This window comes from Mycobacterium sp. TKK-01-0059, from assembly GCF_000709305.1.
GTDB lineage: Bacteria > Actinomycetota > Actinomycetes > Mycobacteriales > Mycobacteriaceae > Mycobacterium > Mycobacterium intracellulare.
Map to the genome: position 1 here is coordinate 1578130 of NZ_KL446993.1, position 55213 is coordinate 1633342.

Genomic DNA, 55213 nt, shown 5'->3' on the forward strand with positions numbered 1-55213 from the left:
CCCGCGAAAGTCCGGCCGTACACCAGGAATTCGCCGTCGGGGGCGAACAGCCGGACGCAACCGTCGACGTCACCGGCGTCGAGGGCGAGCGCGTAGCCGGCGATCAAATCGCGGATCGCTGCCTCGTCGTCCGGCGGGCGGCCGGTCATTGCGTCGCCTCACGCAGGTGTTCGGCGGCCCCGCGGCGCAGTGCCTGCGACTCGGCGGCCAGGGTGATCATGCGAAAACCCAGCCGCGCCATGGCCTGGCCCGTCATGCCGTCCCCGGCGTGAATGCCGGTAACCAGCCCCGCATCCGATGCCGCCCGGTGGATGCGCGTGATCGCGTCGAGGACCTCGGGATGCCGGGTCGCCCCGAGGACGCCGGCGCCCATCGAGATGGCGAGGTCGGCCGGGCCGACGTAGATTCCGGTCAGGCCGTCGACCGCGCAGATCTCGCGGATGTCCGCCAGCGCCGCCGCGGTCTCGATCATCGCGAACACGCCGATCCGGGATTCGTGGGCGGCGGGGTCGTGCCCCAGGCTGGCGCGCAGCGGTCCGAAGCTGCGCACGCCCGCCGGCGGGTAGCGGGTGGCGGCCACGGCCGCGGCGGCCTCGTCGGCCGATTCGATCATTGCGATGACGACGGCGTCGGCCCCGGCGTCGGCCACCCGCCCGATCGGTGCGGCGTCGGCGTTGGGCAGGCGCACGACGGTGCCCAGCGGCAGGTGTTCGGTGCGGCGCAGCATGCGGGCGACGCCGGCGTCGTCGAGATAGCCGTGCTGGGCATCGAATCCGACGTAGTCGTAACCGGCGCGGGCGAATTCCTCGGGTCCCAGCCAGCTGGGGCCGGTGACCCAGCCGCCGAAGATGGCGGGCTTGCTGCTGAGCGCCAGTTGCAGATTGCCCGGCGAAGCGTCGGTCACGGTCGGCCCCTCACCCGGCGATCGCGATCTTGATGCGCTCGGTCACCGGTCGGCTGGCCAGCTCGAACGCGTCCTGCACCTGCTCGACGCCGAACGTGTGGGTGAGGTACGCGCCGAGCAGCCAGGGATGCTCGGCGGCGAACTTGCTCGCGAGCTCCAGCATCCGCCGACGGTCAAGCGTCACACCGGATTTCAGCGTCAGGTTGTTGCGCAGCATGGCCCGCATGCTGATGGGATACATCTCGTCGTCGGCGACACCGAAGTAGAAGACGGTGCCGCCGGGGGCGGTGGCGTCGATGGCGTGCGTGAGCGTGGCCACCTGGTGACCGACCGCCTCGATGACGACGTCGGCGCGGTCCCCGGGTGCCAGCTGACTCGCCCAGCGGTCGCTGGTGGCACGCACCGGTTCGTCGACGCCGAATGCCCTTGCCACATCGCGGCGGTCGATCGGGTCGACCCCGGTGACGCGGCGCGCACCGGCCGCCTTGGCGACGTAGGAGAACAGCAGGCCGATCGATCCCTGGCCGATGATCGCGACGCGCCGCCCGGCCAGATCGCCGAGCTGCTCGCAGGCGTAGAGCACACAGGCCAGCGGTTGCAGGCCGATGGCCTGCGCCGGCGTCAGCGCCGGATCGTAGGGCGCCAAACCGTCACCGTCGGTGACGATGCGTTCCATCATGCCGTCGAACCCGGAGGCCCAGCCGACGACGAGGTCCCCCGGGCGGTGCGCGGGGTGGCGGCTGGCGATCACCTCGCCGGCGACCTCGTGGATGGGGAAGCCGTCCTTCTCGGGTCCGCTGCGGCCGTCGTCGCCCGGGATTCGGCCCTTGGCGCCGCGAAACGCGGGCAGATCGCTGCCGCAGACGCCGGCCGCCAGGAACCGCAGCAGCACCTGCCCGTCGGTCAGGGACTCAGGTGTTGCGTCCGCGATCGTCGTCCGCTCGAACAGATACGGGGCGATGAGCCGGTAGGACCACACCTCAGACCTCCACCGGGATGTTGTTCCAGCCCCATTGGAAGCTGGACGGCAACCGGGTGGCGGCTTGGTCCTGGATCGCGTAGTCGGGCACCCGACGCAGCCATTCGGCAAGCAGCACATCGATTTCCAGCCTGGCCAGGTGGTAGCCGATGCAGAAGTGCTGGCCGCGGCCGAACGCCAGCGAGCGGCGGATGGGCCGGTCCCAGATGAACTCGTCGGGCTCGGGGTATTCCCGCTCGTCGCGGCTGGCCGAGGCGAGCAGGGTGATGACGCGCTGGCCGGGATTGATGGTCTGACCGTGAATGTCGAAGGGCTTGCGCGCCGTTCGCGCGAACCACTGCGCGGGCGCGCAGTATCGGATCATCTCCTCGCGGGCGACGGGCACGTTGCCTTCGGGATCGGCGCGCACGGCGGCCAACTGGTCGGGCCGCCGGCTGAGCTCCCACAGCCCGTGGGCGACGATCTTGGGGACCGTCTCGGTCCCGCCGATGAAGATGCACAGCATCTGGGTGGCGACTTCCATGTCGTCCAGCGCGCTGCCGTCGGGCAGGTGGTAGCCGAGCAGGCCGTCGACCACGTCCAGCGGCGGCCCGGACCGGTCGGCGCGGCGGCGCGCGACCGCGGGCAGCAGGAACTCGAAATAGTTCGGGCGCGCCTGCCCGGTGTCCACGCCGACACCCGGCTGGGCGAGGCTGCCGGCGTTGACCGCGGCGAGGACCTGCGGCGCGAGATCGGTGGGAATGCCGAGCAGTTCGCAGACGATCGCGGCCACCACGACGCCGCCGTAGTCCTGGGTCAGGTCGAACGAGCCGCGCGGCAGCAGTAGGTCGAGCCGTTCGTTGGCCAGCGCCCGGATCCTGCCCTCGAGCTCTGTGACCGAACGGGGCCGAAACGGCCGGGAGTGCGTGCGCCGGATCTCGCCGTACAGGTCGGCGTCGAACATCGCATGGAATGGCAGCGGGTTCAGCGGCGGGTCGTCGACCGGCCCGGAATTGTGTTGGGCCAGAACCGATGCCGCCGGCAACGTGCCCTCCGAGGCGACGAATGTGCCGTTGTTGACTTCCAGGACTTTCCAGATGTCCTCGAAACGCGACAGCGCGAAGGTGTCCCATTGCGGCATGTAATACACCGGGTGGTGGTCGCGCAGGATTCGGTAGTACGGCAACGGGTTTGCCATCACCGCAGCGTCGAAGGGGTCGTAGCTGAAGTCGGTGTGGTCCATGGGTCCTTGGCGCTCGGTCACTGCAGCGGTGAGGGCGGGAGGGCCTGCAGGATGGAATCTTCCCAGCCGTCGCGCAGCGCGGGGGCCACGCTCATCCAGGTGACGATCTCGGCGGGCGGGCTCTCCTTCCACGAGGGGTAGTGCTCGGCGAAGCAGTCCCATCCCCCGTCGAGTGCCCAGTAGTGGATGACCTCGTTGAAGCGGAAGGTCGTGGTGAACGAGCCGAGCCAGCGTTTGCCGGTGCGTTCCGACCACGGCACGTAGAGCCGCTCCAGTTCGCGGATGTAGTCGTCCTGGCGCCCGGGCTTGGTCTGCATGATCTCCTGAATCACCAGTGGCGCAGTGAAATTGGCCTCGCGCAGCTGGGCAAGCGTCCTGTTGCTGGGTCCGGCGTACATGATGCGGCCCTCGCCCGAGGCGCCGAGGTCGGCCAGAAACGCCGACCATTTTCCGGCGGCGGCCTCGTGGCTGCCGCCGCGGGCCTGGGCGGCGCCGATCCTGGCGTAGTCGGCGAACCCGTCGATCTCCCAGATGACCGTCACCTGCGGCCAGTGACCGTTGTAGGGGGTGGATTCCCAGATCGCGAACAGCCGGGCGCCGAGTTGCTCCATCATCGGCTGGTAGGTGTCGGCGAAGATCTCGGTGAAGCGGTCGCTTCGGCCGGATCCCAGCGAGATGGTCTCGTGCAGGTAGAGCAGCGCGTGTTTGTAGTACTTCTTCATGGGCCTAGTCGAGCCGGATCAGCTCGGAGTCGGCCCCGGAACCCACGTCGCACAGCAGCGTCTCGGTGGGGGCGACCGTGGCGTCCGAAATGCCCGCTGCCGCAAGCGCATAGCCCTTGAACATGCGCGCCGCCCCGCTGAGCAGGTGCTGGGCGCGGGTCGTCGCGTGGTGCACTCCCAGCGGCCACCCGTCGCCCCACAAGGCGACCTCGGTCAGCCGGTTGTCCAGCGACTCGAGCACCGCGTCGCGTACCCGCGCGTCGGCGCTGAACGCGTCGGCGCTGACGGCCAGGCTGGTCGAGCCCGCCCCCAGCGCGGCCAGGGACGACTCGAGGTCACATACCCGCACCCCCAGGATCCGCAGCGAACGGGTGTCGCGGCCCTGCGGGAGCAGCACGGTCACCTCCCAGCCGGCCATCGCCCGGTCGTAGAGCCACCCTCCGGCCGAGTGCACGACGTCGACGGCGCTGGCGGCGACGACGTCCAGGCGATAGCGCAGACCCTCGGCGTTGGCCTGGGTTGCCGGGGCGGCGCTGCTCTTGCTGATATCGAACGTTGGAGCGACCATCGATCCATTCCTCACCACGGCCCCAACGACTCCGTTGGCGGGCCTCAAGCGCTTGTCATGGGCTTTCTCAAGGGCTGGAGCCGCCGCACGCGTCGGGTGAAGCGGCTCACCGCACAGCGTGACACTTCCGGCGAAATTTGTAAAGGTTCGGGCGGCCCGTCACGAGCCTCGGCGCGCCTCGAGGTCGGCCAGCACTTCCTCGGTGTGCTGCCCGAGTTCCGGTGCCGCAGAACGCGGAGCCCACGGGGTGCCGTGAAAATCCGCGGGCGTGGCCACCATCGGCACCGCCGCGTCCCCGTCGGGCACGTCGACGATGCCGCCGGCGGCGTGGAACTGCTCGTCGGCCACGACGTCCTCGAGCGCGTTGACCGGTGACCAGAAGAAATCGGGCTCGCCGGCGAAGACCTGCGCCCATTCGTCGAGGGGGCGCGTCGCGAAGATCTCGTCCAGCGCGACGATCAGCGCCGCCGAGTTGGCCGCGCGGGAGCGGGCATCGGCGAACCGCGGGTCCTCGCGCCATTCGGGCCGTCCCACGGCGCGGCACAGCGCCGGCCAGTGCCGCTCGGGCTCGAGCCCGACGATCCAGAAGCGCCGGCCGTCGGAGGCGGCGTAGTTGTTCATGCACGGGTTGCCCATCGATTCGCGTTGCCCGATCGCGATGGGCTGGCCGCTCATCAGATAGGTGTTGAGGTCGAAGCTCACGGTGTAGGCGCCCTGGCGGTACAGCGAGGTGGTCACCAGTTGGCCCGCGCCGGTGCGTTCGCGCGCGAGCAGTGCTGCGCACACCGCCGCGGCCATCGTCATTCCGGCGGAGTGGTCGCCCATGCCGCCGCGCTGAAACGGGGGCGTCTCGCCGGGCCGGGTGAGCAGGTGGGCCACCCCGGCGCGGGACCAGAACGCGGCCACGTCGAAGGCGGCGCGATCGGCGTCCGGACCGTTTTCGCCGTATCCGGTGATGAGCCCGTAGACCAGGCGGGGGTTGGCCGCCGACACCGACTCGAAGTCCAGCCCGAGGCGTTGCAGCGCGCCGGGTCGAACGTTGGTCAGGAAAACGTCTGCGCCGGCGAGCAATTCGAAGGCGTTGGCGCGGCCCGCGTCGGTGCCCAGGTCCAGCACGACGCTGCGCTTGGAGCGGTTGTCCATTTCGAACGGCGGGTTGAGGCCCATATCGCAGCCCAGCATGCGGCCGAACATGCGCGCCGGATCACCGGTCGGGGGTTCGATCTTGATCACGTCGGCGCCCCAGTCCGCCAGGATGCCGCCGGCGGCCGGCCCGGCCACCCACACCCCGAGCTCGACGACCTTGACGCCTTCCACCGGTCCCGCCATGCGTAAGTTCCTACTCCCTGCGCCCGCCGCCCGTTGCCACCGGGTCATCCGGTTCGCCGTTCTGATCTGCCCGCCGATGAATCTGGGTGGCCCCGTGTATCGGAATACATGCGGGCGTCGCGCAACGACTGGCCGCGGCAAGCCACCCCACCCGTGCGGCCTGCCCAATCCGACACCAATCAATGAAGGAGGCCGTCATCGTGGCCACAATCTCAGGCAGGGCGGTGCTGATCACCGGGGGAAACCGGGGCATCGGCGCCGCGCTGGTCGCGGAGGCCTTGCACCGGGGCGCCCGGCGGGTGTACGTCGGCACCCGGAAGGCCTTGGCCGGCAACGGCGATTCCCGCGTGACACCCCTGGCCCTGGACATCACCGACCCCGCGCAGATTCGGCGGGCCGTGGCCAGGGTCGACTCGCTCGATGTCCTGGTCAACAACGCGGGCCTGGCGGTGTACGACGATCTCAGCGACGCCGCCGCCCTGCGGACGCATCTTGCGGTGAATCTGTTCGGCACGTACGACGTGATTCAGGCCTTCCTACCGATGCTGACGCGATCCGGGGGATCGATCGTCAACAACCTGTCGGTGAACGCCTTGGCACCGTTGCCGCTGATTCCCGCGTATTCGATCTCCAAGGCCGCGGCGTTCTCCCTCACGCAATCGCTGCGTGTCATCCTGGCCGGGCGGGGCGTGCGGGTTCATGCGGTGCTGACCGGTCCCGTCGACACCGACATGACCCGAGGCCTCGACATCCCCAAGGCCTCAACGCAATCCGTGGCGCAAGGCATCTTCGATGGGCTGGAGAACGGCGACGACGAGATCTTTCCCGACCCGATGTCGCGTTCGTTGGCAGAGGGCTGGCAGGTGGGCGCCGCCAAGCTGCTCGAGCAGCAGTACGCGGCCCTGCTCGCACCCGGAGATCCCGTCACATCCTGACTCTCAATCACGAATCCGAATGCCGCCACGCTTAGTCGGCCACCCTCCGGTCGGGCTCCCGCCCTAACCGGGTCTGTCGGATCGAGGCCGGTGTGCACCACAATGGCCTACGCGGGAGCTAGATGAGTGGTTGCAACCGGGAGGAACGCATGACTCTGGTGGCCGGGCGGGGACCGCTCAGCAGCGATCCGGCGGGGCGCTTCTCGCCCGCCATACCCGACGGGCCAGAAGGGATTGTGTACGTCGAGCCGCATCCCCGGCGCGTGCAGGCGGTCAAGGACGGGCGGCTGGTGATCGACACCGAGCGGGCGCTGATGGTGCACCGGCGGGGCCGTCCGCTGAGCTACGTCTTCGCGCCCGACGACGTCGGCGACCTGCCGACTGAGCCCGAGCCGGAGGCCCCGGGTTTCATTCATGTTCCCTGGGACGCGGTCGACACGTGGTTCGAGGAGGGGCGCAAACTCGTGCACTACCCGCCCAATCCCTATCACCGCGTCGACTGCCGTCCGACGCAGCGCCGCCTGCGCGTCCGCGTCGGCGGCACCACGCTGGTCGACACCGACGACACGACGATCCTCTTCGAGACGGCGCTCGAGCCGAGGTTGTATGTCGACCCGGCGCACGTGCGCACCGATCTGCTGGTGCGCTCCGAGACGTCGAGTTACTGCAACTACAAGGGCTTTGCGACGTATTGGTCGTTGGTCTCGGGTGAGCGCGTCGTCGAGGACGTCGCCTGGTGTTATCCCGATCCGCCGCCGGAAAGCCTGCCGATCAAGGGATTTCTCAGCTTCGACGACACCCGCGCCGACGTGCTCGCCGAGCTGCCCGGTGGCCCCCGCGATCCCGCGAGAGTGTAACTGGCAACGCATCTCCCGGGTGCCACCGCCGGTGGTGACACTCTCGCGGCAAAGGTCAGCGGCCGTAGCTGGGACGCCCGAGCCCCAGCTCGTGCTGGGCGATCATGTTGCGGAACACCTCCATGGTGCCGCCGTAGATTCCGGCGGGCACGCCGTGGCGGAAGATGAACTCGATGGCGCCGTCGTCCGCGGAACCCGTTGTGTCGGTGGGCAATGCCGAGGCCGTCCCCAGCAGGTCCATCAATTCCTGGGAGACCTCCCGCATGGTCTGGATGAGGCCCACGCGCCCGTACATCCCGGGAGTCGACATGGCCGCCTCGATCCGGGCCACGGCGCGCCCGAGGCGGTATTTCGTCGCCTCGTCGTCGATCGGGCGGCGCCCGTCGGCATTGGGCGTGGCCAGGATGGCCGCGACCCCGTCGGCCGCCTCGGCCATCAGCTGGCCGTGCTCGGAGAGCATCGAGATGTTCTGCAGGCCATGGTCTTGGACCTCGGTGATGCCGTGTTCGGCGTCGAGGGCGAACCGCATCACCGTCCACCCGCCGTTGACCTCGCCGATCCGGTAGAGGTCATCGACCCGCACGTCGCTGTAGTACACGATGTTGGTGCGGTCACCATCCAGCGTGCGGATGCCCTGGATCTCGATGCCCGGCGAATCCAGCGGCACCAGAAACATGGTCAGGTTCTTGTGTCTCGGTCCTTGCGGATCGGTGTTGGTGAGCAGGAAGACGTACTTGGCGTTCTGCGCGTTCGAGGTGAACATCTTGGACCCGTTGATGACCCACGCGTCGCCGTCGCGCACGGCTCGCGTCTTGCAGGTGGCGACGTCGGAGCCACCCTCGGGTTCGGTGTAGCCCAGGCAGAGCCGGATCTCGCCGGACAGCACGCCCGGCAGCACCGCGTCGACGAGTTCGGCCGCCCCGAACTGCTGCACCAACCGCGCGACGACCGCCGTGGTGCCCCAGTGGAACCACGGGGCGTGGGCACGACCGATCTCGAGGTGAAAGATCCGGCGGCGCACCGGATTGAAGCCGCCCTCGGACTCCAGCTTCCAGTCCGATTCCAGATAACCGGCTTCGCCCAACGCCAAATGCACCGGTTCACTGAAGTTTTCACCGGTCTCCCGGTCACGCCGCCGCACCTCATCGGTGACATGCTCGGCGATGAACTCCCGGAACTGATCGTAGAAATCCTGGTCCTCGGGTGAGAGCGCGACGCGGGAGAAGTCCATTCAGGCCGCGTCGATCACGAGGGTGCGGAAACGGTCGAGGGTTTCGAGCGCATGCGTCATGCTGTCGCCGGGCAGGTGGACACTGACCCACGTCACCCCCAGCTTCGCCAACCTGTCCAGGCCGTCGAGGTACGCGTCGGCGTTGAACGCGTCATCGGCGGGGCCGCCGCCCTCGAAGTTGGTGAAGGTGATGTCGATCGCCGACCAATCCCGGCCCGCCGCATCGCATCTGCGTCGCAGGTCCTCGATGCCCTCGGCGAGCTTTTGCACCGAGTCGATGGTGGCCGTGCCCGCGGTCTGCGCCAACTGGGGCGGGGCGGGAAACGGGCACCAGCCGTCGCCGTACTGCGCCACCCGCTGGCGCGACGCGGTGGTGTTGCCGCCGATCCAGATCGGCGGGTGCGGGCTGCTCAGCGGCCGGGGATGCGCGGTGATGCCGCGCGCGCTGAAGTGCTTGCCCTCAAAGGAGATGTCGTCTTCGGTCCAGACGGCCCGGATCACCTGCAGCGCTTCCTCGAACAGCTCGGCGCGCTCGTCGTAGCTGACGCCCAGCGCCGCGAACTCGCGCTTGAGGTAGCCCACGCCCACCGCGAGGGTGAAGCGGCCGCCGGATAGCAGATCCAGGGTGGCGCCGGACTTGGCCACCACGAACGGGTTTCGGTACGGCAGCACGACGATGTTGGGAATCAGCCGCAGGGTGGAGGTGGTGGCGGCGGCGAAACCCAGTGCGACGAAAGGGTCTAACGCGTCATGCCCGCCCGCGTCCAGCCACCGCTGCGACGGCGCGGGGTGATCGGTGAAGCCGAAACCGTGGATCCCGGCCGCTTCGGTGGCCGCGGCCACCTTGCCGATGCCGTCCCCACTGACCAATTCCGGGTTGTAGGGATGGCTGTGCATCGGGTGGGTGATGGTGAAGCGCATCTGATTTTCCAGCCGTCAGAAGCGCGCGCGGGAATCGATCGCGGTGTCGCTGGTCCGCAGCGGGCGGATCAGCGCCTCCTGGGAGAACGACGCCAGCAGGTCCCCCTCCTCGGCGTGCACGGTGCCGCGCACGTACGACATGCCCGCGCCCACCTGGGTGCTCTCGTGGGTGTAGAGGAGCCAGCCGCTCCAGCGCGCCGGCTCGTGGAAGGCGACCGAGATGCTCATCGGCGCGGTGGACACGGTCAGGTGCGCCTGGGCGGTGCCGATGCCCTCGTGCGCGCGCATGGTGGTGGAGATCCCCAGGTGACCGGTGAAGTACGCCAGCAGCGCCTTGGCCAGGTCGTCGCGGGTCGGGATGGGGTCGTAGTGCAGCCACGCGTAGAGCTCCGGCGGGCCGACCTCGTCGGGGCTGTTGACGTCGACAACGTCCACCAGGCGCAGCTCGCGGCCGACCATCGGCATCGGTGAGGGGTTGGCGTCGGCCGGCGCGGCCACCTCGGGGCGCGGCAGGTGGTGACGGATGACGTCGGCGGTCGGGACGTCGGCCAGCACGGTGATGCTCAGGCACCGGCGGCCGTTCTGGTGCACGGCCACGACGGCGGTGGCGGTGGACCGGCCCTCGGCCACGACGTCGAGGATCAGCTCGATCGGCGGGCCGACGGTCACGGCGCGGGAGAACACCGCGTGCGCCGAGCGCACCGACTTGTCCGGGAATCGTTTGCCCACCGCGACAATCGCCTGTGCGAGCACCTGGGTGCCCTCCACCACCTGGCGTTCGTCGCCGCCGGCGATGCCGGTCTCGCCGGTGAACCGGTCCTGCCCATCGGCCTGCACGTCAAACAGACCCAGCAGGCCTTGCACCGTCCACTCGGTCTGCTGAGACTCCTCGGAAGCTTTCGTCAAATCCGCTCCACCTCTCGCGCTAGCAGCTCAGGGCTCAGCGTGACACTTTGAGTAGGATTTGTAAAGCTTGGCTAACAAGACCGCGGCCCGGCGGACCAGCCCGCCGACGAAAAGCGCAGGGAGGCAACGCCATTGGGTATCGTGACCACCACTTCGGAGACCGCGTTCACGCAGTCCGCCGAGACCGTCTACGACTTCGTCACCAACCCGTTGAACTGGACCAAGACCTACCCCGGCAGCGCGCACATCGGCGGGTTGCCCGACCTACCCCTGAAAGTGGGTGACACCTGGGAGGAAGCGGGGCCCGACGGCGACCGGATCTTCCGCTGGCAGCTGGCCGCCGCCGTGCGGCCGACGCTGTTCGTGTTCACCTCGATCGGCCGCCTGGGCCATGACCGCGACGGGAACGGCGGCATGGAGGGCAGGATCACCGTGTCGTACCACTTCACCCGGCCGGGCCAGGACGTCACGCTGTTCTCCCGGACCATGACGATCGAGGCGTACAAGCACGCGCCCCTGCCGGATCAGCTCTTCATCCAGGCCAACCCGGCGAAGATCGACGCCTACCACGAGGCCGTCGCACGAGAACTCGCCCGGTCGGCAGATTGACACCGGTACCCGCGGTGCGTGACACTTTTTCGGTGTTTTGTAAAGCGGAAGGTTGGCCAAAGGCATGAGCGGATGATCCCCGAGCCGCTGGCCAACGGGTTCTGCTTCGGCGAGGGGCCGCGCTGGTTCGAGGGCCTGCTGTGGTTCTCCGACATGCTAGGCGAGGCGGTCCACACCTCGACCATGGGGGGCTCGCTGACCACGCTGCCGTTGCCCGGGCACTCGCCGTCGGGCTTGGGTTTCCGTCCCGACGGCTCGCTGCTGATCGCGTCGACCGAGGACCGGCGGGTGCTGCGCTACGACGGCGAAAGCGTCGCCACCATCGCCGATCTCGCCGACGTGGCGCCGGCCAACCTCGGTGACATGGTCATCGACGACGTGGGCCGCGCCTACATCGGATGCCAGGCGCTGCGCGGCGGCGTGATCGTCCGCCTCGACCCCGACGACAGCGCGACCGTCGTCGCCGAGGATCTCGACTTCCCCAACGGGATGGTGATCACGCCGGACCGCACGACGCTGATCGTCGCCGAGTCGACGGGCCGGCGGCTGACCGCGTTTTCGATCGGCGATGACGGTGGGCTGACCGATCGCCGGATCTTCGCCGACGGCCTGGACGGGCCGCCCGACGGCATCGCGCTCGACGCCGAGGGCGGGGTGTGGACGTCGATGACCCTGGCCCACCAGTTCGAGCGGATCGTGGCGGGCGGGGACGTGACCGACCGGATCGACATGGGCGATCGGGTCGCCATCGCCTGCGCGCTCGGCGGCCCGCAGCGCCGCACCCTGTTTCTGTTGTCGAGCACGGACGCCTATCCTCAGCGCCTGGCCGGCACCCGGCTTTCCCGGCTGGACGCCGTCACGGTGACCACTCCCGGCGCCGGCCTGCCCTGACCCCCGAAGAGGTTGACGATGACCGACGCCTACTACGAGCTGATCGACCCGGCCGACGCGCCGGGCGAGAAGTTCCGGGCGACCGACCTGGCGCGCGGCACCTGGTCGGCGGCGATCCAGCACGGCGGTCCGGTGTCGGGGCTGCTGGTCCGGGCGCTGGAGCGGTGCGAACTGCGCGACGACACCCGCCTGTCCCGGGTCGTGATCGACCTGCTGGGCGGGGTGCCGGCCGAGGGCGACCTGTGGGTCCGCTCGCAGGTGCAACGGCCCGGCAAGCAGATCGAACTCGTCAGCGCCGAGATGCTGGCGCCGGGTCCCGACGGCGCTCCCCGGCCGGTGGCGCGCGCCACCGGTTGGCGGTTGCAGCACCAGGACACCGAGGAGCTCGCGCACGCCGCGGCTCCCCTGCCCCGGCCGAGGGCCGAGGCCTACGACCGCAACCTCAAGGCCAAGGACTGGGACCGCAACTACGTGCACAGCCTCGAGTGGCTGTGGCTGACCGAGCCGTTGAGCGAAGGCCCGGGCGAATCGTGGATCAACCCGACCGTCGACCTGGTCAACGGCGAGTCCATGACCCAACTGGAGCGGCTGTTCGCGGTCGCCGACTGCGCCAACGGCATCGGCAGCAAGCTGGACATCACCAAATGGACCTTCCTCAACACCGATCTGGCCGTGCACGTGTTTCGTGTCCCCGACGGTGATTGGATCGGGATCAGGGCGGAAACCAGTTACGGGCCGGACGGGATCGGGACGACGATCGGCACATTGTTCGACGAACAGGGCGCGGTCGGCGCCATCCAGCAGTCGGTGCTGGTGCGCCGGCGCCCGCCTCGGGCCTAACGTGGAGGCGAAAACATGAGCCACCCGATCCGGTCGACGACGATCGCCGACACCGACACCTCGACCCGTCAGCGCATTCTGGCGGCCACCGCCGAGGTGCTCGGCCGCAACGGCAAGACCAAGCTGAGCCTGTCCGACGTGGCCACCCAGGCGGGCGTCTCCCGCCCGACGCTGTACCGCTGGTTCGCGTCCAAAGAGGAGTTGCTGTCGGCGTTTTCGGCCTACGAGCGACAGATCTTCGAAAGCGGCCTCGTTAAGGCCACCGCGGGCCTCAAGGGCGTGGACAAGCTCGACGCCGTGCTGCGGTTCATCGTCGATTACCAGCACTCGTACTCCGGCGTGCGGATGGTCGACGTCGAGCCCGAGCACACCATCGCCCAGTTCTCGTGGGTGATCCCGCAGATGCGCGAGGGCTTACAGCGGCACCTGCCCGGGCCCAACTCCGCGGTGAAGGCGGCGACGGTGATCCGGATCGCGATCTCGCACTACATCGTTCGCAGCGACGACGCGGATCAGTTTCTGGCGCAGCTGCGGCACGCGGTGGGGATCAAGGGCAACTAGTCGAACAACGCTTCGCGTTAACTACACGTCGGCCGATAGTCATGGGTCCAACAGGTCGCTCCAGTCCGGGTTGAGCCAGTGGCCCAAGTCAGCTCCGTTTATCGCGATGTCGTTCAACAGTTCTGTCTGCCGGCGACCGAATTCGATGGATGACAGCGGTTATCTATGAGATTGTCAGGGCAGAGTTTCGGCCACAGCTATATAGATCCCTCGCTGGAACATCTCGCCGGTCGGGACCACCGATGTTGGCAGACCACTCGGTGAAAATCGCGGTCGTTTGACGGTTTAGCCGATAGTGTCGGCGATAGGCCATGAGCCGCGAGGGAGTGGCAATCACCTGGCGCAGCAGCTGCGCTGGGATCAGCTATCTTTCGTGGTTTGCGCAGCCATGTCCTCTTCGCGTTTGGAGGGATGATTCTTGTGTCCGGCAACAACAGCGACGACCCTGGTTCGCGGCCACTGCTTCCTGCAGATCGCTTGATACTCGGCGAGCGTAAATGGGCGCCTGGTGACCCCCTGCCACCTCGTCGCTATGTTGAATCATTCATTGCCTCCCTATTACAGAGCGAACACCTGAACCTTCTCGTCGGATCGGGGCTCACCACTGGCTTAGCGATCGCAGCGGACGTCGACACCACGGCCGACCTTAACGCAGAGATCACGACCGGCAATGCCGAGTTGGACGAGATGCTGGAGACGGCGGCCGTCGCATCGGCGCGGGCAAGCGGCCGAGGCGAGCAACCAAATGTGGAAGACAGACTTCGCGTCGCATTGCAGACGCATGCCGGCCTCTCGATACTGCGTGACAGCCGCGCCGCAGTCCTGCGGGAGGCGATCGACAATGTTCTCAGCTCGGTGCGCGACTCGGTTGTGGCCATTGAGGCTGGCATCCGCGCACACTCTCATGACGCGTCGAACGGTGGCATACGCGCAGTCAATCTCCTCACATCGTTTTTGGCGACATTCGTAGGCCGAGTTCCCACCCGCGATCGGGTGCAAATCTTCACGACAAACTACGACAGGGTCATCGAGTGGGGAGCTGATCAGGCTGGCTTCAGACTCCTCGACAGGTTTATCGGATCACTCGAGCCGGTGTTCCGATCATCTCGACTTGAGATCGACTACCACTACTCGCCGCCGGGCAGCTACAAGGAACCCCGGCACCTCGACGGTGTGTTTCGACTGACAAAGCTGCACGGCTCGCTGGATTGGCGCTGGATTCAACACGAGCACCAGGTCGTTCGCGAGCCATCTACCTTTGGAACGGCATCAAGTGTGCTTGCCGACGAACTTCTCATTTACCCAAACGCAGCCAAAGATGTTGAGACATCTCTGTATCCATATGCCGACCTATTCCGGGACTTTTCGGCCGCTGCTTGCCGGCCGAATAGCACCCTAGTGACTTATGGTTACAGCTTCGGCGACGACCACATCAACCGTGTTATCCATGACATGCTGACTATTCCTAGTGCACACCTTCTCATCATCGCATTTTCCGATGACGGCGAGCGCATAAGCAGATTCATTGACACCTATCGCCGAACGGGACAAGTGAGTCTGATGTTGGGGCCATCTTTCGCGAATATTGCTCGGCTGACGGAAAACTGGCTGCCCTGGCCAGGAACGTCCCCCTTAATTGGTTCACAGGTAGGCGCAGCCCACACTGAGGACCAAGAAGGGGGCGACAAATCATGATCGACGGGAGATCCTGGGATCCCGTCAGTCAAGAATCACTCGTGGTTGGGCATGTAGTCGAAGTGACGCCCTCGGTCGTCACCGTAGAACTCGACGTCGAGGCACCGCACGGGACCTCCATTAGTCAAGGGGTACTTCAACGTTTCCCGACTGTAAACGGGTTCGTTGCACTGCCATGCGAGGCGGGGGTGATTTTGGCGATCGTGCTATGGCTAGGCATTGTCGACAAGCCAACTCTCGCACACTCCCGGCAAGACTCGAACATACTGGGCCTGCCCTCTGCTGGGCGCCGGCTGAGGGCAATGGCACTCGGTCTGGTACGTCGCGATGCGAGCGGCGTTCTCGCTCTCGAACGCGGCGCGCTTACATTTCCCACCGTCGGAGATCCCGTTCGACTCCCCACTGGATCGGAAGCTGCACTTGCCGTACCGCTAATCGCCAGTGGCGGTGTTCGCATCGGGACCGCGCCAATGGCGGGCGACAGTCCGGTCGTATTGAGCCCTAATCGCCTTTTCGGACGCCACCTCGCAATCCTTGGCAACACAGGCAGCGGGAAGTCGTGCTCGCTTGCGCATATGTTGCGAGCGAGCGCAACTCTAGCTACCGAAGAAGGCGGGACATTCCGCGCCATCATTCTCGATCTTAACGGCGAATATGGACGGACCTTTGCCGATCTTGAGGCATCCGTACCGGTCCGGCGCTACACCGTCGAACCCGATCCTGACGGGACTGTTGAAACTTTGCGAGTTCCCTACTGGTTATGGAGCTTTCGCGAGTGGTCCGCGTTTGCCGCGGCGAGCGGACGTAGCCAGGCGCCGGTTCTCCGCCAAGCGCTCCATATATTGCGGACGTCGGCATATGGCGGGGTACCCCAGGGCGTTGTAACGGTCGTTGCGGGACGTCGAATAATTCTCGAATTCCAATCTGAGCGCGTTTTCACGAAGGACGTCGCGGCCAAGCTTTCGGACTTGGACCGAATCATGAAGTCGTGCAAGGCTGTGCATGACGCGGCTGGCGATAAGGCGGTGGATGAACTTCGCGCACTTTATACGGTCATCTCCGCAGTCCTAAACCCGAAGCGAGGCAATGACCCACGCTATCCATGGGTATTGGGAGTTACTGGTCCGTCGGTAGAGGAATGCCGTCAATTGTGCTCAGCATTCGACGATGCGCTTACGGCACTTGGTGTTCCAAGCATGGTGGGTGACGTGTCTAGCGTCGACACGCCGACCCCGTTCGATGCGCTGGATCTTGTTCAATTGATCGAGCTCATTGGCGTCCATGCTGGCGCCGATGTCGCAAGCTGGGTAGCCCCGATGCAGGACAGGCTAACGGTCGCAATGAGCGACCACCGCATGAATAACGTGTGCGCTTACCGCGACGACGAGACACTCGCGAAATGGATCGACGACCTCATAGGTACAAGCCCAAAAGGTCAAATTTCGATTCTTGACTTGAGTTTAATACCTTCTCAAGCTCAACACGTAATAGCCAGCGTCATCGCCCGGTCCGTTCTCGAGGTTCTGGAGCGAGGACGTCGTGTTGAGGGTGCGGCACCGGTGATTCTCGCGATCGAAGAAGCCCACGCATTAGTGCGACGACACGCCGACAGCTCGCTGGACGAGGTATCAACCGGGATGGCCGACTTGTGTCGCGAGGCGTTCGAGCGCATCGGCAGGGAAGGGCGCAAGTTTGGTCTATCACTAGTTGTCTCCTCGCAAAGGCCAAGTGAGCTATCTGAAACTGTTCTTTCCCAATGCAATACATTCCTTGTCCATCGAATAGTCAACGCCCGCGATCAAGATCTAATCCGACGGTTGGTACCGGATTCGCTTGGCGACCTTGTCAACGAAGTGTCGGCATATCCTGCTCGCACGGCGTTACTCCTCGGAGCTGCCGCTGAAATCCCCGTGCTCGTAGAAGTTGAGGAACTCGACGAACGCTACCGTCCCAACGCTTCCGACCCCGACTTCGAAGCCGCATGGCGAGAGGGGGCCCCGCTGAACGCGGCGAAACTGTCAGCGGTTTGGGCGCCACCGCAGCGCGAGCAGCCCTTGAATGAGAGCTCAAATGTCGACACGATGGATCAGCCTGACGACGAGGAGCCTCCGTTCTGAGCTCTGCCCCGCCTCCTAGTACTCACTGGCACACCGTGCTCAGGATTTCGTCCAAGTGCGGCCACAAAGCTTTGCGGGTTCTCGGCCCCACGGCTCGGCGCGAACGATGGCAAGCATCGTTTATGAATCATTGACGACTGTCGATGAAGCTTCGCGATGCAGGACTCGGCCATGTCGTACTTGCGACCGCGCGGTCCCGCTAAATCGCTTTGGCTATTCCGATGTTACCGCCCAGACAGTCGGCAGAAGGTCGTCTCCGCCTGACGGCGCAGAGACCGACGCGATTATCGCAGCAGTTAGGGGCGTGCCTTCTTCCGGCTTCATGCTCGCCTACTCGAACAACACCGCGGCGTTGAGATACCCCGTCGGGTCCAGCGCCGCCTTGAGCGTGCGCATCGCGGCGATGTCCGCGGGCTCGCGTGACATCGCGAGGTAGGGCCGCTTGCGGCTGCCGACGCCGTGCTCGGAGCTGACGTTGCCGCCGCACCGCGCGATGAGGTCCATCATCGGCTCATAGAGCGCCCGCTCTTGCTCGCCCGGGCAACGCAATACGTTCAGGTGCAGGTTGCCCTCGCCGATATGCCCGAACAGCACCGGCAGCGCCCCTGGGGCGTGAATAGCGACCAATTCAACGGCGTGCCTTTCGAATTCGCTGATCGCCGACAACGGCAGCGACACGTCGAACTTCAGCGGCGGACCGTACACGCCCAGCACCTCGGCCAGCGATTCGCGCACCTGCCACAACCGTTGCTGCGCAACGAGATCCACGCCCACCGCCGGCTCGCCGCGCATCGGCACGTTGTCGAGCAAGTCGGCGAGGCGCTCGGTCTGGTCATGGTCGGCGGCCAGCTCCACCAGCAGCAGCCAGTCCCCGGTGACCGGGGCCCCGACGCCGCGATGCTCGCGGGTCAGCGCGGCGGCCCGGCCGTCGATCAATTCCAGGGCCGCGATGCCATCCACGTCGCGGAAGATCCGGCCGGCGGCCACCAGCGCGTCGAGGTCGGCGAATCCGCAGATGGCGGTCACCCGGTGCGGGGGGATGGCATGCAGCCGCAGATCCAGCCCGGTGATGACGCCGAGCGTGCCCTCGGCGCCCACGAACAGCGCCGGAAGGTCATAGCCGGTGTTGTCCCGGCGCACCCGGCTGTGGCGGCGCAGCAGCGAGCCGTCGGGCAGCGCGACCTGCACGCCGATCACCTGCTCGCCCATGTTGCCGTACCGGACGGTGCGCAGGCCGCCGGCATTGGTCGACGCCATGCCGCCGACGGTCGCCGTGTCGCGGGCGGACAGGTCCACGCCGAACACGAGATTGGCCGCGGCCGCAGCCCGTTGCACCGCGGCCAGGGTGGCTCCGGCGCCGACCTCGATGCGGCTCTCGACGGTGTCGACGTCCCCGATGGCGTGCAGCCGCTCGGTGGACAGCAACACGTCGTCGTGTTCGGGGACGGTGCCGGCCACGAGCGAGGTCCGGCCGCCCTGCACCGTCACGTGCGCGCCCGCGTCGCGGCACACCCGCAGCACCTCGGCGACCTGCTCGCCCGAGCCCGGCCGCACCAGCGCGCTGGCCCGCCCGCGGTAACGGCCGGTGTGGTCGACGCTGCGCGCCGCCAGCACGTCGGGGTCGGTGACGACGTGGTTCGGCCCGACCAGGCTTGCCAAAGTGCTCAGCATGCTCGCGGTTATAGCACCGCCCTAGAACAGGTTTTTGTGCGGCACGTCGGTGACCAGGCCGCCGTCCATGACGAATTCGCTGCCGGTGGCGTACGACGACTCGTCGCTGGCCAAAAACAGGATGAAGGTCGACACCTCGCGGGACTCGGCCGGGCGGCCGAGCGGGATGGTCACCATGTCCTCGGGCAGGTGCTTGGTCATCGGGGTGCGGATGAAGCCCGGGTGCACGGAGTTGACCCGGATGTTGTGCGGCGCCAGTTCCAGGGCGGCGGACTTGGCCAGGCCACGCACCGCCCACTTGGAGGCGACGTAGGGATGCACCATCGGCGCGCCGCGCAGGCCCTCGATGGACGAGACGTTGATGATCGAGCCGCCCCCGGCCGCGATCATCGGCTCGACGGCCACCCGCATGCCCAGGAACGTCCCGGTCAGGTTGACGTCAATCACCTTCTGCCACTTGGCGAGATCGAAGCTCTTCAATGGGCCGAGCGCGACGGTCCCGGCGTTGTTGACCAACACGTTGAGCTTGCCGAATTCGCCGATCGCGGTCTGCACGGCGGCGTCCCACTGGTCGGGTTGGGTGACGTCGAGGTGCACGTAGCGCACCGCGTCACCGATCGCATTGATTTCAGCGGCCACGGCTTCTCCCTCGTCGTCGAGGATGTCGCCGATCACCACCTTGGCGCCTTCGGCCGCCAGCAGCCGCGCGTGCTCGGCGCCCATCCCGCGCGCACCGCCACTGATGAGCGCAACTTTGCCGTCTACCCGTCCCACAGGGGGCTCCTTTCGATTAAGAGGTCACCAAAGTGCTTGGTGCGTAAAGGCCTTTTCCGGTGACCAGCGGCAGGTCGAGCGTGGTCCGGATGCCGGGGGGCGCCGCGATCACCGCGGGGATGGCGTTGACGACGCGGCCCGCGGCGCCCGCGATCGCGGCGTGATTGTGGTCGCCCTTGCGGCTGCTGGGAATGATGTCGACCGCATAGGACGGCTCGCCGGTGATCTCGACGCGGTAGGAGCCGTCGCCCGCGGCGGGCTGGGGCAGGTCGGGGCGCAGGTCGGGCCGCAGCCGGGTGACGTGCTCGATGACGATGGCGGGGTGGCCCTTGACCATGCCGCGGATCTCGAACTGCAGCACGGCCACGGTCCCCTTGGCGACGCGGCCGACCGCGATGTCGAAGTCCTCGGGCGCGGGCTCGCGCTGGTAGGACTCGGTGATCTCGTCGACCTCGATGCCCAGGCCGGCCGCCAGCTGACGGATCGCGGTGCCCCAGGCGATGCTGAGGATGCCCGGCTGCAGCAGCATCGGGATCTCGTCCATGGGCTTGGCGAATCCCATGTAGTCCATGACCTCGGTCCCGTTGTAGGACGCGTAGTCGTGAATCTCCATGCAGCGCACCTGCTCGATGCGCTGACACGTCCCGGCGAGCGCGAACGGGATCAGGTCGTTGGCGAACCCGGGGTCGACGCCGCTGATGAAGATGCTCGAATTGCCTTGCTTGGCAGCGTCTTCCACGCGGGCGATGTACTTGTCGGGCATCACGCCCCACGGGTACTGCAGCAGCCCCGGCGAGGACCCGACGACGTTGATCCCGGCGGCCAGGATGCGCATCACGTCGGCCATGGCCTCGGGCAGCCGGGTGTCGCCCATCGCGCAGTAGACGACGCACTCGGGCTTGGCGGCGATGATGGCGTCCAGGTCGTCGACGGCCGCGACGCCCGTCACCACGCCGGCGTCCAGGCCGACGCCGCACAGCTCGCCCGCGTCCTTACCCACCTTTTCCGGGGTGGAGACGCACACCCCGGTCAGCTCGAACTGCGGGTTGGTGATCAGTTCGGCGAGGGCCAGCCCACCGACGTTGCCGGTACCGACGTGCGCGACGCGGATCGCCATGACAGTCTCCGTCCGTTGAGCGCTCAAAACGTTTCTAGACACTAGTCCATTAATTTGGGCGCGCATACCTGCGGACCGCCCGTGGACCGCGGGGGCAGAATCAACCGTTGATGACTACACGCGAAGACCTTCGGTTCCCGTCCGGCGACGACCTGATCAGCGCCTGGCTCTACCGCCCGCCGGGCGACGGCCCCGCGCCGCTGCTGGTGATGGCCCACGGCCTGGGCGCCGTGCGGAGCATGCGCCTGGACGCCTACGCCGAACGCTTCAGCGCGGCCGGCTACGCGTGCCTGGTGTTCGACTACCGCAACTTCGGCGACAGCGGAGGCCGGCCCCGTCAGGTCCTCGACGTCGGCATGCAGCTCGCCGACTGGGCCGCGGCCGTCGACTACGCGCGCACCCTACCGGGTGTCGATCCCGCTCGAATCGCGTTGTGGGGCACGTCTTTTGCCGGCGGTCACGTGATCGCCACGGCGGCGCGGCTGCCGGGCATCGCCGCGGCCGTCGCCCAGTGCCCCTTCACCGACGGCATCGCGTCCGCGCGCACCATCACCAACCCGCTGATCACCGCGCGCATCACCGCGCGGGCGGTGCGCGACGTGCTCGCGAGCAAGCGGGGCCGGCCACCGGTGATGGTCGCGACGGCGGGGCGGCCCGGCGAGGTCGCGTTGATGAACACGACCGACGCGTACGAGGGCTACCTGCGGCTGGTGCCCGACGGCGCCGACGTACGCAACGAGGTCGCCGCCCGAATCGCGTTGCAGGTCTTCACCTATCGCCCGGGACGCCTGACACCGAAGATCGGTTGCCCGATCCTGTTCTGCGTGTGCGAGGCCGACTCGGTGGCCCCCGCGGCGACGACGCTGCGCCACGCGGCCAGAGCGCCCCGCGGCGAGGTCAAGCTGTATCCCGAGGGCCATTTCGCGATCTACGTCGACGACGCGTTCGAGCGGGTGGTCGCCGACCAGCTCGCGTTCCTCGACAAGCACCTACGGGCTTAGGGCCCCAGCGGCGAGGTCGTGCGGATCGCCTCGTCGCGGATCAGTCCGCGCAGCAGCGCCGTGCTGAACTCCGCCGCGATCTCCTTGGCGGAGCGCCGCCCGCTGGGCCGCAGCCAGCGATAGCTGCCCAGCGTCATGCCGATGTAGCCCAGCGCAAGCACGTGCGAATCGCACTGGTAGAACTCGCCGCTGGCGATCCCGCGGTCGATCAGGCCGTGCACGTGGTGGTAGACCTGCGCTTCCTTCTCGCGGACCTCGGCGACCTGCTCGCTGGTGAACCACTCGGTGATGTAGGGCTGCTCCTGGAAGTACACCGCGGCGCGCTCGGGGTCGCTGGCGATGCCGGTCAGCAGCCGGACGGTGTACTGGTAGAGCGCCTCGCGCGCGGTCCAGGACGGGTCGTCGTGCACGGCGGCCAGCGTGCCCTCGGCGGCCTGGCGGTAGATGTCGAACAGAATCAGCGACTTGCTGGCGTAATAGTGGTAGACGGTCGCCTTGTTCAGGCCGATCACGTCGGCCACGTCGTCCATCCGGGTGCCGTGATAGCCGCGCGCCGCGAACAGCTTGGTGGCGACGGCCAGCAGCTCTTCGCGCCGCGTTTGCCCATTGGGTGTGACGCTGTCGGTGGGCATCTGTTCTCACTATCGTCGGTACGGGCAGGCCAGGCCCGGTTCGGCCAAGAATAACTATCAATCAACTGGTTGGACAGTTTAAGCAAAAACGCCGGGTGTCACGTCGACGGGCATGCGACTAGACTCCTCCTCGAACGAGATTCGAGAGGTGGGACCGATGGATCCGAGCCCGGATTACGACGGAAGCGACGAGATCGAGTTCTTCATGCGGTACCTCACCTGGGGCTTGCGCGGTGTCACCGACGGCAACGGGTACCCGCCGCCGGCATACCCGCCCGTTTAAACGCCCAGCGCCAGCGCTTTATAGCGCCTTGAGTTCCTCGGCGACCTCGGTCACCGACTTCTTCGCATCCCCGAACAGCATGCTGGTGCCCTCGCCGTAGAACAGCGGGTTGTCGATGCCCGCGAACCCGGAGTTCATCGATCGCTTCAGCACGATCACCGACTTGGCCTTGTCCACGTTGAGGATCGGCATGCCGTAGATCGGGCTGGACGCGTCGTTGCGGGCCGCCGGGTTGGTGACGTCATTGGCGCCGATGACGATCGCGACGTCGGTGCGCGCGAACTCGTCGTTGATGTCGTCCATGTCCTTCATGGCGTCGTAGTCGACCTCGGCCTCGGCCAGCAACACGTTCATGTGCCCGGGCATCCGGCCGGCGACCGGGTGGATGGCGTACTTGACCTCCACGCCCTTGTCCTCCAGGAGGGCCGCCATGTCCTTCACCGCGTGCTGCGCCTGCGCGACGGCCAGGCCGTAGCCCGGCACCACGATCACCTGGTTGGCGTAGGCCATCTGGATCGCGGCGTCCGCGGCCGAGGTGGCCTTGACGGTCTTGTCTCCCCCGCCATCGCCACTGGGGGCCACCCCGCCGCCGCCGAAGCCGCCGGCGACGATCGCCGGGATCGAGCGGTTCATGGCCTTGGCCATCAGGTTGGTCAGGATCGAGCCGGACGCGCCGACGATCATGCCGGCCACGATCATCGCGGTGTTGTTCAGCGCCAGACCGGCGGCCGCGGCAGACAACCCCGTCATCGCGTTGAGCAGCGAGATGACCACGGGCATGTCCGCGCCGCCGATGGGCAGCACCACCATCAGGCCCAGCACGCCGGCCGCGGCCAGCAGCCCGATCATCCACCACAGGGACGCCCCGCCGGTGCCGGGATGGGCGTGCACCCCGACCACCACCGCCGCGGCCACCGCGGCGACCAGCAGCAGCAGGTTGACCGGCTGCTGGGCCCTGCCGAAACCGATCGGTGCGCCCGAGATGATCTCCTGCAGCTTGCCGAACGCGATGATCGATCCCCAGAACGAGATCGACCCGATGATCGCGGCGAACAACGACGCCACCACGATGTGCACGGTCGGCGACTCACCGTGCTGGAAAGCCGAAAAGCCTTGCGTCTCAATGAATTCCGACAGCGCGATCAGCGCGACGGTGCCGCCGCCGACGCCGTTGAAGAACGCCACCAGCTGCGGCATCGCCGTCATCTTGGTGTAGCGCGCCGGCGGGACACCGAGCACCACGCCCACCACCAGGCCGGCGATGATCAGCACCCATTGGTCGGTGTGGCGGATCTTGACCAGCGTCGCGGCCACCGCGATCGCCATGCCCACCGCGGCGATCAGGTTGCCCCGCACCGCCGTTTTGGGCCCGGTCAGGCCCATCAGGCCGTAGATGAACAGGGCGAACGAAATGATGTACAGGCCGATGACCAAGTAGTTCATTTGGCGGCCGGCTCCTCACTCGCGGCGGGCACCGGTTTCTTCTTGCCCTTGAACATGCCCAGCATCCGGTCGGTGACGATGAACCCGCCGATGACGTTCAGGGTGCCGAACACGACGGCCACGAACAGGATGATCTGCACCGCCAGCGAGGGGTGCTCGACCGAGCCGAACACCACCAGCGCGCCCAGCACCACGATGCCGTGGATGGCGTTGGTGCCCGACATCAGCGGCGTGTGCAGCGTGTTGGGCACCTTGGAGATGACCGCGAACCCGACGAACCCGGACAGCACCAGGATCGCCACGTTGGCCAACAGTTCGTCGTACATGTAGTCCTCTCAGTCCCGCGTCACACAGGAGTCCGCGATGACCTCGTCGTCGAAGTCCGGCGCCAGCTTGCCGTCGGTGAGCAGCAAGTCCAGCAAAGCGGTGATGTTCTTGCTGTAGAGCTCGGAGGCGTGCTCGGGCATCGTCGCCGGCAGGTTCAGCGGCGACGCGATGGTGACGTCGTGCTTGACGACCGTCTTGCCGGGTTCGGTGAGCTCGCAGTTGCCGCCGGTCTCGCCGGCCAGGTCCACCACCACGCTGCCGGGCTTCATCGCCTCCACGGCCGCGGCCGTCACCAGCCGCGGCGCGGGACGGCCCGGGACCAGCGCTGTGGTGATCACGACGTCGAAGCCGCTGATGGCCTTCTCCAGCGCCTGCTGCTGCTGCGCGCGCTCCTCGTCGGTCAGCTCGCGGGCGTATCCGCCCTCGCCGGCCGCTGTGATTGTTTCTGAGATCCCGAGCTCGAGCCACTGCGCGCCCACCGAGCGCACCTGATCGGCCACCTCGGGCCGCACGTCGTAACCGGTGGTGCGGGCACCGAGCCGCTTGGCCGTCGCCAGCGCCTGCAGCCCGGCCACCCCGACCCCGAGCACCAGCACGGTGGCCGGCTTCACCGTTCCGGCGGCCGTCGTCAGCATCGGGAAGAACCGGGTCGCCTCCGAGGCCGCCAGCAGCACGGCCTTGTAGCCGGCCACGTTGCCCTGCGACGACAAGGCGTCCATCGCCTGTGCGCGCGAGATCCGCGGGATGGCCTCCAGGGCGAACGCCTGCACGCCCGCCTGCTTCAAAGCGCCGATCGAGTTCTCGGCGTTGCGCGGCGCCAGGAAGCCGATCAGCGTCTGCCCGCTGTGCAGCTTGCCGACCTCGTCCGCGGTCGGTGGCGCGACCTTGACCACGATGTCGGCGGCCCACGCGTCCCCGATGGTGGCGCCGGCCTCGGTGTAGAGCGCGTCGGGCAGCAGCGCCCGTTCGCCCGCGCCGGACTCGACCACGACCGCCACGCCGCTGCCCACCAGCGACGCCACCGCCTTCGGCACCAGCGCGACCCGCCGCTCGTCGGCCCCGGACTCGGAGACCACTCCTACCGTCGTCTGCGCATCTGTCATGGCGCGTACATCTACTTTCCGTACTCTTACGTACTGTCCGTGCCGATGGGCGTGGCGCTGGCTCGGCCGCGCGCTTCGCTACCTTAACCAGGTTCCGCCATGGATGGGTGATCGGCTCTGGGCCACCCGGGGCGGGATACCCCGCCGGCGGGCGATCGACTCCCGGTCGATGGTTCGCCGCCGCATGCCGATGCAGTAGCGGCCACACCGTTGTGAGGTCACAAGGCGTCGTTGTTGCCCGCCGCTACCAGAGCGGGATGTCGTGGCCGCGTCCGGACGACGGGCGGGGCCCGAAGATGCGTCGCTGCGATTCGTCGATCGGCACGTCGTTGATGCTGGCTTCGCGGCGGGCCATCAGCCCCGACTCGGCGAACTCCCACAGCTCGTTGCCGTAGCTGCGATACCACTGCCCCGACTGGTCGCGGCACTCGTATTGGAAGCGGACCGCGATGCGGTTGTCGTGGAAGTCCCAAAGAACCTTGCGCAGCGCGTAATCCAGTTCGCGCTGCCACTTGCGGGTCAGGAACGCCACGATCTCGTCGCGGCCCACGATGTGCTCTCCGCGGTTTCGCCACCGCGAATCGACCGTGTAGGCCAGGCTGACGCGGTGCGGGTCGCGGGTGTTCCAGGCATCCTCGGCCGCCCGCACCTTCTGCATCGCGGTCTGCCGCGTGAACGGCGGGAACGGAGGGCGGGATTCGGTCACGCCCCAATCCTGCCGCGAGCAGACACAGAATCGCACTAATCCGCACTGCAGCATGCGATTTTGCGTCTGCTCGCGCCGTCCAATAACGCGTGACCTATCGTGACGGGCATGGACTTCGCGATGTCGGCCAAGGCCAGCGACTACCACAAGCGGCTGACCGATTTCATGACCGAGTACGTGTTCCCGGCCGAGGCCGACTACGACAAGTTCCGTCACGAAGCCGGCCCGCACGACCACACGGTTCCGCCCGTCGTCGAGGAACTGAAGATCAAGGCCAAGCAGCGGGGCCTGTGGAACCTGTTCCTGCCGGCCGAATCGGGCCTGACCAACCTCGAATACGCGCCGCTGGCCGAGATCACCGGCTGGAGCCTGGAGATCGCCCCCGAGGCGCTCAACTGCGCGGCACCCGACACCGGCAACATGGAGACGCTGCACCTGTTCGCCACCGAGGAACAGCGCACGCAGTGGCTGGAGCCGTTGCTGGCCGGCGAGATCCGCAGCGCCTTCTCCATGACCGAGCCGGCCGTGGCCAGCAGCGACGCCCGCAACATCGAGACCTCGATCGTGCGCGACGGCGCCGACTACGTGATCAACGGCCGCAAGTGGTGGACGTCGGGCGCGGCCGACCCGCGCTGCAAGATCCTGATCGTCATGGGCCGCACCAACCCCGACGCCGCGAGCCACCAGCAGCAGTCGATGGTGCTGGTGCCGATGGACACGCCCGGCGTGACGGTGGTGCGCTCCACCCCGGTCTTCGGCTGGCAGGACCAGCACGGCCACTGCGAGATCGTCTACGACAACGTGCGTGTGCCGGCCACCAACCTGCTCGGCGAAGAGGGCGGCGGCTTCGCGATCGCCCAGGCCCGGCTCGGGCCGGGCCGCATCCACCACTGCATGCGCGCGCTCGGCGGGGCCGAGCGCGCCCTGGCCCTGATGTCCGACCGCGCCCAGAAGCGGGTGGCGTTCGGGCGCCCGCTGGCCGAGCAGGGCGTGGTGCGCGAGTCAATTGCCAAGTCCCGCAACGAGATCGACCAGGCACGGCTGCTGTGCGAGAAGGCGGCGTGGACCATCGACCAGCATGGCAACAAGGCCGCTCACCTGCTGGTCTCCCAGATCAAGGCGGTGGCCCCGCAGGTGGCCTGCGACGTCATCGACCGCGCCATCCAGGTGCACGGGGCCGCCGGCGTCAGCGACGACACGGTGCTGGCCCGCCTGTACGGCTGGCACCGCGCCATGCGGATCTTCGACGGCCCGGACGAGGTGCACATGCGAACCATCGCGCGCGCCGAGCTGGGCCGGGAAAAGTCGGCGCTCGCCGCGGCGGTCACCGCGCATGACTGAGGCGTTGCGAGAACTGTCGGGCGCGTGGAACTTTCGTGACGTCTCCGACGGCGCGCCGGCGCTCAAACCCGGGCGGCTGTTCCGCTCCGGCGAACTGAGCGGGCTCGACGACGACGGCCGCGCGACGCTGAGCCGGCTGGGCATCACCGACGTCGCCGATTTGCGGGCGGCCCGTGAGGTCGCGCGGCGCGGGCCGGGGCTGGTTCCCGACGGCGTCGAGGTGCACCTGTTGCCCTTCCCCGATCTCGGCGAGCAGGACGCCGGGACCGACGACGCGGCGCCGCACGAACACGCCTTCCAGCGCCTGCTCACCGGCGAGGGGGCCGAGGAGCAGTCGGGCCAATCCGTCGATGAGGCCGCCACCCGCTACATGATCGACGAATACCGGCAATTCCCAACGCGGAACGGGGCGCAGCGGGCGTTGCACCGCGTCATCTCGCTGCTGGCCGACGGGCATTCGGTGCTGACGCACTGCTTCGCCGGCAAGGACCGCACCGGCTTCGTGGTGGCGACGGTGCTCGAGGCGATCGGCATCGACCGCGACACCATCCTGGCCGACTTCCTGCGCAGCAACGACGCCGCGCCCGCCCTGCGGGCGCAGATCTCCGCGATGATCGCGCAGCGCCAGGACGCCGAGCTGACCCCGGAGGTGGTGACCTGGACCGAGGCGCGGCTGTCCGACGGCGTGCTCGGGGTCCGCGAGGTCTACCTGGCCGCCGCGCGCCAAACCATCGACGAGGAATTCGGTTCGCTGGACGCCTATTTGCGCGCCGCGAGCGTCAGCGAGTCAGACGTGGAGCGCCTGCGCGAGGCGCTGCTCGCCTGACCCGCCGACCACTCGGGAAGGCCGGGCTCAGCCCAGCTTGAAGCTGGCCTGCTGGGCGGCGGACAGGTCGGTGATCTGGCCCCACTTGGCGGCGATGTCCTCGACCGACGGCACGCTGTCGAAGGTGATGCCGTCGTTCTGGAACAGCGCGGTGCGCTGCACCTTGCCGCCGCCGACGATGAACACCGAGTCGGTGTCGGTCAGCTCCTCGGTCATCAGGTAGGCCACCACCGGGGCGACGTACTCCGGGGTGAGCTTCTCGAAGACCTCCGGCGGCAGGATGTCCTGCGTCATCCGGGTGGCGGCGATCGGCGCGACCGCGTTGGTCTTGATGTTGTACTTGGCGCCTTCCTGGGCCAGCGTGTTGATCAGGCCGACGAGGCCGAGCTTCGCCGCGCCGTAGTTGGCCTGCCCGAAGTTGCCGAACAGCCCGCTGGTGGAGGTGGCGACGACGACCCGGCCGAAGCTCTGCTCACGGAAGTGCGGCCACGCGGCGCGGATGACGTTGTACCCACCGTAGAGGTGCACCTTGAGCACGGCGTCCCAGTTCTCGAAGGACATCTTGTGGAACGTGCCGTCGCGCAGAATGCCCGCGTTGCTCACCACACCGTCGACCTTGCCGAATTCGTCGAGCGCGGTCTTGACCATGTTCTCGGCGCCCTCGGGCTCGGCGACGCTGTCGTAGTTGGCGACCGCCCGGCCACCGGCGTCCTTGATCTCCTTGACCACCTCGTCGGCCATGTTGTGGCCGGCGCCGGTGCCGTCGCGGGCGCCACCGAGATCGTTGACCACGACGCTGGCGCCCTCCTTGGCGAGGGTCAGGGCGTACTCACGGCCCAGTCCCCCACCGGCTCCGGTGACGATGACGACGCGATCCTGCACTCCGGGCATTAGGTTCCTCTCTGCTGTGAAAAACTTTGTCTAGCAACTGGTTCGGCGAAGCCGGGTCAGAACATCCGGCGGGCCATCTTGAAGGCCCGCTCGGTGTATGGAGGGTAGATGAAGCTCGACAGGTCGGGGCGGGTGGGCTTGGTGAGGACCGCCTTGCGGTGGCTGAACTCGTCGAAGCCCCACTTGCCGTGGTAGGCGCCCATGCCCGACGCGCCGACGCCACCGAAGGGCAGCTTGGCCGTCGACACCTGGAAGGCGACGTGGTTGACCAGCATGCCGCCCGCCGGCACCTCCTTGATCACCCGCTCGCGGGTCTCGCGCCGCTTGGTGAACAGGTACGCCGACAGCGGCTTGGGCCGCGAGTTCACGAAACGTATTGCCTCGTCCAGGTTTTGGACGGTGATCACCGGCAGGACCGGACCGAAGATCTCGTTCCGCATCAGCGGGCCGTCCGGGTCGGGGTCCACCACCACCGCGGGCTGGATGCGCAGCGTCGACGCGTCGCATGCCCCGCCGACGGTGACCGTGCCGTCCTTGCCGGAAAGGTAGCCGCTGATCCGGTCGAACTGCCGCTGGTTGACCACCCGCATGCCGTCCGGTTTGTCGGAGGTGAACTTGGTGATGGCGGCGCCGATCTTGTCGACCAGTTCGTCGCGAATCGTGGCGTCGGCCAACACGTAATCCGGTGCGACGCAAGTCTGTCCGGCGTTGAGCAGTTTCATCCAGGCGATCCGCTTGGCCGCCACCTCCACGTCGGCATCCGCCGCGACGATGACCGGGCTCTTGCCGCCGAGCTCGAGCGTGCAGGGCGTCAGGTGCGGCGCCGCGCCCTCATAGACCTTGCGGCCGATCTCGGTGCCGCCGGTGAACATCACCCGGTCCAGGCCCTGGGCGATGAGCTCCTGGCTGGTCGCGCCGTCGCCCTCGATGACCGCGATGGCGTCGTTGTCGAGGTACTTGGGCACCAGCTCGGCCATCACGCGCGAGGACGCGGCCGCGATTTCCGACGGCTTGAGGATCACGGTGTTGCCGGCGGCGATCGCCCCGACGGCCGGGCCCAGCGTGAGGTAGAAGGGGTAGTTCCAGGCGCCGATGATCAGCACGGTGCCGTAGGGCTCGTATTCCACCCAGCCGCGGCCGGGCAGCTGCGGCAGCTCCAGCAGTTGATACTTGCGCCGCGTCCACTTGCGCACGCGCTTGGCCGCGTACTTGGCCTCACCGGCGGTGGTGGCGATGTCGGCGATGTAGGCCTCGAAGGGGCTGCGGTCCAGGTCTTCGGCGAGCGCGGCGGCCAGCGCGGCCTCGTTCTCCTCCATCAGCTTCACCAGCTGCAGCAACTGCCGCTTGCGCCAGTCGACGTCGCGGGTGCGTCCGGTGGCGAAGGTCTGACGAAGCCGGGCAACCGTGGCGGCGACGTCGGCCGAGCCGGTCCCGTTCGTGGAGTCCTTGGAGAGCGATGCCTGCGATGCAACCGATTCGGTGGTCATCATTGTCCTTCCCGAGCAGAGTCCCGCCGCGGGGCGGCCGCTCATCGGTGATAACCGCGATACTAACCAGCCGGTTGGGAGAGCAGTAGAAAGGATCGGGCCGCGCGGTTACTTGACGCAGGGGACGCTCGAGTCCGTCATCTGGCTGAGGTCGGTCGGCGCCGGGGCGCGGTCGCCGCTGCCGGTGGCGGCGACCGCACTCACCTGCCCGGACGACGGCGCGTCGCCGGCCGCGCCGGGTTGGGCTTCGGAATGGGAGAGGTAGTCCGCCGCGGGAAACCGCGTTCCCACGGTCAGCCGGACGGTTCCGGAGGCCACCGAGGGATCCGCGGTCGCGGGCACGCGCAGTTGCTCGGACAGGACCTGCGCTCCCGCGTCGGCCCCGGGACCGTATTCGATCGTGCTGTCGTCGGCGGGGGCGGCGGCAGTCGTGGCGCTGCCCCGGGTGAAGCCCCGGCCGGTGAGGGCCTCCTCGAGGGCGGCCGCGAGTCCGTCGCGCGAGCTGGCGTTGACGACGTCGAGGATGACGGGTTCGGTCAGCGCAGGCGGTGACTGGGCCGCCGGCGACGCGGCGTCGAGCGCGGCCGGCGCGTCGGACATGAAGCGCTCGTTGACGATGCGCCGGATGGCCGCAAGGTCGACGAGGTTGATGTCGGAGCCGTTCGCGTCCTTGCCGAAGCCGGAGATCGGCAGGGTGTACAGCGACAGCGGCCGCCCGGTCAGCCGCGAGGCCCGCGCCGCGAACTGCCCGAGGTCGAGCCCGGCGTCGACGGCGACGTTGTCCCGGGCGACCTCGAGCATTTTGCGCAGCCCGCTCATGCTGGACAGCGCGCCGCCGCTGCGGGCCGCCTCGACCAACGACACCAGGAACGCCTGCTGGCGCCGCGTCCGATCGAAATCGGTGAACGAGCCGTCGTTTTCGTCGCGCCGCTGCCGCACGAAGGCCATCGCGTCGGCCGCATCGATGCGCTGCACACCCTGATGGAAGTCCGCGCCCGAGTAGCTATCACGCGTATCGCCGTTGAGGCACACCGTGATTGGCTCCACCGCCTTGGCGATCTGGTAGAAGGCGCCCAACGTGACCTCGACGAAGTGGTCGACCGAGATACCCAAAAAGTCGCTGACGGCGCTGATTTCGGCCTTGCGGCCGGCCTCGCGGGCGGTTTGCTCGCGGGCCGCCAGATCGGTCGACCCCGCGCCGCCCGAGTCCCCGGCGGCCTGCGTGTTCAACGATTGCTGATACGCCAGGCCGTACGCCTGCTTGATCTTGCCCGTGCACACCGAGCCGGGGCAGCCCGGCAGCTCGGCGTAGTCGTCGCGGGGAATCGACACCGCGGTGACGGGCCCGTCACGGTCCGAAATGTGCACGACGATAAGCACATTGGCGTTGTAGCCGCCCGAGGTTTCGTCGCCGGCGTGCAGCGCGTCGTAAACCTCCTGCGGTAGCGGCCGACCGTTCTGGTCCAACCGGCTGTCCAGGCCCATCAGCAGGATGTTCTGGTTGTCGCCGAGCGAGGCCGCCCCATTCGGCAGCGCGTGGGAGATGATGATCCGGCCCAGGGCGGTGTGGTAACCCGTCCAGCCGATTCCGGTGATGGCCATGACGAAGGCCGAAGCGATGCCGGCGACGAGCCGGCCCTTCAACAGCACCCAGCGGTGTGATCGCTGCGCCGCGCCGCCGCCCATAATGAGTCATCATTATGGGCGATGACCTGCCGATACGGCGGTAACCGCGCCGTTACAGGCGCTCGGCGATCACGAAGTCGGAGAAGGCGTCCTTGTCCTGGTCCAGCTCGAAACTCTGCACCCCGCGGTTCAGGCGGTGCATCTCGTCGATCGAGTTCTGCGCCGTGGCGCGCCAGCCGTGGTCGTTGAGCCAGTCGGCGAGGTTCGCGCGGTGCTCGTCGCGGTACATCAGCTCGCCGACGTCGATGGTCTCCTCCAGGCCGAGCTGGTCGGCGACCTTCTTGAACCGTTCCCGCATCTGCTGGCGCCGCTCCTCGGCGTGCATCGGTGCGGTTTCGGCGGAGACCCGGCTGCCGGCCGGACTCAGCTCGCCGATCTGCGTGAACAGCTTGTCCTGCGCCTCGGCGGGCAGGTACATCAGCAGTCCCTCGGCCAGCCAGGCGGTCGGCCGGGTCGGGTCGAAACCCGCGGCGCGCAGCGCGGCCGGCCAGTCTTCGCGCAGGTCGATCGCCACCTCGCGGCGATCGGCGGACGGCGTGGCGCCGCTTTCGGCCAGCGTGGTGGTCTTGTAGTCCAGCACCTGGGGCTGGTCGATCTCGTACACCGTGGTGCCGGCCGGCCAGTCGAGGCGGTAGGCCCGCGAGTCCAGCCCCGACGCGAGGATCACCACCTGCCGGATCCCGGTGGCGACGGCGTCGGCGAAGTACTCGTCGAAGAAGTGGGTCCGCACCGCCTGGTAGCCGCGCATGTGCTGGATCCGGGCGGCGGATTCCTCATCGATGGCTTCGATCTTGGCCACGACGTCCGGGTCGAGCATGGCTTCCCACAGGACGTCGGCACCGGCGTTGTTGACGAGCAGCCGGGCGTAGGGATCGCGGATCAGCGCGTCGGGCTGCTCGGTCTCGATGGCCCGCGCGGCGGCCACCATGACCGCGGTGGTGCCGACGCTGCTCTTGATGTCCCAGGTGTCGTCGTGGGTGCGCAGCGAGCTCATGCATTAACTCCTTGGGTCTTGGGCAGGCGAAGGTCAAAAGGCGGTTTCGCCGAGGCGCGCCCGCAGCAACGTGCTGCGCACCGCCTCGTCGGAAAGGTCGTCGGGCACCGCGCGGCCGAGTCGGGCCATCTCCTCGCGGTTGTCCACGGCGTGCACGTGCCAGCCGTGGTCGGAAAGCCACGCGGCGGCGTCCGAGCGGTCCGGCTCGTGGTAGGTCAGCGCCTGGACGTTGACGTCCAGGCCGAGCCGCTCGCGCATCCGCAACCAGCGCTGCGAGTTGCTCCGCGAGTTGATGCCGAACACCTCGATCGCGACCTGGCTGCCGGGCGCGCTGAGCGCGGTCAACATCTCGAACAGCCGGTCCTGGGCGTCGCTGGGCAGGTACGGCAGCAGCCCCTCGGCCAGCCAGGCGGTCGGCTGCGTGCGGTCGAATCCCGCGGCGGCCAACGCGGCCGGCCAATCCTCGCGCAGGTCCGCCGGGACGGGATGGCGGATCGCGGTGGGCACGGCGCCGTGCTGCTGCAGGATGCCCGACTTGTACTGCAGCACCTTGGGCTGGTCGATCTCGTAGACCGTGGTGCCGGTGGGCCAGTCCAGCCGGTAGGCCCTCGAATCCAGGCCCGCGGCCAGAATCACCGCCTGCCGGATCCCGGAACGCACTGCGCCGTCGAAGTATTCGTCGAAGAAGTGGGTGCGCACGGCCTGGTAGTCGATGCCGGTCCGGTGCGCGCGCCGCCCGTGCTGATCGTCGGCGAGCCAGGACAGCTCCGGGTCCGCCAGCCGCGCCCACGCGGGGCCGGCCGACGACACCAGCAGGCGGGCGAACTCGTCACGAATCAGCGGGTCGGCGCCGGCGGTCTCCGCCGCGCGCGACGCGGCGACGCCCAGCGCGGTGGCGCCGACGAGTTCGGTGATGGACCAGCTGTCGCCGGCAGACCGCACGGAAGGCGGCATCGAGGCATCCAGGTCAGTCATATCCCGACCATGGTACCGGGATAAGTTAGTTAGCCTATACGCTTTGTGCGCAACTTCACTCGCGTGGCCGCAACGCACCTTCCAGTAACTGGCGCAGCACCCCGGTGAGGGCCAGGATGGCCTCCGGGCTCTGGATGTAGCCCGCGTACAGGCCCACCCCACAGATGAGCACGAGCTGCGCCTCGACCAATGCCGACGCGTCGAAGTCGCTGACGATCTCCCCGCGCTCGATCGCGTCGGTGACCCAGCGCATCAGGAATTCCCGGGCAATCCGCACGGACTCGTTTTCGGCTCCGGCCAAATCCGGATGCCGCTGAGATTCCAGTACGCCGCTGATTAAAAAGGCGGATCCGGCCGGGTTCTCGGCATTAGCTCGTGTCGCTTCGTAGATGAATGCCGTCAACTGCGCCGCCAGCGTGGACTCTTGCTCGGCTTGTTTGATGCCGACTCCGAGGACGCGTTTGTTCGTCTCGTTAAGAACTTCCCGATACAGGGCGCGCTTGCTCGAAAAGTAATGGTTGATCGCCGGCCGGGTCAGGTCCGCGCGAGAGGCGATGGCCTGGAACGTCGCGCCGTCGTAGCCGCGTTCGCTGAACACCAAACGAGCAGCTTGGATGATTCGTTGCCGGGTCTCGTCCGCCTTCGCCGCAGGCGGACGGCCCGGCCGGCGAGTCCCCCGTGGAAGCATTGCTAGAGTGTGCCACCGCCATGGTGGGGCATTAGCGCATTTGGCGGAATAGCGCCAAATTTTCCGGCTTGATAGTCCTCGAGCGCCTCGATCAATTCCGCGCGGGTGTTCATCACGAAAGGCCCGTAGTGGAATACCGGCTCGCGAATGGGCCGCCCACCCAGAAGCAGGACATCAATGGCGGTCGCGTCGCCCGAATCCCGCCCTCGCTCCGCCCCGACGGTGATCCGGTCGCCGGGGCCCAGGACCGCCAGCTGCCCCTGGTGGATCGGGTGGGCGACCGGCCCGACGTACCCGCTGCCCGACAGCACGTACACGAGCGCGTTGAAGTCGCGCCGCCAGGGGATGTTGAGCCGGGCGCCGTGCTCGACCGTCGAGTGCGCGAGCGTGATCGGCGTGTGTGTGACCCCGGGCCCCCGGTGGCCGTCGATCTCGCCCGCGATGATGCGGATCAGCGCCCCGCCGTCGTCGGACGCCAGCAACGCGGCGTCACCACCCTCGATGGCCTGGTACCGCGGCGGCGCGAACTTGTCCTTTTTCGGCAGGTTCACCCAGAGCTGGACGCCGTGGAACAGGCCGCCGCTGTCGACGAGTTCGGCCGGCGGCGTCTCGATGTGCAGGATGCCCGAGCCGGCGGTCATCCACTGGGTCGCTCCGTCGGTGATCAGGCCGCCGCCGCCGTGGGAGTCCTGGTGCGCGAATTTCCCGTCGAGCATGTAGGTCACCGTTTCGAAGCCGCGGTGCGGGTGCCAGTCGGTGCCCCTGGGTTCGCCGGGCTGATAGTTCACCTCGCCCATCTGGTCCATGTGGACGAAGGGGTCCAGGGCGGCGCTACCGACCCCGGCGAAGGCCCGCACGACGGGGAACCCCTCGCCCTCGTACCCGCGCGGGCCGGTGGTGATCGATCGCACCGGCCGCTCGGTGTCGGCGGGTCCGGGGCCGCGGACGCGCGGCAATGTCAGTGGGTTGGCCGTAACTGCGGGCAATTGACCTCCTCGTAGAGCGGAACTACCCGATATAACCGGACTAGGGTCCACTTATTCCGGGTGGTCGGCACCGCGCGGGGGCCAAGCCGACACGCCATCGCCCCGGCATCGATTTGCCGGGGCGACGGCGCGAAGTGTGCGACTGAGGGTGTCAGGATTTGCTGCGCGCGCTCTTGGCGGCGGACTTTTCGGTGCTCTTGCCCGCGTGGGCGAGCTGACCGCCGGCGCTTTCCAGGTGCGCCCGGACGAACCACTGGAACTTCTCCAGCTGGCCGGCCTGGCCGATCAGCAGGTCCTGGGTCACCTGGTCGAGTTCGTCCGTCTCGTCGATGTATTGGCGGATGTCCTCGATCACGCCGTTGTAGACGAGGTCCAGCGCGGCCAGGTGGGCCTGGACGGTGTCGCGGCCGACCGAATAGTCGTCCCACGAGCGGTCCTTGATGATGGCGCCCGGCGTGCCCTGCGGCGAAGAGCCCAGGGCGGCAATGCGTTCGGCGACATCGTCGGCGAAGCCGCGCACGGCCTCCACCTGCGGGTCGATCATCTCGTGCACGCCGATGAAGTTCGGGCCGACCACGTTCCAGTGAATGTGCTTGAGCGTCAGGTGAAGGTCGTTGTAGGTGCTCAATTGTTTTTGCAGCAGTTCGGTGAGCCGCGCCGCCTGCTTGTCGGTCAATCCCGGAATTGTGAACTGAGTCATCGCGTGTTTCCTAGCTTCCTTCCGTGGGGTTCCCACACACTTTCTTGCCCTGCTGGGTACCCGATGGCGACGCTGAAAAACGCGGCCGATCACAGCGAGTGGATTTGCTGCACGGGCAGGCGCGGGCCACGGCGCGGTTCGTAGGCCAATCCGCTGGCTTCGAGCAGCCGGACCACGCGCTGGCGATGTGGCCGCATCGGCTCCAGCAAGTCGAGCATTCCCGCGTCGTCGACGGGCTCGCCCAGCAGTGTCCAGCCGATCATCTTCGGGATGTGGTAGTCGCCCACCGATACGGCGTCGGCGTCGCCGAAGGCGCGTTGGGCCGTCTCCGCGGCGGTCCATTCCCCCACGCCCGGCAGGGACGTCAACGCCGCACGCGCCTGTGCCGCCGGCCGCGACGTCAACCGCTCCAGCGACGCGGCGCGCTGCGCGCAGGTCACCACCGTTTGCGCGCGCCTCGGGTCGACGTTGGCGCGATGAAACTCCCACGACGGGATGGTTCGCCACCGCTGCGGCGACGGCGCCACCCGCATGCCCTCGGGGGCGGGCCCCGGCGCCGGTGTCCCGTACTTGGTCACCAGCATGCGCCAGGAGCGGAACGCGTCGGCGCCGGGCACCCGCTGCTCGATGATCGCTGGGATCAGCGCCTCGAGCACCAGGCCGGTGCGGCCCAGCCGCAGGTGCGGAACCCGCCGGTGCGCGGCGGCGACCGTCGGATGCCGCGGCACGAAGTCGGAGGCGTCGTCCTCGAGACCCAGCAGGGCGGGCAGCATTTCGACGAACTCTGGCGCGCCGCTGCCCCACGCCACACAGTGCGCGGCGTTGGGGGCCGCGCGGCTGATCCTCGCCGTGACCGGGCCGGTGGGCAGCAGGCTGGTCCGCCAGATCGAGCCGTCGCCGGTCGCGCGGAAGCAGGGATCCGCGGGGCCACGGCGCAGCGGCGACAACGTGTGCCCGAAGCTGGCGGCCCCGGGGAACACGACCGTGCGCGTGCTTTTCACCTGATGACTCTCCGACCGCTCGATTGACCCTGAACTCCGTCCCCAGTCAATATTGCGGTGTGATGACGCCCTTCGATGACCCTCAGGGCGAACTGGCCTGGATGTTTTTGCAGAGCATCAGCGACGGCGGCGATCTGGACGAGGGCTTCGCGTTGCTGCGCGACGACTTCACCTTCTGGACGCTCTACACGCGCACCGCGTGCGACAAGGACACCTTCCGGCGCGCGGTCGAGCGGCGCAAACGAGACCTCGAGCTGGTCATCGACCTGGTGCGCTGCGTCAACGAGGGAGAGACGGTTGTGGTGGAGGCGCAGGCCACCGGCACGACGTCCGACGGCGCCTCCTACGACAGCCCGTTCGTGTGCATCTTCGACACCCGCGCGGGGCTGATCGCCTCGATGCGCCTCTACGGCGACACCCGGGCGACGGCGTCCGCCCTCCCCGGATGGGTCCCCTACTGAGCCGAGACGGTGATGTCGGCCTTGTTCGGGTAGAACGCGACGTGCCCGGCGATCGCGGCGACCGCCGGATACGGCTGCTCGTAGGTCCAGATCACGTCGTCGACGGTGTCACCGGACGAGGTCGTCACGCTGTAATAGCTGGCGTCGCCCTTGAACGGGCAATACGTGCTGGTGTCGGTGCGGGTGAGCCGATCCTGTTGCACGTCGGCGATCGGAATGTATTGCACCGCAGGGATTGTGGCTTCGCGCAGTTCCAGCGCGGCGGTGGTGTCGGCCACCAGCTCGCCATTGACGCGGACCTGCACCCTGCCGTGGGTGGGTTCGATGGTGATCGGGTGCCCCGCGTTCGGCTCCAGGACTTGCCGGTGGGCCATGATCGATACCTCCTACAGACGCCTATTGGGGCTGTAACACCCGGCCGCCGTCAACCCTTCCCGTCCGGCGGGCCGAATGCGTAGCGATGGTACTGAGACATGTTCGCGGCGGCGGGGATCAGCGACATCACCCTTCCCAGGAGTCGGGATGAGCGTGGCAATCGTGCGAAGGTGTCCGACTCGAACCAGCGCTCGCAGGCCAGCAGCCGCACCGCCGGTACGGCCGCGATGATGTCGTCGGGCCCGTTGATTGCCCACCGCAGCGTGGATCCCGACCGTCGCACCACGGAGTTGAGCCATTGCGACTTGATCCCGAGCCAGTTGAACACGTCGAACTGCAGCTCACCCGAGCCGAACCGGTCGACCACCCGGCGCAGCAACGCGGTGCCGTCCTGCTCGGTCAGGTACATGGTCAGCCCCTCCCCGATCATCAGCGTGGGGCGGTCGGTGGGGATTTCGCTCAGCCATGACGGGTCGGTGACCGAGGCGGCGATCACGCGATAGTGATCGCGGCTCGGGTAGAGCTGGGCGCGCAGCGCCGCGACCTCGGGGTAGTCGACGTCGTACCACTGCACGTCCGGACCCGGCTGCACGCGGAAGAACCGGCTGTCCAGTCCGCAGCCCACGTGCAGCACGACCGAGCGCGGGTGCGCCGCAAGGAATTTGCGCGTCCACTCGTCGAAGTGTGCCGAACGGGTAGTGACCGACGGCGCCCGCCGGGCGGTGATGGTGGTCTTCTTCCAGTCGTAGTCGATGCGATCGACGATCTCCTTCGCGTACCGATCACCCAGGATCGGCTTGTCGAAGTCGGCGTCCAGCGCCTTGGCGTAGAACGTCGCCAGCATGGTCTGGGGAGCCCCGGTGAGATCGACGGACACTCGCTCGGTATTCACCCGCTCGAGGCTAGTCCCACGCCCAGCGCCGCGCCGCGTCCTGAACAGCGGTCGGCGTGGCGTTCAGCGGGGAGTCGCGCTCTTACCCTTGGCATTTCGCATGGCGGCCCAGAATCGGGCCGCCTCGCGGATGGACTCCTCGACCGGGCGTGGCCGCCAACCCAATTCGCGGACGGCCTTGCTGTGGTCGACGGGTGCCTCGGCGCGCATCATGCGCACCGACGCGAGGCTGAGCTCGGCGTCCTTGCCGGTGAGCCGGGCTCGCAGGCTGCCCAGGGCGCCCAGGGCGTACAGCACCGGAACGGGGATGCAACGTCGCGGCGGCGGCACGCCGGCCTCGTCGGCCGCGATCCGCACCACCTCGGTCAACGCGATCATTCGCTCGGAGATCAGGTATCGCTCGCCGATGCGGCCGCGCTCGGCGGCCAACAGCATGGCCTCCGCGGCGTCGGTGACGCCGACGACCTCCAGCTGGATGCCGTCCATGGTGAAGGGCAGCTTGCCGAAGACGGCGCCGGCGATGAACGCGCCGTGCGGGGTGCGGCCCCAGTCGCCGCTGCCGTAGGTCGTCGACACGCACATCGCGACCGCGGGCAGCCCGGATTCGGCCACGTAGCGCATCACCAGGTTCTCGGCCTGGACCCGGGATTGGACGTAGTCCGACAACCCGCGGGTGGCGACGATGTCGTCCTCGGTCGCCACGCGCCCGCGCCGCCGGCCGACCGTCGCGTAGGTGCTGGTGAAGACGAACCGGCGCAGGTCGGGTTGTGCGACGGCCACGTCGAGGACGTTGCGCAGCCCCTCGACGTTGGTGCGAAACAGCGGCGAGGTGTCGCGCAGCCAGGCGCGGGTGTCGACGACGCAGTAGTAGACGTCGTCGACCCCGTCCATGGCCTCCCGCAGCACGGCGGTGTCGAACACGTCACCGTGAAACCGGGTGAGCTCGAGGTCGTCGATGGACCGGGTGTTGGCGTTCTCGCGCACCATGGCCCGCACTTCATGGCCCTTGGCGACCAGCTGGCGCGTGACGTGTGAACCCAGAAAGCCGTTGGCGCCGATGACGAGTTTGGGCCTGGCGGTCACTGGGCGCCTCCGTATTGCTCCATGAATTGCGCGCCGGCCTCGTCGAGGGTGCCGAGCTCCTGCGCTTTGCGGCACCACTTCAACGTGGCCTGCACGAAGCGCAGCGGGTTGTAGATGTCTTCCTGCTGACGCCACAGGCCATCACCGGCGTAGGTGATGATCGAGATGTTGGTCGCGCCGATGACCGTGCCGTCACCCGGATCGCGCATCGGGTTGTCGAGTTCCATGATGATGCGCCCGGTGGCCTCGTCGATCACCGACCACAGCGACGGAAACGCGACCATGTGACTGCCGGGGAAGCTGCCCATCGTCGCACTGATCCACTCGCGGACCTCGTCGCGGCCGTGCATGGTGCCCGCCGCGTGTTCGATGTACAAGACGTCGGGTGTGTAGTGCTGGACCCACGCGTCCCAGTCATGCGACTGCGCGGCCGCATCGACGGTCGCTTCGAATTGCTCGAACGCGGCGGCCAGTTCGCTACGGGAGAACTTCGGCGTGCTCATGATTTCGCGGCACCATTGCAGCTCATCGGCGGAGTGTAGCCTGGGCCTCACTGTGGCGGGTGAGGAGGACGAGCGATGACCAACCAGAAAGCGATTCTCGCCGGCGGCTGCTTCTGGGGAATGCAGGAACTGATCCGCAAGCAGCCGGGGGTGGTCTCGACCCGGGTCGGCTACACCGGCGGTGACGTCCCCAACGCGACCTACCGCAACCACGGCACCCACGCCGAGGCCATCGAGATCATCTACGACCCGGCCGTAACCGATTACCGGGCGATCCTGGAGTTTTTCTTCCAGATCCACGACCCGACAACGAAAGACCGCCAGGGCAACGACCGCGGCCCCAGTTACCGGTCGGCGATCTTCTACCTGGACGAGGAGCAGAAGCGGATCGCGCTGGACACCATCGCCGACGTCGAGGCGTCCGGCCTGTGGCCCGGCAAGGTGGTGACCGAGGTCAGCCCGGCCGGCGACTTCTGGGAGGCCGAGCCCGAGCACCAGGACTACCTGCAGCACTATCCGAACGGATACACCTGCCACTTCATCCGCCCGGGCTGGAAGCTGCCGCATCGGGCCGCCTCCAGCCAGTAGCGGTCCCCGGCGAATTCAGCGCCGTCGCACCGTGATCCGGCCGCCGTCCTTCGGGGTGAACGCCACACCGCGGCAATGCCACCGCTCACCGGGCGCATCCGTGGTATCGATTGTCAAGTGGCGCAGCACCGTCCGGAGCACGACGTCCATTTCCATGTTGGCGAACGCCGCGCCGACGCAGCGGCGGGTCCCGCCGCCGAACGGGATCCAGGACAGCGCCGACGGTTTGGTGTCGATGAAGCGTTGCGGGTCGAACCGCCGGGGGTCGGGGAACACGTCGGGGTTGTCGTGTATCTGCGCGATGCCGACGATGATCGAGTAGCCGCGCGGGATCGCCCATTCGCCGAGCCGGTAGGCATCGGGGTAGACGTGGCGACCGGCGAAATCGATCACGGTCCTGGCCCGTTGCACCTCGAGGATCGTCGCCTGGCGCAGCTCGTTGCCGCCGTCACCGGGCCCGTCGGCCTCCTCGACCAGCCTCGCCAACAGCTCGGGGTGCCGGCTGATCCGTTCGAATGCCCACGCCAGCGTGGACGCGGTGGTCTCGTGCCCGGCGGCCAGCAGGGCCAGCAGCTCGTCGCCAATGTCCTTGTGCGACATCGCGGAACCGTCGTCGTAGGTGCTGCGCAACAGCAGCGCCAGCACGTCGGTCCGCTCGGCGAAATCCGGGTCGGCCCGCTCCGCGGCGATCAGCTTCTCGATGACGATGTCGTATTGGCGCCGCCACGTGTCCAACCTGCCCCACGGGCCGAACCGGGGATAGCGCTTCGGCTTCGGCAGCGCCGCAAGACGTGAGCCCAGGGTGACCCACGGCGGGATGAGCCTGCGCAGCTCGTCGAGTTCGGCCCCCTCGGCGCCGAACACCGCGCGCAGGATGGCGTTCAGCGTGATCCGCATCATCGGCGGCAACGTCGCGAATGAGCGGCCCTCCGGCCAGCCGGCCACCTCGCGCAGCGTTTCTTCCTCGATGATGCATTCGTAATTTTTCATGCTCTTGCCGTGAAATGGCGGCGCCAACAGCCGCCGCCGCCGGCGATGGTCGTCGCCCTCGAGTCCGAATACGGAGCCGGGACCGAACAGTCTGCTCAAATTGGGTTGGATGTTGCCGAGTTCGTCTGGGCTGGTGGTGAAGATCTGCTTGGCCAGCTGTGGATCACTGACCATGATGACGCGCCCCCACATCGGCAGCCGCAGCGTGAAGACGTTGCCGTAGCGGCGTGACAGGCGTCGCATCATCATCCGCCGCGACACGGCAAAACCGATGCCCTGCACCAGCTTCGGGCTTCGGACGGCGGGGGGCAAGTGAACCGTGGCCGGCGGGACGGTGGCTAGTTCACTCATGCGTCATTGCTCCCTCTGCCGGGCCGAAGTTGGTACCGCGATGTACCACGGACCTTTCCGAGTACGGTACTCTGCAGTACCAAAGCTGACAAGGTGCGTTTCGAACCGAAAGGGGGTGCCGGCCGTGACCTCAGCGATGACAGCAACGGATGGCGACCCCGCTCTCGACGAGGTCGATCCTTTCCGCCTCCGGCTCCTCGACGGCCTGGCCACGTCGATCACCGAACGCGGCTATCGCGCCAGCACCGTCGCCGACGTCGTCCGTTGCGCGCGCACGTCCAAACGCACCTTCTACGACCACTTCGCGGGCAAGGAAGAGTGCTTCCTCGAGTTGCTGGCCGTCGACATCGAGAAACTGGGCGCGAAGATCGCGGCGTCGGTCGATCCCGACGCCGATTGGCACGCACAAATCCGGCAGGCGGTCGAGGCCTATGTCGGTTACATCGAGGCGCGCCCGGCCATCACGTTGAGCTGGATCCGTGAGTTGCCGTCGCTGGGTGCGGCCGCTCGCCCGGTCCAGCGCCGCGGGTTGCAGCTGTTGACCAGCCTGTTGATCGACCTCAGCGCCAGTCCCGGGTTCCGGCGCGCGAAGCTGCCGCCGTTGACCGCGCCCCTGGCCGTGATCCTGCTGGGCGGTCTGCGGGAGCTGACCGCACTTGCGGTCGAAGACGGAACACCGGTCCGAGAAATCGTGGAACCGGCGGTGGATGCGTCCGTAGCCCTGCTCGGCCCGCGGCATTGAGCGCGTCCGGCGCCGTAAATCGAGGTGTCGCAAGCCATCCCGGGCCCGGCCCGGCGGGGCTAGGCTCACCGCAGACCCCGCCCGTTCTGACATGGAGGATTCTGCGATGCGGCTCTCGACTCGAAACCAGCTCCGGGGAAAGATCACCGAGGTCGAACTCGGCACCGTGATGGCCGTGGTGAAGGTGACGCTCGACGGCGGCGATCAGGTCGTCACGTCGTCGGTCACCAGGGACGCCGCGACCGACCTCGGGCTCAAGGTGGGCCAGCCGGCGACCGTGTTCATCAAATCGACCGAAGTCACCATCGGCGTCGACTAGGTGCGCCGAAAAGCCCGCACCCGGTTTACTTTTCGGCGAGGAAGGCCCGGACCCGATCCAGCACGAGATCGGGTCGCTGGTCGACGATCCAATGGCCGACCCCATCGACCAGTTCGACCTCGAAATCCTTGATGTGGTCGGCATATCCCTCGGTCAGGTCGGCCGTGATCACCGGGTCTTCGGTGCCCGTCAGCCAGCGAACGGGGACGTCGACGCGGGCCCCGTCGTACTCGCCGCGCATCCAGCTCAGCATCTCCCCGGTCTGAAACGACCGGTACCACCGCGACCCCGCCTCGGCGTGGCCGGGCTGCCGCATGCATTCGAGGTACAGCCGCACGTCCTCCTCGGGCAGCGTGTAGCCGCCGCCGACCCATGACCCCAGCAGGCGGAGGAACCGCGGGTTCGACGCGCTGATCACCCGGGGGCCGATGACGGGCAACGAGATTGGGATCTGATACCAGAACCGCCAGACGTTGCGCAGCATCGACGGGGAGCGCTTGACGAACGGCGCCGAGGTGTTCACCCCGAAAAAGCCGGTCACCTTGTCCGGATGGCGCAGCATCATGATGAACGCGGCCGGTCCGCCCCAATCGTGGGCCACCAGCTTGACCGACGCGACGCCCAACCGATCCAGCACCCCGGCCAGGTCGTCGGCCATCTCGTCCTTGCGGTAGCTGGTGCGCGGCGCCGAGCTCCAGCCCGAGCCGCGCAGGTCCGGGCACAACACCCGGTACCCGTCGGCGGCCAGCGGGCCGATCAGCTCGCGCCATTCCCACCAGTTCTGCGGGAAGCCGTGCACCAGCATCACCGCCGGCCCGCTCGCCGGGCCCGCGTCGGCGACGTGGATCGTCACGCCGTTTCCGAGCTCGACGTAGCGGTGTTCGACGCCGTCCAGCGTGGGCATGGTGACCATGTGTTGAGAACGTAGCGGCTCGGAAAGGGTTAGGCCAGAAACCGCTCCACATAGGGCGCGAAGCGCCGGCGCAGGCTGTGCTCGTTCAGGCCGAACATCTCATACGACGTTTCGACGTTGCCCAGGCGTCCGCGCCGGTGGCCCGCCAGGTAGCCGGCGACGGCCTGGCGCGCCTCATCGGTGAAGGGCTCGCCGGCCAGGGCGTAGACGCGCTCGGCCACGCCGAGTTCGTCGGCCATGAAGTCGTCGAACCGGATGTCGACCGAGCGGTCCGGGCCGATGGTGTCGCGGTCGCGCACCAGCGCGCTGAGCATCTGATCGAGGCGGTCGATCCAGGAGTTGGCGATCTGTTCGACCGGCACCGGCGAGCGGTGCATGCGCGCGGAGTAGGTGATCATCGTGATCATCGACAGCGCCACCGGCACCGGATCGCGGTGGGTGAACACGACGATGCTATCGGGGAACACCCGATCCAGCACCGGCACCTGTTCGAGGTGCTGCGGCGACTTGAGCAGCCAGCGCCGCCCCCCGCGCAGGAACTGCATCGCCCGCAGCTGGGTGGCCAGGTATTCGTAGTGCGGCGTCTGGTCGTGGGACTGGTAGTAGTCGCGCCAGCGGGGCACGTCGGCGAGCGTCTCCAGCAGCATCGTGGAGACGTCGTTGGCCAGCAGCTGGATCTCCTCGTGGACGTGGTCGGTGGTCATTTCGTGCATGAGCGCGAAATGCGGCATCACCGTGTTGATCACCCCGACCGCGACGTCCATCCGTGCCCGCCGCGGATCCGGCTGCACGCCAACCTCATTCGGCATCGGGAAGGGCTCGTTGCTTTCCCAGTACGGCATGGTGCGGAAGGTGGGTGGCGCCGCCAGCAGGTTGTGCAGGTGCGTGGTGCCGGTGCGGGGCAGCCCGGCGATCACCACGGGCGAGGTCAGTTCGATGTCGTTGATCTCGGGATGGCGCCGCAGCAGGTCGGCCAGCAGCAGCCGGTTCTTCAGGATCTGCAGCAGCTGCCCGTAGAAGTTGACCGTCCCGGCGCCGTGCAGCCCGTCGATCTCGCGCAGCGCGGCGAGGAAGACGTCGAGCCGTTCGCGGTAGTCGTCGGGCCCGAAATCGTGCAGGCCGGTGTCCGCACTGGCCTGGGCGTGCAGCGCGTCGGCGTCCAACGGGCACTGCGGGGCAATCGCGCTCATCATGTCGAGGATCTGCTGACCCTCGGCGCTGAATCGGGGCGTGGCCAGGTCATCGAGGGAAACGGAGCGAACGGCATCGGTCACGGCGACTTATGTTACTCTAAGTTTCGTAATGGATGGTGATTTTGGCCGGCCCCGTGATCCGCGTATCGACGCCGCGGTGTTGCGCGCGACGGTTGAACTGCTCGCCGAATCGGGTTATCCGGGGCTGTTGGTGTCGGCCATCGCCGAGCGGGCCGGCACCAGCAAGCCCGCGATCTACCGCCGCTGGGCCAGCAAGGCGCATCTGGTGCACGAGGCGGTGTTCCCTATCGGCGCCGGCACCGCCATCCCGGATACCGGCTCGACGTCCGACGGCCTGCGCGAGATGGTGCGCCGCACAATGGTTTTCCTCACCACTCCGTCCGCCCGGGCGGCCCTGCCGGGCCTGATCGGCGAGATGGCCGCGGATCCGAGCCTGCACTCGGCGCTGCTGGAGCGCTTCGCCGGCGTCATCGGTGGCGGGCTGGCCGACTGGCTCGCCGCGGCGGCGGCCCGCGGCGACGTGCGCCCGGAGGTCACCGCCGCGGAACTGGCCGAGACCATCGCCGGCATCACGCTGGTCGCCCTGCTCACCCGCCCCACCGAGCTCGATGACGCGTGGGTCGATCGCACGACACGGTTGCTCCTGAAAGGAATCAGCGCATGACGCACGAATCGACGGTCGCGTGGCAGGACCTGTTGAAAACCCTTGGCGGCCTTGATCGCTCGTTTCTGGAGGGCGACCGCGCGGTCACCGATGACCGGCACATCGCCGACGGCTACCGCATGCTCGCCACCACGCTGGGCGTGGCGTTGGACACCTACCTGTTCCCCGAACCCGATCGGCCGCAATTCGTCGCGGTGAACACGCCGTTCCGCCGCGACCGCCGCTGGGGCGGGGACAACACCGACGCCTACTACCACATCTGCCCGGTCGACCCGGCGCGCCGCTACCGCATCAGCGGGAACAAGGGTGACAGCGTGTACTTTTCGGTCACCGCCTACAACGAGCCGACGCTCGGGGCGTGGTCGGACCGGGTGGTCGCGATCTTCCGCGACACCGACCTCGACGTCGACGCCGACGGCAACTTCTCCTTCGAATTCCCGCCGACGGCCGACGCGGCCGTGTTGATGACCCGCGACTATCAGGCCGACCCCCTGACCGGGCGCCCGGTTGTCTGGCTGATCGAGGCGCTCGACGAGCCGGCGCCGATCCGCCACGGTGACGCCGAGACGGCGGCGCGCCTGCGCGCGGTCACGACGTGGCTGCAAACCATGTTCGCCATCGTACCGCTGGCCGTCGGCAACCGGGTCGACGATACGCACGCCCTCGGGCACGAAACCGCCCACGCCGCAAACACGTTCGCCGAGCCCTACCAGGTGCCGGACGCCAACTTCGGCTGGTCGGCGCGCGACGCCTGCTACTCGTATGGCAGTTTCGTGCTCGACGAGGACGAGGCGCTGGTGATCACGCATCGCCCGCCGGCGTGCAGGTTCTGGAACATGGTGGTGTGGAACCAGTTCATGGCCACCTACGGCGCGGCGGAGGGCCCCGACGCGCGCTGCTCGATCAACGGCCACAGCGCCGTCGCCAACAGTGACGGCTCGGTGACGATCGTGCTGTCCGGGGCGAAGACCGCGCACCCGAATTCCCTGACCACGCTGGGCTATCCGCGCGGCAACCTGGCCTTCCGGTGGTTCCTCGCCGACGGCGTGCCGCAGCGGCCGGAGGTGAAGCTCGTCAAGGCGGCCGACGCGCCGACGACGACCAGCTGAACCGCCGAGCGTGTAACGAGGGCGAAAAACGCGCGAAAAACCCGCCACCAGTGCACGTTCGGCGGCCGTCAAGAATCCGAAGCCGCGCGGACCAGCTCGATGGCCCGGCCCAGCGTCTCGAGCTTGGCGTCCAGCGTGTCGCCCGCGGGATAGAGCCGCACGGTGTTCACGCCGGCGTCGCGCCACACCGCGAGGCGCGCGGACACCATCTCCTCGGTCCCGATCAGCGTGGTCGCCAGCACCATCTCGTCGGTCACCAGCGTGGCCGCGCCGTCGCGGTCGCCGCGCTGCCAGCGCTCGCGCACCTCGGCGGCGACCTCGGCCCAGCCCTGCCGGCCGTAGGCCCGGTTGTAGAAGTTCGTGCTCGACGATCCCATGCCGCCGAGGCTGAACGCGAGCTCCTTCTTGCGGCCCGCGACCATGCCCCGCAACTCGCCTTCGTCGGCGGCGAAGGCGACCTCGGCTCCCTGGCAGATGTCGATGTCGGCCCGGGCGCGGCCGGCGGCCGCCAGGCCGTCGTCAAGGTGGCGGAAATAGGCGTCCTCGGCGCCTTCCGGGACAAAGCTGGTGCCCAACCACCCGTCGGCGACCCGCCCGGTCAACCGCAGCATCGCCGGTGACAGCGTGGCCAAGTAGATCGGGATCGGGTGCTGCGGCCGCGTCGACAACCGCATCGGCACCGCCTCGCCGCCGGGGCGGGGAAGCTCGAATTCCTTACCGGTGTAAGAGATCTTTGCGCCCGCGAACGCCCGCCGGATGATGTCGATGGTTTCGGAGGTGCGCGCCAGCGGCCGGTCGAACGAGACGCCGTGCAGGCCCTCGATCACCTGCGGGCCCGAGGCGCCCAACCCGAGCAGGAACCGCCCGTTCGACAGATTGGCGAGCGTGATCGCGGTCTGGGCGATCAGGACGGGCGAGCGGGTACCGACCTGAAACACGCCGGATCCCAGGAGCATCCGCTCGGTGCGGGCGGCGAGGTAGCCCAGCGCCGACGCCGCGTCCGCGCCCCACGCCTCGGCCACCCAACACACATCGAGGCCCAGCTTTTCCGCCTCGACCGCGAGCGCCACCGCCTGCCCGGCGTCGTCCCCGGTACCGGAGAACTCCACCGTGGTGGCGGTCCGCATCACCGCACTCCGTGCTCGGCCAGCCGTTTGATCGAGGCCAGGGTCTTTCCGATCGCGGCCTCGAACTCCCGCATCCGCACGAACACGATCTTCTGTTCCTTGTCGGGCATCGAGTCGATCGCGGTCGACAACCCCGAACGTCCCGGCCCCATCTGCATCCAGTAGTTCAGGGCCGTGCCGCCGTCGCGGGGCGCCAGCCGGAATCGCCAAATCGAGGCCGGGTTATCGGGACCGCCGACGGCCCAGGCGAATTCGCGTGGCTCGTCGCACGCGACGATCTCAGACGTGGTGCTCCACTGCCCGAACGCCTCGTGCTCGTTGTGTCCGACGAAGCGGGCGCCGACCCGCGGGCCGTCCGATCCCTCGGCCCACTCCACGGCCTGGAGCTCGTTGCTGACCGCGGGCATCAGCTCGATATCGCAGACCAGGCTCCAGACCCGCTGCGGGTCGGCGTCGATCCACGTCGAGGCCTCCACCGTCGGGGTGTCCGCGTAGCGCGCGCCGGTCCATTCCACGGACCTCATTGTCCCCCTCGTCCGGCGCAAGGCAATGCGTGGACGGCACCGAGTTACGCGGCGACCGGCTCGCGGGCGGCGGGCGCGTCGGCGCCGCCCTTCGGTCGCCAGCTGTCCGGGAAGGTCAGCCTGACGATCTTGCGGACGACGGTGCCGAACTGCCGCAGCAGCGGACCGCGGTTGTACGGGATGCCGTAGCGCTCGCAGATCTCCTGCACCTCGGGCGCGATCTCCGCGTAGCGGCGGGCCGGCATGTCCGGGAACAGGTGGTGCTCGATCTGGTGGGAGAGGTTGCCGGAGAGCAGATGAAAGAGCCGGCCGCCGGTGAGGTTCGCCGAGCCGAGGACCTGGCGGAAGTACCACATGCCGCGCGACTCGTCCCGGGTTTCCTCGACGGTGAATTCCTGTGTGCCGTCGGGGAAGTGGCCGCAGAAGATGATCATGTACGACCACACGTTGCGCATCAGGTTGGCCGTGAGGTTGCCGGTGAAGACGAACGGCGCGAACGGGCCGGCCAGCAGCGGGAAGGCGACGTAGTCCTTGAGCGTCTGCCGCCGGGTCTTGCGCCAGATGGCGCGCAGCACCTCGCGCTTGTCCTCGAGGCGGATCTCGCCGGAGCGGATCCGCTCGGTTTCCAGTTCGTGCAGCGCGACGCCGTACTGGAACAGCACCATCAGCAGGAAGGCATACAGCGGGTTGCCCAGGAAGTACGGCTGCCAGCGCTGGTCCTCGCTCATCCGCAGGATCCCGTAGCCGATGTCGCGGTCCATTCCCACGATGTTGGTGTGGGTGTGGTGCATGTAGTTGTGCGAGTGCCGCCATTGATCGGCCGGGCACGCGGTGTCCCACTCGAAAGTGCGGCCGGAGATCGCCGGGTCACGCATCCAGTCGTACTGGCCGTGCATGATGTTGTGGCCGATCTCCATGTTGTCCAGGATTTTGGCGATGCCGAGCATGCCGGTGCCCAGCAGCCACGCGGGCGGCAGGAACAGCAGCACGCGCCCGCCGACCTCCAGCGCACGCTGGGTCTTGATGACGCGGCGAATGTAGTCGGCGTCCTTTTCGCCGAGGTCCGCCATCACGCGCTCTTTGATGGCGTCGAGCTCGCGGCCGAAATTTTCGGCCTGCTCGGGTGTCAGGGTGATCTTGTTGGGTGTCATGGCTTTTCCTCTCAAGTCCGTTGTCTACAGCGAGACGTCCACGTCACCGACCGGAACGGACACGCAGATCTGCACGTCCTCATCGGGTGCGGTCGAGACCGCGCCGGTGACCAGGTTGCGCACGGTGCCGGCGGTTTTGCGCCGCGTGCAGGTGTGACAGATGCCCATCCGGCACCCGTTTTCCGGGGACAGGCCGGCGGATTCGGCCTGTTCCAGCAGCGGGCGTCCGTCGTCGACGACGTCAACGCCGCTGTCGGAGAACGTGACTCGCCCTCCTGACGGGTTAGCCGGTGTTTCGAAGGCCGGAGGGACGAAGCTTTCGGTGTACACGGTGTCGCAGTGCTCCCGCACGGACTCGACCAAAGCCGTTGGGCCGCAGACGAATACCGCGTCGGGTGAGGGCATCGCGGCGGCCAGGTGTTCCGGGCCGAAGCGTCCGGCCAGGTCGCCGCCGTCGGCGCGGGTGTAACCGTGCAGCACCCGCACCGACGGCAGCGCGGCCAGCTCGTCGCGGTAGCACGCCTCGGCGGGCGTGCGGGCGTAGTGGACGAAGGCGATCTCGCCGCGATGCCCCTGGGCTACCAGGGTGCGCAGCATCGCCATCACCGGGGTGATCCCGCTCCCCCCGGAGACGAACAGGATCCGCCGGGGCCGCGGCCCGGGCAGCGTGAAGTCGCCGCCGGCGCCGGCCAGACCGACCACCATGCCGGGACGGGCGTGTTCGTACAGATGGTTCGAGACCAGCCCTCCCTCGTGGCGGCCGATGGTCAGCTCGAGGGTGGCCGCCCCTTCGGCGTTGGCCGGGGAATAGCAGCGGGTGTGGCGGCGCCCGTCGATCTCGACGGTCAGGTTGACGTACTGGCCGGCCCGGACCGTGTGGGTGGCCAGGAAGGTGTCGTTGGGTGTCAGGGTGAGCGTGACGCTGCGGGGTGTGGTCCGGCGCACGTCGGTCACCTTGGCGCGGGCGTCGCCCAGCGTCCATGTCGGTGCGACGAGCTCGGTGTAGCGGTCGACGCCGTGCGGACCGGTCAGCAGGTCTAGGAGCTCCGAACCCAACACGCGCTGCCGGAACGTCCGCGCGAGGACCCGGCCAGAAGCTTGAGCGTTTTGAGTGAACATATGTACACCGTGCGGCCGCAACGGCCGGGTAGTCAAGGGTTTACTGGCCCGATGTGGTAGGGTTCACACAGTGAACAGCCGTACTCCTAGCTCACGGGCGCGCGGCTCCGGACGCGAACGCTCGCGGGAAAGCCAGTCGCGCGAGGAGCGCAAGGAGGCGACGCGGCGCGCCATCATCGCCGCGGCGCTCAAGCTCTTGCAGGACCGCAGCTTTTCCAGCCTGAGCCTGCGCGAGGTGACCCGCGAGGTCGGGATCGTGCCGGCGGCGTTTTACCGCCACTTCGAATCGATGGAGGCGCTCGGCCTGGTCCTGATCGACGAGTCGTTTCGCAGCCTGCGTGACACCTTGCGCGACGCCCGCGCCGGCAAGCTCGACCCGAACCGGGTCATCGAGTCGTCCGTCGAGATCCTGGTCGCCAGCGTGGCCGACCGGCGCGAGCACTGGAGGCTGATCGGTCGCGAGCGCAACAGCGGCCTGTCCGTGCTGCGCTACGCCATTCGCACCGAGATCCGGCTGATCACGTCCGAGCTGGCCACCGACCTGGCGCGTTTCCCCGGTTTGAACAAGTGGACCACCGAGGATCTCAACGTGCTGGCGACCCTGTTCGTCAACGCCATGATCGTCATCGCGGAGGCCATCGAGGATTCGCAGAGCGCGGAGGCGACCGAGGACATCCGCCGGCTCGCGGTCAAGCAGTTGCGGATGATCGCGACCGGCATCGCCGGGTGGCAGAGCACTCCCTGATCACATCGGCTGCAGTAAACAGGCGAGCACTGACTTACTCGTCGACCACGTCGTAGAGCGAATCACCGTCTTCCGGGGTGCCGTCGATCTGGCCGCGATGCGCGCGCCGCGGCCCGTCGTCCACGGGCTCGATGTCATCGGGCACATCGGGCTCCTCGGCGGCCAGCCGGTCGTCGAGGGATTCGCCCTCCCGTTCTTCTCTCGCCGTCACACCGAAACGGTTGGCCTCGCTCCAGCCCTCTGGGGGATCGACGACGATGTCGCCGTCGTCGTTGCGCAGTTCGTCGGAGTCGGTTCCTTCGCTCGCGTTCAGGGTGTCGCCCGGTCCGCCCTCCTCGGGAAAGTCGGCGGGATCGACCAGATCGTCGGCTTGGGGGTTCTCGCTCATGCCAAAACGGTTGCCCGCCGGATTGGGTGACTAAACGGCCCGCGGCGCCCGCCACATCGCCCACATCGTCGGGCCGCCGTCGGGCAGCACGATCTCGCGGGTGACGGTGAAGCCGAAACGCTCGTAGTACGGGACGTTTTCGAATTTGGTCGATTCGAGGTAGGCCGGACAGTATTCGGCGTCGCAGCGGTCCAGCCGCGACCTCATCAGGGCTTGACCGAATCCCTGGCCACGGACCGCCGGGTCGCTGCCGATGACCGCCAGATACCAGTGCGGTTCCTCGGGGTGCACGCTCTTCATCAATTCCTGGACCGCGCGGCCGCGCATCGAGCGCAGACCGAACACCCGCAGGAACGTGGGCGTCATCGCCAGCTGCGCACCGGGCGTCTCCTGCCACTGGCCGGGCGGATCCCACAGCGCCGCAGCGCCGATGCCCGAATCCTCGGTGGCCACCTCCACGCCGCCGCGGCCCAGGTGATGGTGGCGGGTCATCGTCGCGAACAGCCGGCTCAGGCCCGCGGTGCGCTTGTCCGCCTCGGGCATCAGCCAGACCATCACCGGGTCGTCGTAGAACGCGCGGGCCAGCGTGCGCGACAGCTCGCGGACGTCGGCCTTGAGCGCCGGGCGGACGTGCGGGGTCATCCACGTCACGCTAGTGGGTGTTGAGGTGATGCGGCGCGGGTATGCCGACCCGGGTGACCGGCATGTCGCGGCGAGCGTTCGGGCGGGTGGCCGTCGGCGCGGGCATGCTCGGGTCCGTCGGGCTGTCGGACGGCTGCACGACACCGGGCACCGACCACGCCACGTCCGCCGGTCCGCCACCGCCGTCGGGCAGGGGCGTGGGGTTCGTGCTGTCCCACGAGCAGTTCCGCACCGACCGGCTGGTGGCGCAGGCCCAGGCGGCCGAAGAGGCCGGCTTCCACCACGTGTGGGCCAGCGACCACATTCAGCCCTGGCAGGACAACCAGGGCCATTCGATGTTCCCGTGGCTCACGCTGGCGCTGGTCGGCAGCGCCACCAGCCGGATCTCGTTCGGCACCGGGGTGACCTGCCCGACCTACCGCTACCACCCCGCCACGGTCGCCCACGCCTTCGCCTCGCTGGCAATCCTCAACCCGGGCAGGGTGTTCCTGGGCGTCGGCACCGGTGAACGGCTCAACGAACAGGCCACCACCAACGCCTACGGCGACTACGCGGAGCGCCATGACCGGCTGGTCGAAGCGATCGACCTGATCCGCCGGTTGTGGAGCGGATCGCGAATCTCCTTCTCGGGGAGATACTTTCAGACGAACTCGTTGAAGCTTTACGACGTGCCGGCCACCCCGCCGCCGATCTTCGTGGCGGCCGGCGGCCCGAAGAGCGCGAAACTGGCCGGGCAGCACGGGGACGGCTGGATCACCCAGGCCCACGATGTGACGGACCCAAAACTGTTGGCGGCCTTCGGTTCCGGAGCGCAGGCCGCCGGGCGGGATGTCGCCACGTTGGGTAAACGCGCCGAACTGTTCGCGGTCGTCGGCGGCAATGCCGAGGCGGCCCGCGCCGCTACGCTGTGGCGTTTCACGGCCGGCGCCGTCGACCAGCCCAATCCCGTCGAGATCCAGCGCGCGGCCGAGTCCAACCCCGTCGACAAGGTGTTGGCCGGCTGGACCGTCGGCACCGACGCGGCCCCGCACATCAGCGCCGTGCAGCGGGTGCTCGACGCCGGGGCCGTGCCCTTCCTGCACTTTCCCCAAGACGACCCCATCACCGCCATCGACTTCTACCGCACCGATGTCCTGCCGAAGTTGCGCTGAGCGACCTTCGGCGCGCAGTCGTTTCGAAGCTGTTTCGAAGCCCCGGGCCCGGGTATCCGCACCCAACTTCGAGGGACAGCCCAATGGGAAGGCAAAGCATGGACGCAATCACTTTTCTCCGTCAGGACCACAAGAGCGTGCTCGGTCTGTTGGAGACGCTCGACGGCGCGCCGTCGGGCCCCGGCGAGCAGGCGAGCGGCCTGGAAACCATGGTGAACAACCTCATCATCGCCGAATCCCAGC

Annotated in this window: 61 protein-coding genes (2 of these 61 running past the window's edge); 21 read left to right on the top strand and 40 right to left on the bottom strand. The window is 67.9% G+C overall.

Annotated elements, in window-relative coordinates:
- The 7 genes from K883_RS07740 to K883_RS07770 form a co-directional block, all read right to left on the bottom strand.
- Positions 1-149 carry the 5' portion of a nuclear transport factor 2 family protein gene (locus tag K883_RS07740; protein ID WP_014712526.1) on the bottom strand. It extends 262 nt beyond the left edge of the window, so the window shows 149 of its 411 coding nt (coding positions 1-149); it begins with the start codon at positions 147-149; its stop codon lies beyond the left edge, outside the window.
- Positions 146-904 (bottom strand): HpcH/HpaI aldolase family protein, encoded by a 759-nt coding sequence (locus K883_RS07745; RefSeq protein ID WP_014712527.1) that lies wholly within the window; start codon positions 902-904, stop codon positions 146-148. The genes K883_RS07740 and K883_RS07745 overlap by 4 nt, the downstream gene beginning before the upstream one ends.
- 10 nt (positions 905-914) lie before the next feature.
- Entirely contained in the window at positions 915-1883 is a 969-nt protein-coding gene (locus tag K883_RS07750; RefSeq protein ID WP_014712528.1) for a zinc-binding dehydrogenase, read from the bottom strand.
- A 1-nt stretch (position 1884) separates the two neighbouring features.
- Positions 1885-3105, bottom strand: a complete 1221-nt coding sequence (locus K883_RS07755; RefSeq protein ID WP_020823830.1) for a cytochrome P450 — start codon at positions 3103-3105, stop codon at positions 1885-1887.
- 17 nt (positions 3106-3122) lie between these two features.
- Positions 3123-3827 carry a hypothetical protein gene (locus tag K883_RS07760; protein ID WP_020823831.1) on the bottom strand — a complete coding sequence of 235 codons (705 nt, stop codon included), beginning with the start codon at positions 3825-3827 and terminating at the stop codon, positions 3123-3125.
- 4 nt (positions 3828-3831) lie between these two features.
- Complete coding sequence (locus tag K883_RS07765; protein WP_020823832.1) at positions 3832-4395, bottom strand: hypothetical protein; 564 nt, start codon at positions 4393-4395, stop codon at positions 3832-3834.
- A gap of 159 nt (positions 4396-4554) precedes the next feature.
- The gene (locus K883_RS07770) at positions 4555-5724 is read right to left on the bottom strand and encodes a CaiB/BaiF CoA transferase family protein (RefSeq protein WP_020823833.1); all 1170 of its coding nucleotides are present in this window, start codon (positions 5722-5724) and stop codon (positions 4555-4557) included.
- A gap of 182 nt (positions 5725-5906) precedes the next feature.
- On the opposite strand from K883_RS07770, the gene K883_RS07775 reads away from it, so the two are divergent.
- The gene (locus K883_RS07775; RefSeq protein WP_020823834.1) at positions 5907-6659 is read left to right on the top strand and encodes an SDR family NAD(P)-dependent oxidoreductase; all 753 of its coding nucleotides are present in this window, start codon (positions 5907-5909) and stop codon (positions 6657-6659) included.
- Between the two features lie 149 nt (positions 6660-6808).
- A complete protein-coding gene (locus tag K883_RS07780; RefSeq protein WP_036454157.1) occupies positions 6809-7516 on the top strand; it encodes a DUF427 domain-containing protein in 708 nt (235 codons plus the stop codon).
- 55 nt (positions 7517-7571) lie between these two features.
- Here K883_RS07780 and K883_RS07785 read toward each other — a convergent pair whose 3' ends face one another.
- From K883_RS07785 to K883_RS07795, 3 genes are read right to left on the bottom strand one after another with little or no spacing between them, the layout of a single operon-like run.
- Positions 7572-8747 (bottom strand): acyl-CoA dehydrogenase family protein, encoded by a 1176-nt coding sequence (locus K883_RS07785; protein ID WP_020823836.1) that lies wholly within the window; start codon positions 8745-8747, stop codon positions 7572-7574.
- A complete protein-coding gene (locus tag K883_RS07790; RefSeq protein ID WP_014712534.1) occupies positions 8748-9668 on the bottom strand; it encodes an LLM class F420-dependent oxidoreductase in 921 nt (306 codons plus the stop codon).
- Between the two features lie 15 nt (positions 9669-9683).
- Positions 9684-10574, bottom strand: a complete 891-nt coding sequence (locus tag K883_RS07795; RefSeq protein WP_020823837.1) for an acyl-CoA thioesterase — start codon at positions 10572-10574, stop codon at positions 9684-9686.
- Between the two features lie 132 nt (positions 10575-10706).
- Between K883_RS07795 and K883_RS07800 the strand changes: the two genes are divergently transcribed.
- From K883_RS07800 to K883_RS26560, 6 genes are all read left to right on the top strand, one after another.
- Positions 10707-11183 (top strand): SRPBCC family protein, encoded by a 477-nt coding sequence (locus tag K883_RS07800; protein WP_008262011.1) that lies wholly within the window; start codon positions 10707-10709, stop codon positions 11181-11183.
- Between the two features lie 72 nt (positions 11184-11255).
- Positions 11256-12074: an SMP-30/gluconolactonase/LRE family protein gene (locus K883_RS07805; RefSeq protein ID WP_008262013.1), complete on the top strand. Its 819-nt coding sequence runs from the start codon at positions 11256-11258 to the stop codon at positions 12072-12074.
- 18 nt (positions 12075-12092) lie between these two features.
- Entirely contained in the window at positions 12093-12914 is an 822-nt protein-coding gene (locus K883_RS07810; RefSeq protein WP_008262015.1) for a thioesterase family protein, read from the top strand.
- A gap of 15 nt (positions 12915-12929) precedes the next feature.
- Positions 12930-13475, top strand: coding sequence for a TetR/AcrR family transcriptional regulator (locus K883_RS07815; RefSeq protein WP_008262018.1), 546 nt, complete (start codon positions 12930-12932; stop codon positions 13473-13475).
- 411 nt (positions 13476-13886) lie between these two features.
- Positions 13887-15170: an SIR2 family protein gene (locus tag K883_RS26555; RefSeq protein ID WP_081656354.1), complete on the top strand. Its 1284-nt coding sequence runs from the start codon at positions 13887-13889 to the stop codon at positions 15168-15170.
- Positions 15171-15472: 302 nt separating this feature from the next.
- On the top strand, positions 15473-17287 hold the full coding sequence (locus tag K883_RS26560) for an ATP-binding protein (protein ID WP_255358942.1): 1815 nt from the start codon (positions 15473-15475) through the stop codon (positions 17285-17287).
- A gap of 330 nt (positions 17288-17617) precedes the next feature.
- Here the strand turns inward: K883_RS26560 and K883_RS07825 are convergent, their stop codons facing one another.
- Genes K883_RS07825 through K883_RS07835 form a run of 3 tightly spaced genes read right to left on the bottom strand, consistent with a single transcriptional unit; the run spans position 17618 to position 20849 of the window.
- Entirely contained in the window at positions 17618-18958 is a 1341-nt protein-coding gene (locus K883_RS07825) for an FAD-binding oxidoreductase (protein WP_020823841.1), read from the bottom strand.
- Positions 18959-18979: 21 nt separating this feature from the next.
- The gene (locus K883_RS07830) at positions 18980-19732 is read right to left on the bottom strand and encodes a glucose 1-dehydrogenase (RefSeq protein ID WP_008262027.1); all 753 of its coding nucleotides are present in this window, start codon (positions 19730-19732) and stop codon (positions 18980-18982) included.
- 16 nt (positions 19733-19748) lie between these two features.
- Positions 19749-20849 (bottom strand): NAD(P)H-dependent amine dehydrogenase family protein, encoded by a 1101-nt coding sequence (locus K883_RS07835; RefSeq protein ID WP_008262029.1) that lies wholly within the window; start codon positions 20847-20849, stop codon positions 19749-19751.
- Between the two features lie 110 nt (positions 20850-20959).
- Here K883_RS07835 and K883_RS07840 point away from each other — a divergent pair, with 110 nt between their 5' ends.
- A complete protein-coding gene (locus K883_RS07840) occupies positions 20960-21850 on the top strand; it encodes an alpha/beta hydrolase (RefSeq protein WP_020823842.1) in 891 nt (296 codons plus the stop codon).
- Here the strand turns inward: K883_RS07840 and K883_RS07845 are convergent.
- Entirely contained in the window at positions 21847-22482 is a 636-nt protein-coding gene (locus K883_RS07845; RefSeq protein ID WP_008262031.1) for a TetR/AcrR family transcriptional regulator, read from the bottom strand. The two genes, K883_RS07840 and K883_RS07845, sit on opposite strands and share 4 nt — an antisense overlap.
- Before the next feature lie 157 nt (positions 22483-22639).
- Here K883_RS07845 and K883_RS27455 point away from each other — a divergent pair, with 157 nt between their 5' ends.
- A complete protein-coding gene (locus tag K883_RS27455; RefSeq protein ID WP_003874194.1) occupies positions 22640-22765 on the top strand; it encodes a hypothetical protein in 126 nt (41 codons plus the stop codon).
- 18 nt (positions 22766-22783) lie between these two features.
- On the opposite strand, the gene K883_RS07850 is transcribed toward K883_RS27455, so the two are convergent.
- From K883_RS07850 to K883_RS07865, 4 genes are all read right to left on the bottom strand, one after another.
- On the bottom strand, positions 22784-24208 hold the full coding sequence (locus K883_RS07850; RefSeq protein WP_008262033.1) for an NAD(P)(+) transhydrogenase (Re/Si-specific) subunit beta: 1425 nt from the start codon (positions 24206-24208) through the stop codon (positions 22784-22786).
- Positions 24205-24534, bottom strand: a complete 330-nt coding sequence (locus K883_RS07855; RefSeq protein ID WP_008262035.1) for an NAD(P) transhydrogenase subunit alpha part 2 — start codon at positions 24532-24534, stop codon at positions 24205-24207. Before K883_RS07855 ends, K883_RS07850 begins: the two co-directional genes overlap by 4 nt.
- Before the next feature lie 9 nt (positions 24535-24543).
- Positions 24544-25638, bottom strand: a complete 1095-nt coding sequence (locus tag K883_RS07860; RefSeq protein WP_036429568.1) for a Re/Si-specific NAD(P)(+) transhydrogenase subunit alpha — start codon at positions 25636-25638, stop codon at positions 24544-24546.
- Positions 25639-25882: 244 nt separating this feature from the next.
- Positions 25883-26344, bottom strand: a complete 462-nt coding sequence (locus K883_RS07865; protein ID WP_008262039.1) for a nuclear transport factor 2 family protein — start codon at positions 26342-26344, stop codon at positions 25883-25885.
- A 120-nt stretch (positions 26345-26464) separates the two neighbouring features.
- Between K883_RS07865 and K883_RS07870 the strand changes: the two genes are divergently transcribed.
- Both K883_RS07870 and K883_RS07875 read left to right on the top strand, forming a co-directional pair.
- On the top strand, positions 26465-27685 hold the full coding sequence (locus tag K883_RS07870; protein WP_008262041.1) for an acyl-CoA dehydrogenase family protein: 1221 nt from the start codon (positions 26465-26467) through the stop codon (positions 27683-27685).
- Positions 27678-28511, top strand: coding sequence for a tyrosine-protein phosphatase (locus K883_RS07875; RefSeq protein WP_008262043.1), 834 nt, complete (start codon positions 27678-27680; stop codon positions 28509-28511). The genes K883_RS07870 and K883_RS07875 overlap by 8 nt, the downstream gene beginning before the upstream one ends.
- Positions 28512-28538: 27 nt before the next feature.
- Here K883_RS07875 and K883_RS07880 read toward each other — a convergent pair whose 3' ends face one another.
- From K883_RS07880 to K883_RS07920, 9 genes are all read right to left on the bottom strand, one after another.
- Positions 28539-29402 carry an SDR family oxidoreductase gene (locus K883_RS07880; protein ID WP_008262046.1) on the bottom strand — a complete coding sequence of 288 codons (864 nt, stop codon included), beginning with the start codon at positions 29400-29402 and terminating at the stop codon, positions 28539-28541.
- A gap of 56 nt (positions 29403-29458) precedes the next feature.
- A complete protein-coding gene (locus K883_RS07885; protein ID WP_009956640.1) occupies positions 29459-30892 on the bottom strand; it encodes an aldehyde dehydrogenase family protein in 1434 nt (477 codons plus the stop codon).
- 105 nt (positions 30893-30997) lie between these two features.
- Positions 30998-32575, bottom strand: a complete 1578-nt coding sequence (locus tag K883_RS07890; protein WP_008262049.1) for an LCP family protein — start codon at positions 32573-32575, stop codon at positions 30998-31000.
- Positions 32576-32627: 52 nt separating this feature from the next.
- Positions 32628-33569, bottom strand: coding sequence for a class I SAM-dependent methyltransferase (locus tag K883_RS07895; RefSeq protein WP_008262051.1), 942 nt, complete (start codon positions 33567-33569; stop codon positions 32628-32630).
- 33 nt (positions 33570-33602) lie between these two features.
- Positions 33603-34544: a class I SAM-dependent methyltransferase gene (locus K883_RS07900; RefSeq protein ID WP_008262053.1), complete on the bottom strand. Its 942-nt coding sequence runs from the start codon at positions 34542-34544 to the stop codon at positions 33603-33605.
- A gap of 55 nt (positions 34545-34599) precedes the next feature.
- Complete coding sequence (locus K883_RS07905) at positions 34600-35232, bottom strand: TetR/AcrR family transcriptional regulator (RefSeq protein ID WP_036454159.1); 633 nt, start codon at positions 35230-35232, stop codon at positions 34600-34602.
- 2 nt (positions 35233-35234) lie between these two features.
- Positions 35235-36218 carry a pirin family protein gene (locus tag K883_RS07910; protein ID WP_036454161.1) on the bottom strand — a complete coding sequence of 328 codons (984 nt, stop codon included), beginning with the start codon at positions 36216-36218 and terminating at the stop codon, positions 35235-35237.
- A gap of 151 nt (positions 36219-36369) precedes the next feature.
- A complete protein-coding gene (locus tag K883_RS07915) occupies positions 36370-36918 on the bottom strand; it encodes a Dps family protein (RefSeq protein ID WP_020823846.1) in 549 nt (182 codons plus the stop codon).
- A gap of 89 nt (positions 36919-37007) precedes the next feature.
- Positions 37008-37919, bottom strand: a complete 912-nt coding sequence (locus tag K883_RS07920; RefSeq protein WP_020823847.1) for a DNA-3-methyladenine glycosylase family protein — start codon at positions 37917-37919, stop codon at positions 37008-37010.
- 59 nt (positions 37920-37978) lie between these two features.
- On the opposite strand from K883_RS07920, the gene K883_RS07925 reads away from it, so the two are divergent.
- Positions 37979-38380 carry a nuclear transport factor 2 family protein gene (locus K883_RS07925; protein WP_020823848.1) on the top strand — a complete coding sequence of 134 codons (402 nt, stop codon included), beginning with the start codon at positions 37979-37981 and terminating at the stop codon, positions 38378-38380.
- Here the strand turns inward: K883_RS07925 and K883_RS07930 are convergent.
- The 4 genes from K883_RS07930 to K883_RS07945 form a co-directional block, all read right to left on the bottom strand.
- A complete protein-coding gene (locus K883_RS07930; protein ID WP_009956649.1) occupies positions 38374-38754 on the bottom strand; it encodes a DUF427 domain-containing protein in 381 nt (126 codons plus the stop codon). The genes K883_RS07925 and K883_RS07930 overlap by 7 nt on opposite strands.
- A 50-nt stretch (positions 38755-38804) precedes the next feature.
- Entirely contained in the window at positions 38805-39632 is an 828-nt protein-coding gene (locus K883_RS07935; RefSeq protein ID WP_008262073.1) for a class I SAM-dependent methyltransferase, read from the bottom strand.
- A 78-nt stretch (positions 39633-39710) separates the two neighbouring features.
- Positions 39711-40730 carry an NAD-dependent epimerase/dehydratase family protein gene (locus K883_RS07940; RefSeq protein ID WP_020823849.1) on the bottom strand — a complete coding sequence of 340 codons (1020 nt, stop codon included), beginning with the start codon at positions 40728-40730 and terminating at the stop codon, positions 39711-39713.
- Positions 40727-41233: a nuclear transport factor 2 family protein gene (locus K883_RS07945; protein WP_020823850.1), complete on the bottom strand. Its 507-nt coding sequence runs from the start codon at positions 41231-41233 to the stop codon at positions 40727-40729. Before K883_RS07945 ends, K883_RS07940 begins: the two co-directional genes overlap by 4 nt.
- A gap of 75 nt (positions 41234-41308) precedes the next feature.
- Between K883_RS07945 and msrA the strand changes: the two genes are divergently transcribed.
- Entirely contained in the window at positions 41309-41821 is a 513-nt protein-coding gene (gene msrA / locus K883_RS07950) for a peptide-methionine (S)-S-oxide reductase MsrA (RefSeq protein ID WP_008262080.1), read from the top strand.
- A 15-nt stretch (positions 41822-41836) separates the two neighbouring features.
- On the opposite strand, the gene K883_RS07955 is transcribed toward msrA, so the two are convergent.
- A complete protein-coding gene (locus K883_RS07955; RefSeq protein ID WP_036454164.1) occupies positions 41837-43162 on the bottom strand; it encodes a cytochrome P450 in 1326 nt (441 codons plus the stop codon).
- Positions 43163-43298: 136 nt separating this feature from the next.
- Here K883_RS07955 and K883_RS07960 point away from each other — a divergent pair, with 136 nt between their 5' ends.
- Both K883_RS07960 and K883_RS07965 read left to right on the top strand, forming a co-directional pair.
- Positions 43299-43904, top strand: coding sequence for a TetR/AcrR family transcriptional regulator (locus tag K883_RS07960; protein WP_008262083.1), 606 nt, complete (start codon positions 43299-43301; stop codon positions 43902-43904).
- A gap of 106 nt (positions 43905-44010) precedes the next feature.
- Positions 44011-44223 (top strand): TOBE domain-containing protein, encoded by a 213-nt coding sequence (locus K883_RS07965; RefSeq protein WP_008262084.1) that lies wholly within the window; start codon positions 44011-44013, stop codon positions 44221-44223.
- A gap of 25 nt (positions 44224-44248) precedes the next feature.
- On the opposite strand, the gene K883_RS07970 is transcribed toward K883_RS07965, so the two are convergent.
- A complete protein-coding gene (locus tag K883_RS07970) occupies positions 44249-45136 on the bottom strand; it encodes an alpha/beta fold hydrolase (protein ID WP_008262085.1) in 888 nt (295 codons plus the stop codon).
- Positions 45137-45165: 29 nt separating this feature from the next.
- On the bottom strand, positions 45166-46410 hold the full coding sequence (locus K883_RS07975; RefSeq protein WP_020823854.1) for a sulfotransferase family protein: 1245 nt from the start codon (positions 46408-46410) through the stop codon (positions 45166-45168).
- A gap of 28 nt (positions 46411-46438) precedes the next feature.
- Between K883_RS07975 and K883_RS07980 the strand changes: the two genes are divergently transcribed.
- Positions 46439-47014, top strand: coding sequence for a TetR/AcrR family transcriptional regulator (locus K883_RS07980; protein WP_020823855.1), 576 nt, complete (start codon positions 46439-46441; stop codon positions 47012-47014).
- Positions 47011-48123: a DUF1214 domain-containing protein gene (locus tag K883_RS07985; protein WP_036454167.1), complete on the top strand. Its 1113-nt coding sequence runs from the start codon at positions 47011-47013 to the stop codon at positions 48121-48123. The genes K883_RS07980 and K883_RS07985 overlap by 4 nt, the downstream gene beginning before the upstream one ends.
- 68 nt (positions 48124-48191) lie before the next feature.
- On the opposite strand, the gene K883_RS07990 is transcribed toward K883_RS07985, so the two are convergent.
- The 4 genes from K883_RS07990 to K883_RS08005 are packed head-to-tail and all read right to left on the bottom strand — an operon-like array spanning position 48192 to position 52044.
- Positions 48192-49250, bottom strand: a complete 1059-nt coding sequence (locus K883_RS07990; protein ID WP_036454168.1) for an LLM class flavin-dependent oxidoreductase — start codon at positions 49248-49250, stop codon at positions 48192-48194.
- Entirely contained in the window at positions 49250-49774 is a 525-nt protein-coding gene (locus K883_RS07995; protein WP_197095504.1) for an SRPBCC family protein, read from the bottom strand. Before K883_RS07995 ends, K883_RS07990 begins: the two co-directional genes overlap by 1 nt.
- A gap of 44 nt (positions 49775-49818) precedes the next feature.
- Positions 49819-50925: a fatty acid desaturase family protein gene (locus K883_RS08000; RefSeq protein ID WP_020823858.1), complete on the bottom strand. Its 1107-nt coding sequence runs from the start codon at positions 50923-50925 to the stop codon at positions 49819-49821.
- Positions 50926-50949: 24 nt separating this feature from the next.
- Positions 50950-52044 carry a ferredoxin reductase gene (locus K883_RS08005; RefSeq protein ID WP_020823859.1) on the bottom strand — a complete coding sequence of 365 codons (1095 nt, stop codon included), beginning with the start codon at positions 52042-52044 and terminating at the stop codon, positions 50950-50952.
- 70 nt (positions 52045-52114) lie between these two features.
- Here K883_RS08005 and K883_RS08010 point away from each other — a divergent pair, with 70 nt between their 5' ends.
- A complete protein-coding gene (locus K883_RS08010; RefSeq protein ID WP_008262100.1) occupies positions 52115-52789 on the top strand; it encodes a TetR family transcriptional regulator in 675 nt (224 codons plus the stop codon).
- 34 nt (positions 52790-52823) lie between these two features.
- Here K883_RS08010 and K883_RS08015 read toward each other — a convergent pair whose 3' ends face one another.
- Entirely contained in the window at positions 52824-53177 is a 354-nt protein-coding gene (locus K883_RS08015) for a hypothetical protein (protein ID WP_020823860.1), read from the bottom strand.
- A 30-nt stretch (positions 53178-53207) separates the two neighbouring features.
- Positions 53208-53819, bottom strand: coding sequence for a GNAT family N-acetyltransferase (locus tag K883_RS08020; RefSeq protein WP_008262103.1), 612 nt, complete (start codon positions 53817-53819; stop codon positions 53208-53210).
- A gap of 53 nt (positions 53820-53872) precedes the next feature.
- Between K883_RS08020 and K883_RS08025 the strand changes: the two genes are divergently transcribed.
- Together K883_RS08025 and K883_RS08030 are read left to right on the top strand one after the other, a co-directional pair.
- A complete protein-coding gene (locus K883_RS08025) occupies positions 53873-54970 on the top strand; it encodes a F420-dependent hydroxymycolic acid dehydrogenase (protein ID WP_085976525.1) in 1098 nt (365 codons plus the stop codon).
- Positions 54971-55068: 98 nt separating this feature from the next.
- On the top strand, positions 55069-55213 hold the 5' portion of the coding sequence (locus K883_RS08030) for a hemerythrin domain-containing protein (RefSeq protein ID WP_008262113.1). The gene runs 434 nt beyond the window's last position; only the first 145 of its 579 coding nucleotides appear in the window; it begins with the start codon at positions 55069-55071; its stop codon lies off the right edge, out of view.

Coding starts and splice junctions, on each gene's coding strand:
- K883_RS07760 (WP_020823831.1), bottom strand. CDS start 3,827: ATGAAGAAGTACTACAAACACGCGCTGCTCTACCTGCACGAGACCATC.
- K883_RS07790 (WP_014712534.1), bottom strand. CDS start 9,668: ATGCGCTTCACCATCACCCACCCGATGCACAGCCATCCCTACAACCCG.
- K883_RS08020 (WP_008262103.1), bottom strand. CDS start 53,819: ATGACCCCGCACGTCCGCCCGGCGCTCAAGGCCGACGTCCGCGAGCTG.
- K883_RS26560 (WP_255358942.1), top strand. CDS start 15,473: ATGGCACTCGGTCTGGTACGTCGCGATGCGAGCGGCGTTCTCGCTCTC.
- K883_RS07815 (WP_008262018.1), top strand. CDS start 12,930: ATGAGCCACCCGATCCGGTCGACGACGATCGCCGACACCGACACCTCG.
- K883_RS07855 (WP_008262035.1), bottom strand. CDS start 24,534: ATGTACGACGAACTGTTGGCCAACGTGGCGATCCTGGTGCTGTCCGGG.
- K883_RS07825 (WP_020823841.1), bottom strand. CDS start 18,958: ATGCTGAGCACTTTGGCAAGCCTGGTCGGGCCGAACCACGTCGTCACC.
- K883_RS07780 (WP_036454157.1), top strand. CDS start 6,809: ATGACTCTGGTGGCCGGGCGGGGACCGCTCAGCAGCGATCCGGCGGGG.
- K883_RS07890 (WP_008262049.1), bottom strand. CDS start 32,575: ATGGGCGGCGGCGCGGCGCAGCGATCACACCGCTGGGTGCTGTTGAAG.
- K883_RS07850 (WP_008262033.1), bottom strand. CDS start 24,208: ATGAACTACTTGGTCATCGGCCTGTACATCATTTCGTTCGCCCTGTTC.
- K883_RS08005 (WP_020823859.1), bottom strand. CDS start 52,044: ATGTTCACTCAAAACGCTCAAGCTTCTGGCCGGGTCCTCGCGCGGACG.
- K883_RS07870 (WP_008262041.1), top strand. CDS start 26,465: ATGTCGGCCAAGGCCAGCGACTACCACAAGCGGCTGACCGATTTCATG.
- K883_RS08015 (WP_020823860.1), bottom strand. CDS start 53,177: ATGAGCGAGAACCCCCAAGCCGACGATCTGGTCGATCCCGCCGACTTT.
- K883_RS07995 (WP_197095504.1), bottom strand. CDS start 49,774: ATGAGGTCCGTGGAATGGACCGGCGCGCGCTACGCGGACACCCCGACG.
- K883_RS07775 (WP_020823834.1), top strand. CDS start 5,907: ATGAAGGAGGCCGTCATCGTGGCCACAATCTCAGGCAGGGCGGTGCTG.
- K883_RS07835 (WP_008262029.1), bottom strand. CDS start 20,849: ATGGCGATCCGCGTCGCGCACGTCGGTACCGGCAACGTCGGTGGGCTG.
- K883_RS07930 (WP_009956649.1), bottom strand. CDS start 38,754: ATGGCCCACCGGCAAGTCCTGGAGCCGAACGCGGGGCACCCGATCACC.
- K883_RS07805 (WP_008262013.1), top strand. CDS start 11,256: ATGATCCCCGAGCCGCTGGCCAACGGGTTCTGCTTCGGCGAGGGGCCG.
- K883_RS07970 (WP_008262085.1), bottom strand. CDS start 45,136: ATGGTCACCATGCCCACGCTGGACGGCGTCGAACACCGCTACGTCGAG.
- K883_RS07755 (WP_020823830.1), bottom strand. CDS start 3,105: ATGGACCACACCGACTTCAGCTACGACCCCTTCGACGCTGCGGTGATG.
- K883_RS07770 (WP_020823833.1), bottom strand. CDS start 5,724: ATGGCGGGACCGGTGGAAGGCGTCAAGGTCGTCGAGCTCGGGGTGTGG.
- K883_RS08000 (WP_020823858.1), bottom strand. CDS start 50,925: ATGACACCCAACAAGATCACCCTGACACCCGAGCAGGCCGAAAATTTC.
- K883_RS07840 (WP_020823842.1), top strand. CDS start 20,960: ATGACTACACGCGAAGACCTTCGGTTCCCGTCCGGCGACGACCTGATC.
- K883_RS07900 (WP_008262053.1), bottom strand. CDS start 34,544: ATGACTGACCTGGATGCCTCGATGCCGCCTTCCGTGCGGTCTGCCGGC.
- K883_RS07880 (WP_008262046.1), bottom strand. CDS start 29,402: ATGCCCGGAGTGCAGGATCGCGTCGTCATCGTCACCGGAGCCGGTGGG.
- K883_RS07905 (WP_036454159.1), bottom strand. CDS start 35,232: ATGCTTCCACGGGGGACTCGCCGGCCGGGCCGTCCGCCTGCGGCGAAG.
- K883_RS07960 (WP_008262083.1), top strand. CDS start 43,299: ATGACAGCAACGGATGGCGACCCCGCTCTCGACGAGGTCGATCCTTTC.
- K883_RS07955 (WP_036454164.1), bottom strand. CDS start 43,162: ATGAGTGAACTAGCCACCGTCCCGCCGGCCACGGTTCACTTGCCCCCC.
- K883_RS07980 (WP_020823855.1), top strand. CDS start 46,439: ATGGATGGTGATTTTGGCCGGCCCCGTGATCCGCGTATCGACGCCGCG.
- K883_RS07895 (WP_008262051.1), bottom strand. CDS start 33,569: ATGAGCTCGCTGCGCACCCACGACGACACCTGGGACATCAAGAGCAGC.
- K883_RS07985 (WP_036454167.1), top strand. CDS start 47,011: ATGACGCACGAATCGACGGTCGCGTGGCAGGACCTGTTGAAAACCCTT.
- K883_RS07965 (WP_008262084.1), top strand. CDS start 44,011: ATGCGGCTCTCGACTCGAAACCAGCTCCGGGGAAAGATCACCGAGGTC.
- K883_RS07785 (WP_020823836.1), bottom strand. CDS start 8,747: ATGGACTTCTCCCGCGTCGCGCTCTCACCCGAGGACCAGGATTTCTAC.
- K883_RS07875 (WP_008262043.1), top strand. CDS start 27,678: ATGACTGAGGCGTTGCGAGAACTGTCGGGCGCGTGGAACTTTCGTGAC.
- K883_RS27455 (WP_003874194.1), top strand. CDS start 22,640: ATGGATCCGAGCCCGGATTACGACGGAAGCGACGAGATCGAGTTCTTC.
- K883_RS07990 (WP_036454168.1), bottom strand. CDS start 49,250: ATGCGGACCGCCACCACGGTGGAGTTCTCCGGTACCGGGGACGACGCC.
- K883_RS07810 (WP_008262015.1), top strand. CDS start 12,093: ATGACCGACGCCTACTACGAGCTGATCGACCCGGCCGACGCGCCGGGC.
- msrA (WP_008262080.1), top strand. CDS start 41,309: ATGACCAACCAGAAAGCGATTCTCGCCGGCGGCTGCTTCTGGGGAATG.
- K883_RS07765 (WP_020823832.1), bottom strand. CDS start 4,395: ATGGTCGCTCCAACGTTCGATATCAGCAAGAGCAGCGCCGCCCCGGCA.
- K883_RS07915 (WP_020823846.1), bottom strand. CDS start 36,918: ATGACTCAGTTCACAATTCCGGGATTGACCGACAAGCAGGCGGCGCGG.
- K883_RS26555 (WP_081656354.1), top strand. CDS start 13,887: ATGATTCTTGTGTCCGGCAACAACAGCGACGACCCTGGTTCGCGGCCA.
- K883_RS07945 (WP_020823850.1), bottom strand. CDS start 41,233: ATGAGCACGCCGAAGTTCTCCCGTAGCGAACTGGCCGCCGCGTTCGAG.
- K883_RS07860 (WP_036429568.1), bottom strand. CDS start 25,638: ATGACAGATGCGCAGACGACGGTAGGAGTGGTCTCCGAGTCCGGGGCC.
- K883_RS07885 (WP_009956640.1), bottom strand. CDS start 30,892: ATGATGACCACCGAATCGGTTGCATCGCAGGCATCGCTCTCCAAGGAC.
- K883_RS07845 (WP_008262031.1), bottom strand. CDS start 22,482: ATGCCCACCGACAGCGTCACACCCAATGGGCAAACGCGGCGCGAAGAG.